Origin of the sequence: Pseudomonas sp. NPDC088414 (assembly GCF_044753325.1) — a bacterium.
Taxonomy (GTDB): domain Bacteria; phylum Pseudomonadota; class Gammaproteobacteria; order Pseudomonadales; family Pseudomonadaceae; genus Aquipseudomonas.
Window position 1 is genome coordinate 1 of sequence record NZ_JBIVMY010000031.1, and the last position, 57,671, is coordinate 57,671.

Genomic DNA, 57,671 nt, shown 5'->3' on the forward strand with positions numbered 1-57,671 from the left:
TGCCGACCATGCTTACGTAACCAAACCAACACCGTCGACCTGCCCTGAATCCCGTAGCGCCGTTGAGCCTCTTTATAACTCAACTCGCCCTTTTCAACTTGGTCGACAACCGACAATTTAAAAGTCAGCGTGTAATCACGCTGACTGCGTTTTGCACCTGTATCCATTGCACCTTCCTGATGAGAAGTCAGAAGGTGTAAACCTTATTCAGGACGAGACACCGCCCAATAAAAAGCCCCGCATCTGCGGGGCTTTTTGCTTCAGGCGGCGTTCTTCGCCTTGATCTTCTTCAGCTCTTCGTCGCGCAGCTCGCGGCGCAGGATCTTGCCGACGTTGGTGGTCGGCAGCGCATCGCGGAATTCCACCGAACGCGGCACCTTGTAACCGGTGACGTTGGCGCGCATGTGCTCCATCACGGTTTCCTTGGTCAGGGTCACGCCCGGCTTGGCCACGATGAAAATCTTGATCGCCTCGCCCGACTTCTCGTCCGGCACGCCGATGGCTGCGCACTGCAACACGCCCGGCAGGGTCGCCAGCACATCTTCCAGTTCGTTCGGGTAAACGTTGAAACCGGAGACCAGGATCATGTCTTTCTTGCGATCGACAATGCGCATGTAGCCATCGGGCTGGATCAGCGCGATGTCACCGGTCTTCAGCCAGCCTTCGCTGTCGAGGATTTCGTCGGTGGCTTCCTGACGCTGCCAGTAGCCCTTCATCACTTGCGGGCCCTTGACGCACAGCTCGCCGATTTCGCCCATGGGCTGCTCGACACCGGCATCGTCGATGACTTTGCACAGGGTCGACGGCACCGGAATGCCGATGGTGCCGATCTGGATGTTCTGGATCGGGTTGACCGTGGCCACCGGACTGGTTTCGGTCATGCCGTAGCCTTCGCAGATCGAGCAACCGGTCACTGCTTTCCAGCGCTCGGCCGCCGCCAGTTGCAGGGCCATGCCGCCGGACAGGGTGACTTTCAGGTTGGAGAAATCCAGCTTGCGGAAACCTTCGTTGTTGCACAGCGCGACGAACAACGTGTTCAGGCCGACGAAGCCGCTGAACTTCCATTTCGACAGTTCCTTGACCATCGCCGGCAGATCGCGCGGGTTGCTGATCAGGATGTTGTGGTTGCCGATCAGCATCATCGCCATGCAATGAAAGGTGAACGCATAGATGTGGTACAGCGGCAGCGGCGTGATCAGGATCTCGCAACCTTCATTGAGGTTGGAGCCCATCAGCGCCTTGCACTGCAGCATGTTGGCGACGAGGTTGCGATGGGTCAGCATCGCGCCCTTGGCCACACCGGTGGTGCCGCCGGTGTATTGCAGCACCGCGACATCGCTGCTGTGCGGATTGGCTTCGGCCACTGGCTGGCCCTGACCCTTGCTCAGCACGTCGTTGAACTTGACGGCTTTGGGCAGGTGATAGGCCGGCACCATCTTCTTCACGTACTTGATCACGCTGTTGATCAGCAGGCGCTTGACCGGCGGCAGCAGGTCGGCGACTTCGGTGACAATGACGTGCTTGACCCCGGTTTTCGGCACCACGGCTTCCGCCAGGTGCGCCATGTTGGCCAGGCACACCAGGGCTTTGGCGCCGGAGTCGTTGAATTGGTGTTCCATTTCCCGCGCGGTGTACAGCGGGTTGGTATTGACCACGATCAGCCCGGCGCGGATCGCACCGAAGACGGCCACCGGGTACTGCAGAACGTTGGGCAGTTGCACGGCGATTCGATCACCGGGCTGCAAGTCGGTATGCTGTTGCAGATACGCGGCAAAAGCACCGGACAATTCGTACAGTTCACCGTAGGTGATTGTCTTGCCCAGGTTGCTGAAAGCCGGCTTGTTGGCGAAGCGTTGGCAGGATTGCTTCAACACTGCCTGAATATTCGGGTACTCGTCTGGATTGATGTCGGCAGCAATTCCAGCCGGGTATTTATCCTTCCAAAAGTCTTCGATCATGGAAGCCCACTCCTCAGCAACGCGAATTCTTCACCGCATTTGATGCGATTATTATTGGTGTGTGTTTTGTATTGGTGAATCTGGCTTTTCTACAGGCCGAGAAGTCACAAAGCGCGCCGAGAGTAGCAGCTTTGCCGAGGGCCGACTAGAGCCAAAAGCGGCCTCCATGGTCACTTTAGTGACTCAAGACTTTCCAGCAGTCATTTTAGAGCAAAAATCCTATACCACCCTGAAAGCCCTGGTTTTCCGGGACTTCACCGCCCAAAAAGCATCGCGGGCAAGCCCGCTCCCACAAGGTTGATGGAGATCCCTGTGGGAGCGTGGCTTGCCCGCGATCCGCGCAACGCGCGGCCATTCACCGATCAGGCGATATCACGCAACTCCCGCCGCAGAATCTTCCCGACCGGCGTCATCGGCAACGACTCACGCAGCACGATGTGCTTCGGCACTTTGTAAGCGGTGAAATTCTCTTTGCAGTACGCCTTGAGTTCTTCGAGGCTGACCCCGGTTTCCCGCGCCACCACAAACAGCTTCACCGCTTCGCCCGAACGCTCGTCCGGCACGCCGATCACCGCGCAGTTGGCGACTTTCGGGTGAGCCATCACCACGTCTTCGATCTCGTTGGGGTACACGTTGAAACCGGAGACGATGATCATGTCCTTCTTGCGATCGACGATGCGCACGAAGCCGTCCGGGTCGATCACCGCGATATCTCCGGACTTGAACCAGCCCTCGGCGTCCAGCACTTCGGCGGTGGCTTCGGGTTTGTGCCAGTAGCCTTTCATGATCTGCGGGCCCTTGATGCACAACTCGCCGCGCTCGCCCATCGGCTGCTCGACACCCTCGTCATCGATGACTTTCAGCAGCGTCCCCGGCACCGGCAGACCGACCGTGCCCAGGCGCGACTGTGTGCCATACGGGTTGGTGCAGGCCACCGGCGAGGTTTCGGTCAGGCCGTAACCTTCGGTGATGCGGCAACCGGTAATCTGCTCCCAGCGCTCGGCGGTGGCCTTGACCAGCGCGGTACCACCGGAGTTGGTCAGCTTGAGGCTGGAGAAATCCAGGGTCTTGAAGTCCGGGTGCTCCATCAGCGCGACGAACAACGTATTCAGGCCGAGCAACGCCGAGAAGCGCCAGTTCTTCAGCTCCTTGATGAAGCCTGCGATGTCCCGCGGGTTGGTGATCAGCACGTTGTGGTTGCCGGACACCATCATGCACATGCAATTCGCGGTGAAGGCATAGATGTGGTACAGCGGAAGCGGCGCCACCATCACCTCCTGCCCTTCGCGCAGCAGTGGTTGACCGTCCGGCCCCAACTGCGCAAGACACGCGCGCACTTGCTGCATGTTCGCCACGAGGTTGCCGTGGGTCAGCATCGCGCCCTTGGCCAGACCGGTGGTGCCGCCGGTGTATTGCAACACGGCAATGTCGTCGAGACCGACTTTCAGCGGCTTGATCCCCAGGCCGCGACCCAGGCGCAGCACACTCTTGAACGAGATCGCCTGGGGCAGCGAATAGTCCGGGACCATTTTCTTCACTTTGCTGACCACGGTGTTGACCAGCCAGCCCTTGGCGGTGGGCAGCATGTCGCCCATCTTTGCTTCGATCAGGTATTGGATGTCAGTGTCCGGCAGCACTTCCTGAACCTTCTGCCCGAACATGTTCAGGTACACCAGCGCGCGGGCGCCGGAATCCTTGAACTGGTGGCGCATCTCGCGCGCGGTGTACAGCGGGTTGGTGTTGACCACGATCAGTCCGGCGCGCAAGGCGCCGAACACGGCAATCGGATATTGCAGCACGTTGGGCATCTGCACCGCGATGCGATCCCCCGGCACCAGATCGGTGTGGGCTTGCAGGTAACCGGCGAATGCCGCGCTGTAGCGCTCGAGTTCAGCGTAGGTCAGGGTCACGCCCATATTGCTGAAGGCCGGACGGTCGGCGAATTTCTTGCAGGAACGCTCAAACACCTCGATCACCGACTTGAACTCGCCCATGTCGATATCAAGTGGTACGCCGGCGGGGCGTTTGTCATTCCAGAAATCAGGTTGCATTGTTCTTGTCCTCTTTACCTGAATCGATCCGGGAGCCGCTTTTCTGTGGTTTCGCGCTGATCCCTGAGGGCACAAAGCAAAAAGCGGAGCTTCACGGACACTAGCAGTTATGGCCATTGAGGCAAATATGGGCGATGGCGACATTGATCGTATGAATCTTCCTGCCGTGGCGTGAGCTGATCGGACGCGCTATACAATGCAACGAATGCGGGCCAATACCGCTCGATAAAAAGGAATTGCCATGATCCACCGAGGCTTTTGGCTGGACGCGAGTGACCGCAGCCGCCTGTTCGTCAACCAGTGGTTGCCGGCTGCGCCCTTGAAAGCGCTGATCCTGCTGGCCCACGGCATGGCCGAGCACAGCGCTCGCTACGAGCGGCTGGCGAATGCGTTCTGTGCTCAAGGCTACGGTGTGTACGCCCCGGATCTGCGCGGCCATGGCAAAACCGCCGAACACGGGACACTCGGGCATTTCGCCGATGACGACGGCTGGTGCAAGGTGATCGGCGATCTGGCCAACCTCAATCAGCACATTGGCCAGCAGCATCCCGAGGTACCGATCATCCTGCTCGGGCACAGCATGGGCAGCTACCTCGCTCAGGGTTACCTGCTGCATCACAGCGCCAGCCTGCACGGGGCGATTCTCAGCGGTTCGAATTTCCAGCCGGTGGCGCTTTACGGCGCCGCACGGCAAATCGCCCGCTTCGAGAAACTGCGCCAGGGTGGCAAGGGCCGCAGTGCGCTGATCGAGTGGTTGTCGTTCGGCTCGTTCAACAAGAAATTCAAACCGGCGCGCACGCCGTTCGACTGGCTGAGCCGCGACCCGGTCGAGGTCGATCTGTATGCCAGAGACCCGTTGTGCGGCTTTCGCTGCACCAATCAATTGTGGATCGACTTGCTCGGCGGCTTGCAGCAGATCAGCAAAGCGTCCAATCTCGCCCAGATCGACCCGGGCCTGCCGCTGCTGGTGATCGGCGGTGAATGTGATCCGGTGAGCGAAGGCAAGCGTCTGACAGATCTGGCCGAAGCGTTGCGCGCGGCCGGCAGCCAGAACCTGCAACTGAAGATCTACCCGCAGGCGCGGCACGAATTGTTCAATGACACCAATCGCGACGAAGTGATTGCCGATGTGCTGACCTGGATCGACCAGGCGCTGAGCCATCGCCGCCCGCATCGCAGCGAATAATTTTTTGTGGATTCACTTTAATCCGTCACAGGAATCAAGACCGATGACCCAGGTTACCAACATCCCTTACGAAGCCCTCGAAGTCGGCCAGACCGCCAGCTACAGCAAGACTGTCGAAGAGCGCGACATTCAGCTGTTCGCCGCAATGTCGGGCGACCACAACCCGGTGCACCTGGACGCCGAGTTCGCTGCCGCCAGCATGTTCAAGGAACGCATCGCCCACGGCATGTTCAGCGGTGCGCTGATCAGCGCCGCCGTTGCCTGCGAACTGCCTGGGCCGGGCACCATCTACATCGGTCAGCAGATGAGCTTTCAGAAGCCGGTAAAGATCGGCGACACCCTGACCGTGCGCCTGGAAATCCTCGAGAAACTGCCGAAGTTTCGCGTGCGCATCGCCACTCGAGTGTTCAATCAGCGTGATGAATTGGTAGTGGATGGCGAGGCTGAGATTCTCGCGCCGCGTAAACAGCAGACCGTGACCTTGCCGACGTTGCCGGCGATCAGCATTGGCTGATTAAAAGATCGCAGCCTTCGGCAGCTCCTACAGGGGAACGCATTCCAATGTAGGAGCTGCGGCAGGCTGCGATCTTTTGCTTTCCCCTCACGCATAAAAAAACGCCAGACCAGCTGGCGTTTTTTGTAACCTGCAAACGCTTACGAACGAGCGCGAGCCTGGTTACGCAGGGCTTTCACCTGGTCGTGGTTACGTTGTACGCCGTGGTACTGACGCTCAACCAGGTCACGAATGCCGACCAGACCGTGCTTGTTGATTTTCTCGATGGCTTCACGATAAGCCTTCAGCGCATGGTCTTCACCGCGCTCGGCTTCGTTCAGTACAGCCTCTTCGTCCTTGCCAGTGAACATGGCTTTGACGTCGACCCAGCGACGGTGCAGGTCACCACTGACGCTGGTAGAGGTTTCCGGATCACCGCCCAGCTTGCGCACTTCAGCCTGCAGTTCAGCGGCGGCAGTCGCGCAATCGGCAGAACGGGTCACGAACAGGGTTTTCAGTTCTGGATGCTTGATGTCTTCAGCGCAAGTCTTGAACCCTTCCTGGCCGTCCTTGCAGGTTTCGATCAGGTCGTTGAGTACAGAGATCGCTTCTTTATTCATGTCAGTCATTTTTTCAATTCCTTGCGGTTGGTTGAAGATGCAAGGGTTATTGCAGTGTGCGTGCCAGCTTTTGAATCAAAAATAAATCGTTATTTTTCAATAAGTTAAAGATATTTGAACTATCTGTATCACGGTTATTTGCATGATCTGTCATTTGGCCTGCATGCAGAATGCCTGTATTTTCCTGACTGTTCTGAATCCAGATGATTGCCACTGATGAATCCTGAAAAACTTGAACTGCTGATCACCCGTGAAATGCCCTTCGGCAAGTACAAGGGCCGGATCATTGCCGACCTGCCGGGGCCTTACCTCAACTGGTTTGCCCGCGAAGGTTTTCCTCACGGCGAACTCGGCGGACTGCTGGCGCTGATGCAGGAAATCGACCATAACGGCCTGTCGGATCTGCTCGAACCACTACGCGCCAAACACGGCAAACCTGCCCCGCGCCACTGAAGCGCCCTCCTCCCAAGAGCCTCGACCATGCCTGACAACACCCGCCGCGCCCGTGACGAAGCTTTCTGGCAAACCTTCGCCGATCGCTACGAAGCGCAAACCGGCCCGCTGAATCTGGAGAACGGTTACTTCGGACGCATGTCGCGCACGGTGATCGAGGACTACCAGCGCAACATCGAGCTGATCAACACCCGCAACTCGGTGTATGTGCGCCAGCGTTTCGAACAGCACGACAGCCTGGAGATCCGTGCGCAACTGGCCGAGACCATCGGTGTGCGCGCGCAGAGTGTGGCCTTCACCCGCAACGCCAGCGATGCGCTGCAGTCACTGATCCGCAATTACAACCGCCTGCAATCGGGCGATCAGGTGCTGATCAGCGACTTGGAATACGACACGGTCAAGGGCGCCATGCGCTGGCTGTCACGCCATCGCGGCGTCGACGTGATCGAGATCAACCATGCGCATCCGGCCAGTTTCGACAGCCTGCTGGACAGCTACCGCGAAACCTTCATCCGCTATCCGAAACTCAAGCTGATGGCTCTGACCCATGTCACCCACCGTACCGGTCTGGTGATGCCGGTGCAGGCCATCGCCGCGCTGGCGAAACAGCATGGCGTGGACATCATCCTCGACGGCGCTCACGCCCTCGGCCAGATCGACTTCAATCTGGAAGCCATGGGCATCACCTTCGCCGGTTTCAATCTGCACAAATGGATCGGCGCACCGCTGACCCTGGGCTTTCTGTATATCGCCCCGCAGCGTCTGGCCGACATCGACCCGGACATGGGCGAAATGCACTTCCCCGCGAGCGACATCCGCGCCCGCACCCCGTACAGCACGCCGAACATTCCGGCGCTGATGTCGCTACCGCTGGTGTTCGAGGAGCACCGTTCGCTCGGTGGTGCGGCGGCCAAAGGGGCGCGACTCAATTACCTGCGCAACCTGTGGGTCAGCGCGGTGCGCCACCTGCCGGGGATCGAAGTGATGACCCCGGATGATCCGCGCCTGTATTGCGGGATCACCTCGATGCGTTTCACTCGCCACGCCGATCAACAGGCCATGGTCGAGCGCCTGCTCAACGAGTACAACCTGTTCACTGTGGTGCGCAACGGCGCAGCGAGCGGACCGAGCATCCGCATCACGCCGGGGCTGACCACCACTGCGGATGACATGCAGTTGCTGACCCGTGCACTCAACGAGCTGCGCTGATCCGCTCACACGGTGAACTTGTCGAAGTCCTCGGGCTTGATCTGCGACGAGGCGGCGAACGTATCGATGCCGATGGTCAGGTGGCCGAAAAATCCGTCCTCGTGAGAGTCGCGGCCGATCGGCCACACGGTCAGGGTCGACCCCTCGCCGCCCATGTTGGCGTAGTAGCTGTCGTCGGCATTGTTCAAAGGTGCCGAGGCACGCCCACGATAGTCCCGGGCATTGAGCACCGCGCGTGACACCACTTCGGGGAAATACAGCTGACCAACCCAGGCCACGTTGCGCTCCTCCAGATATTCACTGCCGCTGACCATGCGCACCGCCACATGAATGTGCAGCGCCCGACCGGCATAGAACCCCGGATAGATGGTGGTGAAGCGCACCCGCCCCTGCTGATCGCAGAACTGGCTGCCGCGCAGGTAAGTGTCATCGTCGGTGCGCGGCACTGAGCCGATGGCATCGGAGTCGACCTCCAGATCCGGATTGATCCGGCTCCACCCCGAATAGGCGCCCCGTGCATTGCAATGCCAGATGTCCACCAGTGCCCCGCTCACCGGCTGGCCGGTCATCGCGTCGACGATACTCAGGCGCAGCAGCAAGGGCAGCCCCTCGGCGCCTTCGCTGATGTTGCGCCGCAGCAACTTCGGATTGCGGAAGTAAGGCCCGGCGATCTGCTCGGGGGCCAACTGATAGATCGATGGTGACGGTGCGGTTGAAGTGTCTCGTTCCATGACGCGTTCTCTTCTCCATAAGAGAACGCAGGTTAACGCCACGTCCAAAGGCCCGTGCGGTAACTATGTATCGCAGCGTAACGGTGATCCCGCACGCCCCCACTGCAGGAGCTGCCGCAGGCTGCGATCTTTTGATCATGATTTAAAAAACAACATCAAAAGATCGCAGCCTGCGGCAGCTCCTACAGGGATGTGGTTTTCTTCGGGCAAAAAAAACGGTGCACCGACCAAGCGCACCGTAAAGCCGTAGAACACACAACGAAGTGTCAGGTAAAACGTTTAGTCGAGCAGCGCCAGGGCCTCGGCGGTGCATTCCTGAATGCGCGCCCAGTCGCCGTTCTTGATCCACTCGGGATCGAGCATCCAGCTGCCGCCCACGCACATGACGTTTTTCAACGCCATGTAGCTCTTGATGTTGGCCGGGCCGACGCCGCCAGTCGGGCAGAATTTCACTTCGCCGAACGGGCCGCCGAGGGCCTTGATTGCTGCTACACCGCCGCTGACTTCTGCGGGGAATAGCTTGAAGCGGCGATAGCCCAGGCCATAGCCTTCCATGATGCCGGAGGCGTTGCTGATGCCCGGCAACAGCGGAATCGGGCTGTCGACGCTGGCTTCGAGCAGGTCACGGGTGATGCCCGGGGTGACGATGAACTGCGAACCCGCCGCTTCCGCCGCCGCAAGCATGTTGCGATCAAGCACGGTGCCGGCACCGGTCACCAGCTCCGGACGCTGCTCACGCAGGATCTGGATCGCCTTGAGACCGAACTGCGAACGCAGGGTCACTTCCAGCGCGGTCAGGCCACCGGCGGCCAGAGCGTCGGCCAGTGGCAGCACGTCCTGTTCACGGGCGATGGTGATCACCGGCAGAATCCGCGCCTTGGCGCAGAGGCTGTCGATCAGGGCAACTTTGTCCGCCATGGAAACGGTCGGGGATGGGGTTGTCATAGCGGCTGTTCCTTGGCTCATGGGCACCAGTAAATCTCTAACGTGGGTTGCAGAAACGCGCGCACCGGCATGGCCGCGACGTCGTCGGATGCCAGTGCGGCATTCAGGGTGGTCAGTTTGGACTGACCGGAAATCGACAGAATCTTGTGCTTCGCCGAAGCCAGCAGCGCACGGCTCATGGTCAGGCGTTGACGCGGCACACTCGGCGCCAGCATCGGCCAGCAGCGACGGCTGCCGTCAGCCTGCAAGGCTTCGGTCAGGTTCGGGCTGTCGGGGAACAACGACGCGGTGTGACCGTCATCGCCCATGCCCAGCACCAGCACGTCGATCGGCGGCAATTCCGCGAGCAGATGGTCGGCCTGTTCCGCAGCCTGCTCGACGTTGGCCGCCGCGCTATAAAGGCTTAGGAACTTTGCTTTTGCCGCCGGCCCCTTGAGCAGGTACTGCTTGAGCAGACCGGCGTTGCTGTCAGCGTGTTCGACCGGTACCCAGCGTTCGTCAGCGAGGGTCACGACGACCTTCGACCAATCCAGCTCCTGCTTGGCCAGGTGCTGAAAAAACGCCACCGGGCTGCGGCCGCCAGAGACCACCAGCACCGCGTTGCCACGTGCGGCGATGGCATCGCTCAACTGCTTGGCGACGCTCAGCGCCAGACCTTCGGCCAACAGCACCGGGCTCTTGAATTCGTGGGCATTCACGCCCGCCGGCAGTTTCACATCAGATATCGCCATACCACGACCTCCCGTCCCGCGTGATCAGTGCAATCGAGCTCATCGGCCCCCACGACCCGGCCGCATACGGCTTGGGCGCGTCACCGGACTTCTTCCAGCCGGCGATCAACTGGTCACACCACTTCCACGCGGCTTCGATTTCATCTTTACGGACAAACAGGTTCTGATTGCCGTTCATCACTTCCAGCAACAACCGCTCGTAGGCATCGGGGATCCGCGCGCTGCGCCAGGTGTCGGAGAAATTCAGTTGCAGCGGGCCGCTGCGCAGTTGCATGCCCTTGTCCAGGCCCTGCTCCTTGGTCATCACGCGCAGGGAAATACCTTCGTCCGGTTGCAGACGGATGATCAGTTTGTTGCTGATCTGCAGGCGCTGTTCCGGCGCAAAGATGTAGTGCGACGGTTCCTTGAAGTGGATGACGATCTGCGACAGTTTCTGCGGCATGCGCTTGCCGGTGCGCAGGTAGAACGGCACACCGGCCCAGCGCCAGTTGCGGATGTCGGCACGCAGGGCAACGAAGGTTTCGGTGTCGCTCTGGGTGTTGGAATTCGGCTCTTCGAGGTAGCCCGGCACGGACTTGCCTTCGCTGTGCCCGGCGATGTACTGACCGCGCACCACTTGGGTGGTCAGACCTTCCGGGCTGATCGGCGCCAGCGCCTTGAGCACTTTCACCTTTTCATCACGGATGCTGTCGGCGGACAGGTCGGCTGGCGGGTCCATCGCAATCAGGCACAGCAGCTGCAACAGGTGATTCTGGATCATGTCGCGCAGCTGGCCGGCCTTGTCGAAGTAGCCCCACCGGCCTTCGATGCCGACCTTCTCGGCCACGGTGATTTCCACGTGGGAGATGTAATTCTGGTTCCACTGGGTTTCGAACAGGCTGTTGGCGAAACGCAGGGCGATCAGGTTCTGTACGGTTTCTTTGCCCAGGTAGTGGTCGATGCGGTAGGTGCGGTTCTCCGGGAAGAACTGCGCCACGGCGTCATTCACTTTACGCGAGGATTCCAGATCGGAGCCGATCGGCTTTTCCAGGACCACGCGAGTGTTTTCCGCCAGACCGACTTTCGCCAGGTTCTCGCAAATCGCGCCATACACCGCTGCCGGGGTGGCGAAGTAGGCAATCATGCGTTGCGCGCTGCCGGCCGCTTCGGCCAGCGCCACATAATCTTCAGCCTTGAGGAAGTCGACGTGCAGGTAGCTCAGGCGCGCCAGAAAGCGCTCGGCCACGGCCTCGTCCAGCTCTTTGCCGACGTAACGGCGCAGTTCGGCGGCGATGAATGCCAGGTGCTGCTGCTCGGAGCCGGGTTCACGGGCCAGCGCGATGATGCGCGTGTCCTCGTGCAACAGGTCGGCGCCATCGAGGTGATAAAGGGCAGGAAACAGCTTGCGCAGGGCCAGATCGCCCAGAGCGCCGAACAAGGCAAAGGTGCACGGTTCAACCGTAATCGAAGGCATGATGTTTGTTCTTTTATCAAGTTAAGCTACAAATACCTTTTTTCAAGGCATCACTCAAGGGAAAATGTAGTAATAACCACAACATTTTCGCAAAATACAGATTCCGAGTGGTGGTCGGTCGGAGCCATCAGTAGGATAGGCCACCGTTACGGGCCACATCAAAGGCCCAATTTGCATAGCCCGGCGCACCTTTGCGCAGGTGAATTAGGAATTCCATATGGACCGCGTGCGAAATTTACTGGAACAGATCCAGAGTCGCCTTGAAGAGCTGAACAAGGCCGAACGCAAAGTCGCCGAGGTGATCCTGCTCAACCCGCAGCAGGCCACTCGCTTCAGCATCGCCGCCCTCGCTCAGGCCGCATCGGTGAGCGAGCCGACGGTCAACCGTTTCTGCCGTTCGTTCGGCGTCAGCGGCTATCCCGAACTCAAGCTGCAACTGGCACAAAGCCTGGCCAGCGGCGCGGCGTATGTCAGCCGTGCGGTGGAGGCCGATGACAATCCCGAGGCGTACACGCAGAAGATTTTCGGCAGCGCCATCGCTTCGCTGGACAGCGCTTGCCAGGCGCTCGATCCGAACCTGATCAGCCGCGCCGTCGACCTGTTGATTCAGGCCCGGCAGATCCACTTCTTCGGCCTCGGTGCGTCAGCGCCCGTGGCTTTGGATGCGCAGCACAAATTCTTCCGTTTCAACCTCGCCGTCACCGCCCACGCAGACGTGCTGATGCAGCGGATGATTGCTTCGGTGGCGCATACGGGTGAGCTGTTCGTGATCATTTCCTACACCGGCCGCACCCGCGAATTGGTGGAAGTGGCGCGCATCGCCCGGGAGAACGGCGCTTCGGTGCTGGGCCTGACCGCCGAGAATTCGCCGCTGGCCAAGGCCAGTACCCTGAGCCTGAACATTCCGCTGCCGGAAGACACCGACATCTATATGCCGATGACCTCGCGGATCATTCAACTGACGGTGCTGGATGTGCTGGCGACCGGCATGACGCTGCGTCGCGGGGTGGATTTCCAGCCGCATCTGCGCAAGATCAAAGAGAGCTTGAATGCCAGCCGGTATCCGGTTGGGGATGAATTCAACTAAAGATCAGAAGCACCCTCACCCCAGCCCTCTCCCGGAGGCCGACCGAGGTGTCTTGCGCGGTACATCGACCTGAAACACCGAGTCGATTATGGATTCACCGACATTCGTTCAGGTCGGTGAATCTCTCGAATATCCCCGATTCGGTCCCCTCTCCCTCCGGGAGAGGGCTAGGGTGAGGGGCTACGAGGTGAATGACACACTCAAGCCGCCGCCCGCGCCTGCAAACTCAAATGCGCCTTCTCCCCCGGCGCCAGATGCAGGCTGTCGGTACCGCCCGCCGCCGCTTCGACACAGACAAACTCCGTCACTTCATCCCAGCTCACGCCCAACAGGGGCCGTGAGCCAGGATGCCAGACCACGGTGTCGCCGCTGTCGCCGGTATCGATGCACAACTCGCGCTGCCAGGCGTGATCCTTGAGCTGTAATTCGCCGTCGTGCTGGAACACCCGCTGACAACCGCCATCGACGCGCAACTCGCCTTCCTGCTGACAGGACTGGCGGCTCAGTTGGTCATAACCCTGCGCACCTTCGAGGCCAGACAGCGCTATCTCACCGACATCACCAATACGCCAGTAAGCGTGCAAAGCCTGGCTCAACTGGCACGGCATGTCGTCCTGATGCTCGGTGCTCAGGCGTAATTCCATGCGTTCACCGAGGTGCGCATGCAGGTCGACCTGCCAGTCGCACAGCTGCAATTGCCAATGCAGGCGCACGCCATCCTCGGCGCTGCTGCTGTCGAGCAGCTTCCAGTCGAGCAGGCGCGCCCAGCCATGGGACGGCCAGGCGTTTTCGCTCGGATGGCGGCCATACCACGGCCAGCACACCGGCACGCCGCCACGAATGGCGCCAACGTGCGGCCACTTCGCCGCACACCACAACCACGGTTTCTGCCCGCGCGGCTGAAAGTGCAGCAACTGCGCGCCCTGGCGACTGAACACCGCCTGACACAGCGGATGGTCGATCACCAGCACGTCGCGCATCTGATAGCGCTCCCAGGCGAACACCGGTCGTTCGCGCAGGGATTTGAAGAAGCGTTGCAGCGGATGCTCATGCATTGGCCACGGTCCTGAAAATCATGGGGGTACTCAACAATCCACATTGCTCTTGTGGCGAGGGAGCTTGCTCCCGCTGGGCTGCGAAGCGGCCCTGAAACCATTCACTGCGGTGTGTCAGTCAGACTGCATTTGCCGGATTACGACTGCTGCGCAGCCGGGCGGGAGCAAGCTCCCTCGCCACAAAAGCGATCCACTGAACTTCGCAAAAAAAAGCGGACAGCCTTGGCTGTCCGCAAATATGCGCACATGGAGAGGAGCTTATCGCAACAACGTTAGAACGTAGACTGAATTTTCAGGCCAGCGACCAAAGCGTTGTCCACTGCATCCACACCACCCGGGTGAGTGATGTATTGCAGGTTAGGACGCACGGTCAGCCAGTTGGTGACGTGGAAGCCGTAGTTGATCTCGTAGTTGTATTCGGTTTCACGAATCGGCGAGAACACCGGGTTGTCGTAGTCCGACACTCCGTTGGAAGCATTCAGCAGCTCGGCGTTTTTCTTCACGTCATCGTTGACGTGGATGCGCGCCGCACCGATACCCACGTCATCTTTAGGACGCGCGTCGAACGGGCCTTTGTAGACAAACATCACCGACTGGTAGTTGTCGATGAAGTTGGTGTCCTTGTCGTGGAACGTGGCGTTGGCGGCAATGTTCAGACCGCGAGTCGCATCACCGTTGTGGCTGGTGAGTTGCTGCTGCGCGACGAACCAGTAGCCGTGTTTGCTGCTGTGGGTCTTGTACGCGTCGCCAGTGGTCGCCGCGTCGAAACCGTTGACGTCTTCGCGGACATCATTGGCATCCGCCGTGCTCTTGTAGTAACCGATGCGGTATTCGCCCGGCAGGCTGTTGACCTTCGGCGACCAGACCAGTTCGACCGGCAACACAGTACCGGCGGTGCCACTGCCGCTGAGTTTGAAACCGTTGCCATGTTCCAACTGCGACGGGTTCTGGTTGTACGCACCGATCTGCGCGTAGAGCTCGTCGTTGATGTTGTACTTCACGCGGATCGCGGCCTGGCTGACCGGCCAGTTGTACCAGATGTTGGTCGCCCAGTTACCCACTTGCGAGCCGCAGAACGCCAGGTTCTGGAAGTCGCACGGGAAGGTGTTGAAGTCTTCGCCTTCACCGAAGTAACCGGCCTTGACGTCGAGCTTGTTGTCGAAGAACTGGTGCTGAATCCACAACTGGGTCAGACGCACCATGTGGCCACGACCGTAGACTTCCTGCGACGACGACAGAGTGCCGGCACGCGGATCGCCAACGCGGTCGTTGGAGATGTTCTGGCCGTTACGGTTGGTCAGCTGGATCTTGGCCTGAGTGTTGTCCCAGCCCCAGAGTTTTTGCAGGTCCAGCGCCACGCCCAGACCGAACTGATCGCTGTAGCGACCGGTCTTGTCGTCGTTGTAGCCGCCATGCAGGTTGGCGCCCATTTCCCCAACGTAGTCAGCCTTGATGTCGATACCTTGCTCGATCAGCTTGGTCCGCTCGCCACCCCAGTCACCGGTCATCCATTTCGAGTCGGAGCTGAAGGCATCCGCCGCCATGGCGTTACCGGCCAGCACCAATGCCGCCGCAGCTGACACTTGGCAGATCAACCGGGCATTGACGTGTTTCTTTTTCATCCCTACATCCTCGTCTTTATTGTTATTAACTGTTTTTTTCCAACGCGGTTTACATAAATTGCGCTGGATTACAGGCAATCCAGCGCGTGCTCCTGTTTGGAATCCGATCCCTGTGGGAGCTGGCTTGCCAGCGATGGCATCGACTCAGTTCCACTGTGAACCGAGTTGCCTGCATCGCTGGCAAGCCAGCTCCCACATGACCGCATTCCTGCATTGATTTCTTAGCGGCCTTTGAACTGCGCCACGTTCGCCGACCGTGCTTCGGTCTGCGCCTGGCCCGCAACGCCCAGACGCTCGCCAGTCTTGGCATCGAACAACAACACTTTCGACGGATCGAATTGCAGGGTCAGGGTCTCGCCGACCTGCGGTGCCACGTCCGGCGCCAGACGGCAGCAGACCTTGGTTTCATTGAGGTTGACGAACACCAGGGTGTCCGGACCGGTCGGTTCGGTGACCTGTACTTCGGCCTTGATGCTCGGCAGACCATTGCCCTCGCCGTTCGCCAGAACGATCTGTTCCGGGCGCAGGCCGAGGATCACTTCGCGATCTTCAAGGCCGGCATCCGACATGCTCATCGGCAACTCGCAACGGGCCTGGCCGCTGTCGAGCAGTGCCAGCAGACGACCGTCCTTGCGTTGCAGGCGCAGCGGGATGAAGTTCATCGGCGGCGAACCGATGAAGCTCGCCACGAACAGGTTGGCCGGGTCGTTGTAGATCTCTTTCGGCGTGCCGAACTGCTGGATGATGCCGTCTTTCATCACCGCCACTTTGTCGCCCAGGGTCATCGCTTCGATCTGGTCGTGGGTCACGTAGACCGTGGTGGTTTTCAGGCGCTGGTGCATCAATTTCATTTCGGTGCGCATCTCGACGCGCAGCTTGGCGTCGAGATTGGACAGCGGTTCGTCGAACAGATAGATCTTCGGCCGACGCGCCAACGCACGGCCCATCGCCACGCGCTGTTGCTGACCACCGGAGAGCTGGCCCGGCTTGCGGTTGAGCAGGTGTTCGATCTGCAGCAGCTTGGCCACGCGCGCGACTTCTTCGTCGATCGCCGACTGGCTCATCTTGCGAATTTTCAGACCGAACTCGATGTTCTCGCGCACGCTCATGGTCGGGTACAGCGCGTAGGACTGGAACACCATGGCGATGTCACGATCCTTGGGGCTCATGCCACTGACGTCCTGATCGCCGATCATGATCGCGCCACCGGTGATGGTTTCGAGGCCGGCGATGCAGTTCATCAGGGTCGACTTGCCGCAGCCCGACGGGCCGACCAGGATCAGGAACTCACCGTCCTTGATCGACAGTTCGATGTTCTTCAGGGTGTCCGGCAGGCCGGCACCGTAGGTCTTGTTGACGTTGCGAAGTTCGAGCGTTGCCATGATTACCCCTTGACTGCGCCGGCCGTCAGCCCGCGCACGAAATACTTGCCTGCGACCACATAGACCAGCAGGGTCGGCAGGCCGGCGATCATCGCCGCTGCCATATCAACGTTGTATTCCTTGGCGCCGGTGCTGGTGTTGACCAGGTTGTTCAGCGCCACCGTGATCGGTTGCGAGTCACCGCTGGAGAACACCACACCGAACAGGAAGTCGTTCCAGATCTGGGTGAACTGCCAGATCAGGCAGACCATGATGATCGGCGTCGACATCGGCAGAATGATCTGCCGGAAAATCGTGAAGAACCCCGCGCCATCCAGCCGTGCTGCCTTGATCAGCGCATCGGGAATGCTCACGTAGTAGTTACGGAAGAACAGCGTGGTGAACGCCAGACCGTAGACCACGTGCACGAACACCAGGCCGGTGGTGGTGCTCGCCAGGCCCATCTTGCCGAGGGTGAACGAAGCCGGCAGCAGCACGGTCTGGAACGGCAGGAAGCAGCCGAACAGCAGCAGGCCGAAGAACAGCTGCGAACCGCGGAAGCGCCAGAACGACAACACGTAGCCGTTCAGCGCGCCGATGGCGGTGGAGATGACCACGGCCGGCACGGTGATCTTGATCGAGTTCCAGAAGTAGCCGTCCACCGTGGCCCAGGCCTTGACCCAGCCGATGCCGCTGACCACGGTCGGCCAGCTCAGCAGGTTGCCGGTGCTGATGTCTTCCGGGGTCTTGAAGCTGGTCAGCAACATCACCACCAGCGGGATCAGGTACAGCAGGACCGCGAGGATCAGCACCGCATAGATCGCCACACGACTGAGGCTGAAAGCGGGTTTGGCAGCGAGACTAGTCATGACGCTTGGTCCTCAGCTCGGAGTACAGGTAAGGCACGATGATCGCGAGAATCGCACCGAGCATCAGAATCGCACTGGCCGAGCCCATGCCCATCTGGCCGCGACTGAAGGTGAAGGAGTACATGAACATCGCCGGCAGGTCGGAGGAATAACCCGGGCCACCCGCCGTCATCGCCGCGACCAGGTCAAAGCTCTTGATCGCGATGTGCGCCAGAATCATTACCGCGCTGAAGAACACCGGACGCAGGCTTGGCAGCACGACTTTCCAGTAGATGGTCGGCATGCTCGCGCCATCGATCTGCGCGGCACGGATGATCGATTGATCAACGCCACGCAGGCCGGCGAGAAACATTGCCATGATGAAGCCCGAGGCTTGCCACACAGCAGCGATCACCAGGCAGTACACCACGCGATCCGGGTCGATCAGCCAGTCCAGACGGAAGCCTTCCCAACCCCAGTCACGCAACAATTTGTCCAGGCCCATGCCCGGGTTGAGCAGCCATTTCCACGCGGTACCGGTGACGATCATCGAGAGCGCCATCGGGTACAGGTAAATGGTGCGGATAAAGCCTTCGCGACGGATGCGCTGGTCGAGGAACACCGCCAGCAGCACGCCGATCACCAACGTGATGCCGATGAACATGCCACCGAACACCGCGAGGTTCTTGCTCGCCACCCACCAGCGATCGTTGTCGAACAGCCGGGCGTATTGCGCCAGACCGGCCCACTTGTAGTTGGGCAGGAACGTCGAGGTGGTGAACGACAGCACGAACGTCCACAGGATGTAACCATAGAAGCCCACCAGCACGATGAACATGCTCGGCGCCAGCACCAGTTTCGGTAGCCAGCGCTGCAGTGCATCGAACGGCGAGGCTTTGCTGAACACAGCAACAGAACTCATGGGGAAATCCAGAATAATGATTTACGAGAGCATTCCCCTTGTAGGAGTGAGCCTGCTCGCGATTGCGGTGTGTCAGTTGATGAATCCTTTATCTGACAGATCGCTATCGCGAGCAGGCTCACTCCTACAGGGGCCAAGCATTACTTGGCCGACTGAACCGCCGCACCCAGTTTCTTGGCCGCATCGGCCGGGTCGGCTTTCGGGTCGTTGATGTAGTTGGTCACGACATCAAAGAACGCGCCCTGCACCGCCAGCGTGGTCGCCATGTTGTGCGCCATGCTCGGCTGCAGGCCACCGGACTTGGCGTCTGCCAGGAAGTCCTTGGCGGCGGTCTGCGCGCAGGAGTCGAAACCGAGTTTGTCCATGTTGTTCAACATGTCGTTACGAACCGGGATCGAGCCCTTGTTGATGCTGAAGACTTTCTGGAAGTTTTCACCCAGCACGACTTTGGCGATGTCCTGCTGACCGGCCGCAGTGCCTTTGTCTTTCTGCTTGAACACCGCCAGGGAGTCGATGTTGTAGGTGAACGCCTTGTCGGTGCCCGGGAACGCTACGCACTCGTAGTCCTTGCCGGCGACTTTCTTGGCGGCGGTCCATTCGGACTTGGCCCAGTCACCCATGATCTGCATGCCGGCCTTGCCGTTGATGACCTTGGCCGCTTCCAGGTTCCAGTCCTGGCCCTTGCCGTCGGCGTCCATGTAGGTCGCGACTTTCTTCAGCTCGGTCAGCGCCTTGACCATTTCCGGGCCGGTCAGCGCCTTGTTGTCCAGATCGACCAGGGCTTTCTTGTAACCATCAACGCCCATGACCGAGAGCACCACGGCTTCGAACACGGTGCTGTCCTGCCAAGGCTGACCGCCGTGGGCCAGCGGGATGAAGCCCGCCGCCTTGAGCTTGTCGCCGGCGGCGTAGAATTCTTCGAGGGTGGTCGGGTTCTTGGTGATACCGGCCTTTTTGAAGACTTCCGGGTTGATCCACAGCCAGTTCACCCGGTGAATGTTCACCGGTACGGCCACGTAATCACCGTCGTACTTCACGGTATCGGAGACTTTCTTGTCGAGCAGGCTGTCCCACTTCTCTTCTTTGGCCACGTCCTTCAGGACGTCGGTGTCGAGCAGACCGGTGGACGCCCATTCCTGGATGTCCGGACCTTTGATCTGGGCGACGCCCGGCGGGTTGCCGGCTACGGCGCGGCTTTTCAGCACGGTCATGGCCGTGGCACCGCCACCGCCGGCGACAGCGCCGTCTTTCCAGGTGAAACCGTCTTTTTCAACTTGCGCCTTGAGCACATCAACGGCGGCTTTTTCGCCACCGGACGTCCACCAGTGCACGACTTCGACCGAACCTTTGGATTCGGCAGCGGAAACACTGAGAGGCAGCATTGCGAGCGGGAACAGGGAGGCGACAGAAATGACAGTAGCGAGGCGAGAAATCGCATTCATCTGAGATGTACCTTTCTTGTTGTTATGCATGCAAGTCTGGTGCTTGCGCTGCACAGGAGTTTAAACAGGGCGATTCCCTTCGCAGGTAACGAAGGGACGCGCAAATGTCACCACATGGTTACACAGGAACAGCCCGGGATATTTGCGCCAGAGCTGTCGCCATACTCGGTGACAAGGGTAGCCGAGGGATCAGTACTGCCTGCCAGGCATGATACAGATCGGGTTTGCCCGGCCAGATATCGGCGCTCGGGCGGTTTCGCGGATCGAGTTCGTGATGCCAGCTGCCGTCACAGCGATCGATGAAATGGCCTTCACAGAATTCCCAGAACAGTCGATACCAGGCTTCGTATTGCGCATCACCGGTGCGTTTGAGCAAGGCGCTGGCCGCCGCGCTGGCCTCGGCATGGGTCCAGTGCAAACGGTGACGCACCACGGCTTTGTTGTCCCAGTCGAGGGTGTAGACGATCCCCGGCGCGCCATCGACGTCCCAGCCGTGTCGGCAGTTCTGCTCGAAGAGTTTTTGCGCATCGGTCGCCAGCCAACCGGGCGTGAGCATTCCGGCCTGGACCCGCGCGGCTTCGAGGTGCAGCAACAGCCGCGCCCACTCGAAACCGTGGCCCGGCGTGGTGCCGTAAGGTCGGAAGCCGTCAGCGGGATTGTCGCGGTTGTACTCGCGCAGCGGTTGCCAGTCGCGATCGAAGTGCTCGATGACCATGTAGCCGTTGGCGGCGGCGTGACCGTGAATCACCCGCTCGACGATGCGTTGTGCGCGCACCAGCCAGCGTGGATCTTCCGTGACATCGGCCAGCGCGAGGAATGCTTCGGTGGCGTGCATGTTGCTGTTGGCGCCGCGATAGGCTTCTTCTTCGCGCCAGTCGCGATTGAAGAATTCGCGCATCGCGCCCTCTTCTTCGCTCCAGAAATACGTGTCGATGATGTCGATCGCGTCATCCAGCAGCGCCTGGGCGCCGGGACGCTGCGCGACCACCGCCGAACTGGCCGCGAGCGCGACAAAGGCATGCAGATAGGCGTTCTTGCCGGTGTTGCCATCGCGGTGTTCAGCGACCGCAAACCAGCCGCCGTGCAGCGCATCACGCAGCGGCCCGCGCAAGGCTGCGATGCCGTGATCGACCAGCTCCGCGAACCCTGGCAGCCCCTGAATGTGAGCCATGGCGAAGCTGTGGGTCATGCGCGCGGTGTTCATGGTTTCGGCTTGTGCGTGCGCCGGCAAACGGCCGCGCTCGTCGAGGTTGCCGAAACCTTCGGGCAGTTTTGCCGCTTTGGCGAATGCCAGCAGGCGCAGACCTTCGTCGGCGAGCCATTGCTGGTGGGCAGGTGCATTCAGCCAACTGCTGAAGCCTGGGTGAAAGGTGTCCATGAGTGGCCCTTTTTTGTTGTTATGACTGCGGGCAGTCTAAACAACGGGCCGGGGTGGGCTTGTAACGAAGGGGACGGGGTTTGTCACCGGATCGTGACATTCACATATTACTTGTGGCGAGGGAGCTTGCTCCCGCTGTGGCGCGAAGCGGCACCCAAAAGACGGCCTGCTGCGCAGTCCAGCGGGAGCAAGCTTCCTCGCCACAGGGGCGGTATCAGTCAACACTGCGCGGCAACTGCAACGTCACCCGCAACCCGCCTTCACGCAAATTCTGCAACGTCACCTCACCGCCATGGCTGTGGGCGATGTTGCGCGCAATGCCCAGACCGAGGCCATATCCCTGCTGCTGCCCGGCCAGCCGGAAGTGCGGCTCGAACACCTGCTCCAGCCGCTGCTCCGGCACCCCCGGGCCTTCGTCGTCGACGTGCAGCACGAAGGCGCTTTCATCGTCGTCGATGTGCAGATGCGCGTTCTGCCCGTATTTCAGCGCATTGTCGATCAGATTGCCGATGCAGCGCTTGAGCGCCAAAGGCTTGCCCGGATAGGTCGCCAGCGCCCGCCCGTGCTGAGTCACGCGGCCGTTGCCGTTGGGCGCCAGATACGGCTCCACCAGACAGTCGAGCACATGATTGAGATCCACCGGCTCGATGTTCTCGTGGATGTCGGTGTCTTTCACGCATTGCAGCGCACCCTTTACCAGCAACTCCAGCTCATCCAGATCACGGCCGAACTTGGCTTGCAGTTGCTCGTCCTCCAGCAATTCAACGCGCAGGCGCAGGCGAGTGATCGGCGTGCGCAGGTCATGGGAAATCGCGCTGAACAACTGGCTGCGTTCGGTCAAATAACGGCTGATGCGTTCGCGCATGGTGTTGAACGCGCGCCCCACTTCCACCACTTCACTGCCGCCGCCCTCGGCCACCGGCTCGACGTCGGCGCCCAACGACAGGTCCCGCGCCGCCCGCGCCAGACGCTTGAGCGGCCGGCTCTGCCAGTGCACCAGCAAGCCGATGAACAACAGCAGAAAACCGCTGGTGAGGACGATGAACCAAACCTGCTGCGCCGGCAGGCCTTGTTCTTCAAGACTGGTGTAAGGCTCGGGCAGCAGCGACGCGATGTACAGCCATTCGCCGGGCGCCATCTGAATCTGCGTCACCAGCACCGGCGGGTTCACCGGTTCCAGGGTCAGCGCATAATGCGCCCACGAGCGCGGCAGCTCATCGAGTTTCAGCCCGGCATTGAAGATCCGCAGATCCTCCGGGCTGACGAAGGTCACCGAGATATCAGTGTCATGGCCCAGCGACTGACGCAGCACTTCGTCCACTGCCTCGATCACCGCAGCCTTGCGCGGGGTGATCGGCAGCACGTCCATACCCAGCGGCTTGTCGTTGAGCGTCACCACAAAACGGGTGCCGCCCATGCTGCGCAACTGGTCGAGTACCAGCGGCCGGTACGCCACCGGCAACGAGCGAAAATAACTGACGCTGGCGGTCATCGAATGGGCGAGGCTGCGGGCGCTGGTGACCAGGCCTTCGAGCTGGGTCGCGCGCAGTTGCGAGACCCAGATCACGCTCGACAACGTCTGCGCAAACAACACCGCCAACAAGGTCAGCAGCAGCATCCGCCCAAGCAGCGAACGCGGCACCGGCACCTTGCTGGCGAGCCGGCGCAGCGACTCAGTGAGCATTGCCGGCAACCACATTGGCTGCCAGTTGGTAGCCACTGCCGCGCACGGTGCGGATCAGGCGCGGCGGTTTTTCTGTATCGCGCAGGCGCTGGCGCAAGCGGCTGACGGCCATGTCGACAATCCGGTCGAGCGGCATCAGGTCACGGCCACGGGTGGCGTTGCCGATGGTGTCGCGGTCGAGAATTTCCTGCGGATGATCGAGAAACAACTTCAGTAGCGCGAAGTCGGCACCGGAGAGAATCACTTCCTCACCGTCGGTGTGAAACAGCCGATGGCTGACCATGTCCAGCCGCCACTCGTCGAAGGCCAGCACGTCGCTGCCGCTGCGTTCCTGAGCGAACTGCGCGCGACGCAGCAGCGCCTTGATTCGGGCTTGCAGTTCGCGGGGGCTGAACGGTTTGCCGAGGTAGTCGTCAGCGCCGAGCTCCAGCCCGATCACCCGATCGGCCTCATCGGAACTGGCGGTGAGCATGATAATCGGCACCTGGGCCTGACGCGGATGCTGACGCACCCAGCGGCACAGGCTGAAACCGTCTTCATCGGGCAGCATCACATCGAGGATCACCAGATCGCTGGGCGCCTCGTTGAGGGCCTGGCGGAAACTGGCGCCATCGGCCGTGGCCCGCACCTGAAACCCGGCGCGGGTCAGGTAGGTTTCCAGCAACTCGCGTATTTCCTGGTCGTCATCGACCAACAATATCGACTTGTTGACTGAGCTCACTTCGAAGGCATCCTTGTTGTTGGAATTGGGGCGGATTATGCCTGAGCAAAAACAGATGGCGTACGAGCTTTTGTGGCGAGGGAGCTTGCTCCCGCTGGGCTGCGCAGCTGCCCCAATGTTCTTTCGGTGATATCGAGCTTGCCAAAGTAACGACTGCTGCGCAGCCGAGCGGGAGCAAGCTCCCTCGCCACAGGGTACTTATTTCACAACAAGAGTGGATTGCTCCAGGGCCACACCGGCACCCACCAGCCCCGAATACGGCGCCGTCACCAGCCACACCGGAATGCCCTTGAAGTAATCACTCATGCAGCCCTTGTCGGCGAAGCTGCGGGCGAAACCGCTGTTGACGAAGAAGTCGGCAAAGCGCGGAATCACCCCGCCAACGATGTACACCCCGCCACGCCCACCGGTGGTCAGTACGTTGTTGCCGGCCACGCGGCCGAGCCAGCAGCAGAACTGTTCCAGCACTTCCAGGGCGATCGGATCGCCGGCCAGACCGGCTGCGGTAATCGCTTCCGGCGTATCAAGCTTTGGTACATGTCCGTCCACTGCGCAGATCGCCCGATAAACTCGCGGTAAACCACCACCGCTCAGCGCAGTTTCCGCACTGACGTGGCCGATCTCGTTGTGGATGTGTTGCCACAGCTGGGTTTCTCGCGGACTGCTCAGCGGCAGATCGACGTGTCCACCCTCCCCCGGCAACGCGGCAAATCGCCCCTCGCCCAGATCGAGCAAGGTGCCAACGCCCAGACCAGTGCCCGGGCCGATCACCACCGCCGGCCGCAACGGCTCCGGCGTGCCTTCGCAGACCACACGGAACTCGCCGGGCTGCAAACGGGTCATGCCCAGCGCCATCGCCGAGAAGTCGTTGATCAGCAGCAGTTGCTCGACCTGCAAGGCCTTGCAGAACGCCGTGCGACTCAGGCGCCAGTGGTTGTTGGTGAATTTGAATTCATCACCACTTACCGGCCCTGCCACCGACAGGCATACCGAGCCGATCGAACCCGGCGCCAGACCGAGGCCGCTCAGGTAGAGGCTGATCGCCTCTTCCGGGCTGGCGTGGTCGGCTGTCGCGAGCACCTGAACCGATTCCAGTTGCTGGTTTTTCCACAACGCGAACCGCGCGTTGGTGCCTCCGATATCACCGACCAAAGCCAGTTTCAATTAAGCGTCTCCAGGGCAGAAGTGAAGGCGCTGGCGCCCTGCTCCGCCGAGCTGAAGGCCAAACGCATGAAGCCAAACAGCTCGCGGCCGCTGCCGATGTTGTTGCCCAACAGGCCTTTGGCGGGTTCGCGCGCTGCAAATTCGGCGGCGTCGACCTTGAGTTCCAAAGTGCCTTTGACGCCATCGACGCGGATGATATCGCCCTCTTGCACCCGCGCCAAAGCACCACCGACATAAGCTTCGGGGCTGACGTGAATCGCCGCCGGGATTTTCCCCGACGCGCCGGACATGCGCCCGTCGGTGACCAGCGCGACTTTGAAGCCGCGATCCTGCAGCACACCGAGGAACGGCGTCATCTTGTGCAGCTCGGGCATGCCGTTGGAGCGCGGGCCCTGGAAGCGCATCACCGCGACAAAATCCTTCTCGAGCAAACCGGCCTTGAACGCATCGGCCAGATCCTGCTGATCCTGGAACACCATGGCCGGTGCTTCGACGATCTGGTTTTCCAGCGCCACGGCGGAAACCTTCATCACCCCCCGACCGAGGTTGCCTTCCATCACCCGCAAGCCACCTTCGGCCGAGAAGGCACGGGCCACCGGGCGCAGAATGTTTTCGTCGAGGCTGTCGGTCGGGCCTTCGCGCCACACCAGCTCGCCGTTATCGAGGAACGGCTCTTGGGTGTAGCGGCTCAAGCCATGGCCAAGCACGGTGTTGACGTCTTCGTGCAGCAAGCCGGCTTCGAGCAGTTCGCGGATCAGGAACGACATGCCGCCCGCAGCCTGGAAGTGGTTGATGTCGGCCTTGCCGTTCGGGTAGACGTGGCTGAGGGTCGGCACGACTTCGGAGAGGTCGGCCATGTCCTGCCAGGTCAGTTGAATGCCAGCCGCCATGGCGATGGCCGGCATGTGCAGGGTGTGGTTGGTCGAGCCGCCGGTGGCGTGCAGCGCGACGATCGAGTTGACCAGCGCCTTCTCGTCGACGATTTCGCCGATCGGCATGAAGTTGCCGTTCTGCTTGGTCAGGCGCGTGACCTGATGCGCGGCTTCGCGGGTCAGGGCGTCACGCAGCGGGGTGTTCGGGTTGACGAAAGAGGCGCCCGGCAAGTGCAGACCCATGACTTCCATCAGCAACTGGTTGGTGTTGGCGGTGCCGTAGAAGGTGCAGGTGCCTGGGCTGTGGTAGGACTTCATCTCCGATTCCAGCAGCTCTTCGCGGGTCGCCTTGCCTTCGGCGTACTTCTGCCGCACGTCGGCTTTTTCCTTGTTGGAAATCCCCGAGACCATCGGCCCGCCGGGGACGAAGATCGTCGGCAGATGGCCGAAGCGCAGGGAGCCCATCATCAGGCCCGGCACGATCTTGTCGCAGATACCCAGCATCAGCGCGCCGTCGAACATGTTGTGCGACAGCGCCACCGCCGTGGACATGGCGATCACTTCGCGGCTCGGCAGGCTCAGTTCCATGCCCGGCTCGCCCTGGGTCACGCCATCACACATCGCCGGCGTACCGCCGGCAAACTGGCCGACCGAACCGATTTCGCGCAGGGCGTTCTTGATCTGCTGGGGAAACACTTCGTAGGGCTGGTGCGCCGAAAGCATGTCGTTATACGAAGAAACAATGGCGATGTTCGCCGAGTTCATCATCCGCAAGCTGTGCTTGTCTTCGCTGCCGCACCCGGCCACGCCGTGGGCGAAGTTGGCGCATTGCAGCTTGCCGCGCATCGGCCCGTCGGTGGCGGCGCCGCGAATCAGTGCAAGGTAAGCCTGACGCGTGGCGCGGCTGCGGGCGATAAGCCGTTCGGTGACCTCAAGAACGCGGGGATGCATGTGTAGAACTCCAGGCTAACGGATGTGGCGACCTGATTGTCTATGCTGATCAAACGCCGTTGTTGTTGAAATGACAGACGGCTTTTTTGACCATTCGGACCAGTTGATTCAGGTCACTCGTTGTAGATAAAACAAAATATTGCCACTAAAAAGGCTTGTTTTCTATTTTTATGCGAATAATCTTGTAATTCCAACAACAAAACGACGGCGGCGCTGTTCAATGACTCTTCGAATCGCAATCAATGGTTTTGGCCGCATCGGCCGTAATGTCCTGCGCGCACTGTATACCCAAGGCTATCGACAGGATTTGCAGATCGTCGCCATCAACGATCTGGGCGACAGCGCCATCAACGCCCATCTGCTCAAATACGACACCGTTCACGGCACATTCGACGCCGAAGTGGCCCATGACAATGAGAGCCTGACGGTCAACGGCGACCGTATTGCGGTCAGCGCCATTCGCAACCCGGCCGACCTGCCATGGGCCGCGGAAAAGATCGACGTGGTGTTCGAGTGCACCGGTCTGTTCACCGACCGCGCCAAAGCGGCCGCGCATCTTACTGCCGGCGCGCGCAAAGTCATCATCTCGGCCCCAGCCAAAGGCGCCGACGCTACCGTGGTTTATGGTGTGAACCACGACATTCTGCGCCAGTCGCACCAGATCATCTCCAACGCGTCGTGCACCACCAACTGCCTGGCGCCCGTGGCGCAGGTGCTGCACCGCGAGCTGGGCATTGAAAGCGGCCTGATGACCACCATTCATGCCTACACCAACGACCAGAACCTCACCGACGTCTACCACACCGACCCGTACCGCGCGCGCTCGGCCACGCAGAACATGATCCCGAGCAAGACCGGCGCCGCCGAAGCGGTGGGCCTGGTGCTGCCGGAACTGGCGGGCAAACTGACCGGCATGGCCGTGCGGGTGCCGGTGATCAATGTGTCGCTGGTGGACCTGACTGTGCAGTTGAAAAAGGAAGCCACGGCCGACGAGGTCAACGCGCTGATGAAAGCCGCCAGCCAGCATTCGAAAATTTTGGGTTACAACACGTTGCCGCTGGTTTCCAGCGACTTCAACCACAACCCGCTGTCGTCGATCTTCGACGCCAACCACACCAAAGCCAGCGGCAAACTGCTGAAGGTGCTGGCGTGGTACGACAACGAATGGGGTTTCTCCAACCGCATGCTGGATAACTGCCTGGCGCTGTGCAACGCCGAATAAAGCTACGCCGCCCCTGTAGGAGCTGCCGAAGGCTCGGGCCGCGTTCGGACGATCTTTTGATCTTGATTTTGATTTTTTACAAACAAGATCAAAAGATCGCAGCCTTCGGCAGCTCCTACATTTGCCTGCTTCGTTGAAAAACAACACTTGACCAGCCGAATAGATGATAAGCATTATCATTCGCTCGAAATGGATCAGGTTCCCCCGTGAGTCAATCGCGCTTCAATCACGTCTTCCTCTCTCAGCGCACGTCCCTGCTGCGCACGATCGAGCGGATGGTCAACAACCACAGCACCGCCGAAGACCTGCTGCAGGAAACCTACCTGCGCGTCACACGGGCGCTGAGCGAGCGTGCCATCGATCACCTTGAACCCTTTGTGTTCCAGACTGCGCGCAACCTGGCGCTGGATCATTTGCGCGCGCGCAAGATTCATTCGCGGACCATGGTCGACGACGTGCCGCAGGACGTGGTGCACAGCGTCGCCGCCCCCGCCAGCAGCGCCGAAGACGCCGCCCATGCCGAACAGATGCTGGAGCGCCTGAATGTGAGCCTCAGTCAACTCAGCCCCCGCCAGCAGCAGATTTTCATTCTCAGCCGCCTGCACGGGCACAGTTATCAGGAAATCGCCGACGAGTTGAACGTCTCGTTGAGCACCGTGCAGAAGGAACTCAAGCTGATCATGTCGATCTGCATCGGTGTCGCCGAGCGTCTGAATGGCGACTGAGGCCACAGGCGTTTGCTGTCATCCACAGGATCGCCTGCACTGATCATCGGGCTTTGCTACCCTTGCCCGACTTTTACGCTTCACTAAAAAAACAGCCGTGCACAGACACTGCCGAGGACACACCGTGACGGACACCCACCGCTCGCCTTCGCCCGCAACGGCGCAGGACGCTGCAAGCGCAATGGACCAGGCTCTGGACTGGCTCATCGTGCTCGGCAGTGCGGACGACGAGCAGACCCGGCAGTTTCACGCCTGGCTGGCGGCCGATCCGTTGAATGCGGAGGCGTTCGCCAGGGCCCAGGCGATCTGGGACGGGCCGCAAGTGGTGCAATGTGCGCAGAGCCTCGCGGCGAAGCCTGCGAAGGTGACCTGGCTCAAACGTCTGCGTCCGCACTGGAAACCCCTGGCGACCGCCGCCGTATTGATCCTCGGCCTGTTCAGTTTCAGCAACCTGCCGATGCGCCTTCAGGCCGATCACCTGACCGTGGTCGGCGAGCGCCAGCGTCTGCAACTGGAGGACGGCTCCAGGGTGCTGCTCAACACCAATTCGGCATTGTCCAGCACCATCAACGAGCGCCAGCGCGTGGCGCGGCTGTATCAGGGCGAAGCGTTTTTCGAGGTGGCCAGCAACCGTGGTCAACCGCTGGAAATCGATGCCGGCCCGGTACAGGCCAGCGTGCGCGACACCGCGTTCGCCGTGCGTTATCTGGACGGCGTCGCGCAGGTCAATGTGCAGCGCGGCGATGTCGATCTGCGCGCCACGCACAACGACGCGCGGGTGCGCTTGTCCGCCGGAGAAAGCATTCGCATCGGTCCCAATGGTTTCGATCATCCGGCCAAACTGGATACCGCCACCGATCTTGCCTGGGTCCAGGGCCGGTTGATTTTCGAGAACTGTCCGCTCGACAAGGTGCTGGCCGAACTGCGCCGCTACTACCCGGGCTGGATCATCAACACCAACGAGCAGTTGGCCGACGTCAACGTCACCGGCAATTACCGTCTCGACCAGCCGCTGGACGTCGTGCGCTCCCTCGCTCATATCACCTCGGCGCGCCTGCAGGAATTCCCTGCGCTGGTGATTTTGAACTAAATGAGAATTATTTTTACTCGATAGCCGAATCCCGTTCGTCTCGTTATAGCCAATGCAATTGATTCGCATCTTCTGACGCGAATCAGCACCTATAAAGATTCGTGCGACACGGAGCGCTATCGATGTCCTCTCGCCTTACCCGCCAGACTGCTACCCCTTCCCGCGTATTGTCGTTGCTGACGGCCGCCATCCTCATGGCCGGCACCGCACCGCTGATGGCTGCCACCGAGCAACCGGCACGCAACATGGGTGATTATTCGTTCTCGATCGGCCAGCAACCGCTGGTGTCGGCGCTCAATGCCTTCACCAGCGTGACCAGTTGGCAGGTCGGCTTGCCGGCAGAACTGGGTCAGGGTGTTTCGTCGCCGGGCGTGCGCGGTTCGCTGCCGCCGGAGAAAGCCCTGGAGCGCCTGTTGGTGGGGACCAACCTGAGCTTCCGCAAGCTGAGCAACAACAATGTGGTGCTGGAGAAGCGCAGTACCAGCGGCGCGCTCAACCTGGATCAGGTGACCATCAGCGCCACCCGCCAGGAGCAGTCGGTCAACAGCGTGCCGGCCACCGTCACCGTGCAGACCCGTCAGGATCTGGACCGCAACAACGTCAACACCATCAAGGATCTGGTGCGCTACGAGCCGGGCGTGTCCGTTGGCGGTGCCGGCCAGCGTGGCGGTATCAGCGGCTACAACATTCGCGGCATCGACGGCGACCGCATCCTGACGCAGGTTGACGGCGTCGAAGTGCCGGACGGTTTCTTCAACGGCCCGTACGCCAAGACCCAGCGCAATTACGTCGACCCGGAAATCGTCAAACGCGTGGAAATCCTCCGTGGCCCGGCCTCGGTGCTGTACGGCAGCAACGCCATCGGCGGCGCCGTCAGCTACTACACCCTCGACCCGGACGACATCATCAAGCCCGGCAAAGATGTCGGCGCGCGCCTGAAAACCGGTTACAGCTCCGCCGATGAGAGCTGGCTGAAATCCGCCACCGTCGCCGGCCGTGCCGAGCAGTTCGATGGCTTGCTGCACTTCAGCCAACGCGACGGTCACGAAACCGACTCCTACGGCAGCAACAACGGCACCGGCCTGGCGCGCACCGCCGCTAACCCGGAAGACGTCAAAGCCACCAACGTATTGGCGAAAATTGGCTGGAACTACAACGAAGATTCGCGTCTCGGCCTGACCTACGAAAAGTATAAGGACGATCGCGACACCGATCAGAAAAGCGCCTACGGCGGCCCGTACTTCAATGGCGCCCCGACCATCCCCAACAGCGTACTGCCCGGCGGCATGTACCAGTGGCGCACCGGCAACGACACCATCACCCGTGAACGTTTCGGCCTCGAACACAGCTTTGCCCTCGACAGCCTGCTGGCGGATAACGTGAAGTGGAGCCTCAACCATCAGGTCGCCAAGACTGACCAGAGCACCGAGGAGTTCTACTACCCGATGACCCGTAAAGTGCTGCGCACTCGCGACACAATCTACGAGGAAAAACAGTGGGTATTCGATGCGCAACTGGACAAGGCCTTCGCCATCGGTGACACCGATCACGTGCTGACCTACGGCACCACGATCAAGCAGCAGAAGGTCACCGGCTCGCGCAGCGGCGACGGCAAGTGCCTGGCGGTCGGTCGTGGCTGCACCGCCATCGGCGCCACCAGTGCGGCAGACGTGCTGAAGAAATCCAGCGATTTCCCGGACCCGACCATCAACACCTACAGCCTGTTCGCCCAGGATCAGATCAGCTGGAACAAGTGGACCTTCCTGCCGGGCCTGCGCTACGACTACACCCAGCTCAAGCCGCACATCACCCAGGAATTCCTCAACACCGTGGCTGCTGACGGCAACGGCACGGTCAGCGACGAGAACAAGACCTGGCACAAAGTCTCGCCCAAATTCGGCCTGACCTACGCCCTGACCGACAACTACACCTGGTACGGCCAGTACGCCGAAGGCTTCCGCACGCCGACCGCCAAAGCGCTGTACGGCCGCTTCGAAAACAGCACCACCGGCTACAACGTGGCGCCGAACCCGGATCTGGAACCGGAAAAAAGCAAAAGCTATGAAACCGGTCTGCGCGGCAACTTCGAGCAAGGCTCGTTCGATGTGGCGGTGTTCTATAACAAGTACCGCGATTTCATCAACGAAGACGCGGTCACTCCTGGTTACGATGAACTGACCTTCCAGTCGAGCAACATCAAGCACGCGACCATCAAGGGTGCCGAAGTCAAAGGTCGCCTGAACCTCGATGCGTTCGGCGCACCGCAAGGCCTGTACACCCAAGGCTCGATCGCCTACGCCTACGGGCGCAACAACGACACCGGCGAGCCGCTCAACAGCGTCAACCCGCTGACCGGCGTGTTCGGCCTGGGTTACGACCAGGACAACTACGGTGGCCTGCTGAGCTGGACAGTGGTGAAGAAGAAGGATCGCGTCGACGACACGCAATTCAAGTCGCCGGACGGCGTCAGCAGCCAGTTCAAATCGCCAGGCTTCGGCATTCTCGACCTGGCCGGTTATTACAAGGTTACCGATGACGTCACCGTCAGCGGCGGCATTTATAACCTGACCGACAAGAAATACTGGCTGTGGGATGACGTACGCGGTTACGACGGTGTGGGCGAGGCTTCGGTCATCAGCCCGGCCAACCTCGACCGCCTGACCCAACCGGGCCGCAACTTCGCGATCAACCTGATCTGGGACATCTGACCCGGGCCGACCTCACTGCGCATGCATGCGCATTGCGCAGTGAGGTTTTTTTACGCTCGCACGTCTTCTTGTTCGTCTCGTTAGCAAGCGCCTCTTTTATCAAGGACCTCCCATGACCACTTCGGAAAAAGCCCTGCGTTCACAACGTCTGAACCAGATCACCCACGAGCCGCACAGCAAACTCGATGCGCTGGTCAAGGCTCACGCGCCGTTCGAGACCCGCGCCAACTTCGCCCGTTTCGTGGTCGCGCAGTACCTGTTCCAGTCGGAGCTGGTTGACCTCTACAACAACGCCGAACTGACTGCCATCGTCCCGAATCTGCCGGCCCGATGCCGCGCGGATGCGGCCAAGGCTGACCTCGCAGATCTCGACACCGACATCCCGGCACCCGTGGCCGGCGCGCTGAAAAACCCGAGCAAGGCCCGTGCCCTCGGCTGGATCTTCGTTTCCGAAGGTTCGAAGCTGGGCGCGGCATTCCTGATCAAACGCGCGGTGGCGCTGGAGCTGAGCGAAACCTTCGGCGCGCGCCACCTGGGTGAGCCTGAAGGCGGCCGTGCTGAAGGCTGGAAAAGCTTCGTGCGCACCCTTGATTCGCTGCAGTTCACTGCCGAAGAGGAAGCTGAAGTCGAGCAAGGCGCGATCGACGCGTTCAACCGCTTCACCGTGCTCCTGGAACAGGCTTACGCCACCGAAGCCGAACCGGCCTGACACCACACAAATCCCCCTGTAGGAGCTGCCGCAGGCTGCGATCTTTTGATGTTGTTTTCAAGATCAAAAGATCGCAGCCTGCGGCAGCTCCTACAGGGGAACTGTGTAAGCCTGTAAGATTCCCGTCCCGCTTCAGAAGCAACCGCCGAGCCCATGCCGCAACCCGCCTCCTCCAAACTCGCCCGCCTGCTGTACGGCCTGCTGGCCTACGTCAGCCTCGGCATTGGCCTGATCGCCATCGTCGTACCCGGTCTGCCGACCACCGAGTTCATCCTGCTCGCCGCCTGGGCCGCGACCCGCAGCTCGCCGCGCCTGAGTGCCTGGCTGGAAAATCATCGACTGTTCGGGCCGATCCTGAGCAACTGGCGCAACGGCAAGATCATCGCGCGCAAGGCCAAGGTCAGCGCCACCGTCAGCATGCTGCTGTGCGCGACGCTGATGCTGGTGATGCTCGATCACGGCTGGCCGGTGTATCTGGCGATTGCCGGGATGAGTCTGGGCAATCTGTGGATCTGGTCACGTCCGGAAACCATCGCCTCTTCCTGACTCACAGATCCCCCTGTGGCGAGGGAGCTTACTCCCGCTCGGCGGCGAAGCCGTCGCAAAATTACCGCATACGTTGAGTCGGCAAGAATGCAGGGGAGCGCTGCGCACTCCAGCGGGAGCAAGCTCCCTCGCCACAACAGCCTCATAACCTCTCCGTCGTTCATCAGGCTGAAACTTCCCTGTAATTAATCGCCTTTTCAGCACATTCCCCTGCGCAAACGTTTAGCGCTGACCGTTCGTCGGCAAGCGCCTCATGCGCTGTCGCTGCGCGCCGATGAGCAATGCATGGCGCTGAATGGATTTGGCGAACCGGGTAGTTCATCCCGTGGCCACCTGCTCATTCATTCACGAGATCGCCCCATGTTCGACTCTCTCTCCATTCGCCTGAAAATCGTCCTGCTCTCCGGCCTGTGCCTGCTCGGTGTGGTCGCGCTGATCGTCGGCATGAACATTTACCAGACCAACCAGAACGACGAACTGGTCAGCAACTCCAGCAACCAACTGCTCACTGCCAGTGTGCAGAATCTGTTGCAGGCCAAGGCGGCCGAGCAGGCGGTGCGGGTGCAGAAAACCTTTGGCGAAAGCCTGACGGTGATCACCGCGCTAGCCGATCAGATCAAGGACATGCGCGTGCTGGCCGCCAAGCGTTCGCTGGACGCCGGCGCCCTGCGTGAAGAGTTGAACCAGAGCCTGAAAACCGCGTTCGAGCGCAACGACAAGGTGCTCGGCATCTGGCTCGCCTTCGAACCCAACGGCCTTGACGGCAAGGACAGCGAGTTCGTCAACGATGCCGCGCGTCAATCCAACGAAGCCGGGCGCTTTGCGACCTACTGGAGCCGTGCCGCCGGTTCGGCGCTGAACACGATCATGGTCGAAGAAGATATGACCAAGACCACCCTCAGCGTCAGCGGCACGCCGTACAACAGCTGGTACACCTGCCCTCGCGACAACAAGCGCACCTGCCTGCTCGACCCGTATGCCGACACCGTGGGTAACAAGGAAATGTTGATGACCACCATTTCCGTGCCGCTGATCGTCGATGGCAAGGCCATCGGTGTGGTCGGGGTCGACATCGCCCTCGATGCCCTGCAAGCGGCGGCCGTGGAGTCGCAGCGCAATTTGTTCAACAACGCCGGGCACATGCTGATCGTCTCCGGCAGCGGCGTGCTCGGTGCCGACAGTTCCGATGCGACCAAGGTCGGTAAAAAGATCGGCGACACCCTCGGCGCCGATGGCAAGGACGTGCTGCAACTGGTCAGCAGCGGCACGCCGAAGATTCTCGAACAGGGCGACCTGATTCGCGCGGTGTATCCGGTCGATCCGATTGGCAATTCGCGGGCCTGGGGCGTGGTCATCGACCTGCCGAAACAGGTGCTGCTGGCCGACTCGGTCAAGCTGCAAGCGGTGCTCGACGATGCGCAGGAAACCGGTGTGCTCACCGCCTTGGCGGTGGCTGCAGTTGCCGGTTTGATTGGCTTGCTGCTGATCTGGCTGACCGCCTCCGGTGTCACCCGCCCGATCAACAATGTCGCCGAGATGCTGAAGAACATCGCCAGCGGTGAAGGCGATCTGACCCAGCGCTTGAACTACAGCAAGAAAGATGAACTGGGCGAACTGGTGAACTGGTTCAACCGCTTCCTCGACAAGCTGCAACCGACCATCGCCCAGATCAAGCAGAGCATCACCGAAGCGCGCGGCACCGCCGATCAGTCTTCGGAAATCGCCCGCCAGACCAGCGAAGGCATGCAGGTGCAGTTCCGCGAAATCGATCAGGTCGCCACCGCGTCCAACGAAATGAGCGCCACCGCCCACGACGTCGCCAACAGCGCGTCGAACGCGGCCAACGCCGCCAAGGGTGCCGACCAGTCGGCCAAGGACGGCATGTCGATCATCGAGCGCAGCACCCGCGACATCAATCAACTGGCCGATGAAGTCAGCAAAGCGGTGACCGAAGTCGAAGCCCTGGCGGTCAACAGCGAGCAGATCGGTTCGGTGCTGGAGGTGATCCGCAGCATCGCTGAACAGACCAACCTGCTGGCGCTCAACGCCGCCATCGAAGCGGCCCGCGCCGGGGAAAGCGGACGTGGTTTCGCGGTGGTGGCCGACGAGGTGCGCAACCTCGCCAAGCGCACTCAGGATTCGGTGGAAGAAATCCGCATCGTCATTGAGCGCATCCAGACCGGCACCCGTGGCGTGGTTGCCACCATGCATTCGAGCCAGACTCAGGCGCACAACAACGCCGGGCAGATCCGTCAGGCCGTGGACGCGCTGGGCAAGATCAGCGACGCGGTCACCGTGATCAGCGACATGAACCTGCAGATCGCCAGCGCCGCCGAACAGCAGAGCGCCGTGGCCGAAGAGGTCAACCGCAATGTCTCGGCGATTCGTACCGTGACTGAAACGCTGACCGAACAGGCCACTGAATCGGCGGCGATCAGCAGTCAGCTCAATGCTCTGGCCAGTCAGCAGATGAAGCTGATGGATCAGTTCCGCGTCTGAAAATCACCACAGTCCCCTTGTGGGAGCTGGCTTGCCAGCGATGACGGTGAATCAATCAGTACATGAGTGACTGACACACCGCCATCGCTGGCAAGCCAGCTCCCACAGGGGGCAGTGTTCGTTGTTCGGGGATTTCATCTGCCTCGAGATTCTTTTGCACTATCATCGCCCTCTCTCCCGGAGGGCCTTCGATGACTGATTTACTCACGTCCATTCAAGCCGCACTCGGCTTGCCCAACACGCCGATTCCGTTCACCGCCAGTGGCGCCCTGCCCTCGGCGTTCGCCGTCACCGATCTGGCCTGCGCCAGCATCGCCGCTGCCGGTCAGGCCGTCAGCGAACTGCTCCAGCAACAAACCGGGCGCCTGCCCGCCGTGGAAGTCGACCGAAGACTGGCGTCGTTCTGGTTTGCCACCTCGTTGCGCCCGATCGGCTGGGACATCCCGCCGCTGTGGGATCCGATTGCCGGCGACTACGCAACCGAAGACGGCTGGATCCGCCTGCACACCAACGCCCCGCATCATCGTGCCGCAGCCGAACGCGTGCTAGGTGCCTGCGCCGACCGTGCCGCGATGGCGAAGAAAGTCGCGCAGTGGCGCAGCGCCGATCTGGAACAGGCGGTGGTCGAGGCCAATGGCTGCGCTGCCGAAATGCGCAGCTGGGCGCAATGGCAGCAGCACCCGCAGGGGTTGGCGGTGAATGCCGAGCCGTTGGTGCATTTCAGCGCCGATCAGGACGAAACACTCAAACCATGGCAAGGCTCGGTGGAGCAACCGCTGGCCGGGCTCAAGGTGCTGGACCTGACCCGCGTACTCGCCGGTCCCACCGCCAGCCGTTTTCTCGCGGGTCTGGGCGCCAATGTGCTGCGCATTGATCCGCCGAGCTGGAACGAGCCGGGCGTCATCCCGGACATGACCCTGGGCAAACGCTGCGCGCGACTGGATCTGCAGCAGCCGGCCGATCGTGCAGTGTTCGAAAACCTGTTGAAGGACGCCGACATTCTCGTGCACGGCTACCGCGCCGATGCCCTGGAACATCTCGGTTTTGGCGCCGAACGCCGCCGACAACTGGCGCCGGGTTTGATCGACGTCTGCCTCAACGCCTACGGCTGGAGCGGCCCATGGCGCAACCGTCGTGGTTTCGACAGCTTGGTGCAGATGAGCAGCGGCATCGCCGAGGCCGGGCAGCGCTGGAAGCATGCCGATAAACCGAAGCCGTTGCCGGTGCAGGGGCTGGATCACGGCACCGGGTATTTGATGGCGGCCAGTGCGATACAGCTTCTGACGGAGCGATTGCAGACGGGCCGGGGTGGCTCGGCGCGCTTGTCACTGGCGCGTACCGCCAGGCTGTTGATCGAGCAGGGGCCGGGGTCGAACGAGGCGTTGCGGGCTGAAGATGCGCAGGATCAAAACCCACAGGTGGAGCAGACACCCTGGGGGCCGGCGCATCGATTGCTGGCACCGGTGACGATCAGCGGGACACCGCTACACTGGGCATTGCCGGCCAGCGAATTGGGTTCACATCGCCCGTTGTGGTGAACCATGCAGGCCTCTTCGCTGGCAAGCCAGCTCCCACAGGTTCAGAGGTGTTCACACACTCTGTGCTCGACACAGACACTGTGGGAGCTGGCTTGCCAGCGATGGGGCCTGTCCGACCAGCACACAATATTGATCAGTCAGCCCGGCTCAAAGACGTCCACAACACCTGCGCCGCATACCCGCGATAAGGCCGCCAGGCCTCAGCCCGATCCGCCAGTTCCCGCGCCGCAGGTCGCACACCTTCCAGCACCTCCAGCGCCCGCAGCAAGCCGACATCGCCATAGGGAAAGCCGTCTATATCGCGCAACTGCCGCAATGCGATGTACTGCGCCGTCCACTCGCCAATCCCGTGCAACGCCAGCAGCCGCGCCACGCCGCCCGCGCGCCCCGGCTCGAACAGCAGCGGATCATCCAGTAGTGCTTGCGCCAGACCCGATAACGTTCGCCCGCGACTTTTCGGCATGCCCAGCGCCGCCAGGTCCGCCGTCGCCAACACACCGGCCTCGGGAAACACATGCGTCAGGCCCGGCACCTTCGAGCGCAAGGGCGCGCCATACTGCGCAAGCAGTTTGCCCGCCAGGCGAATCGCTGCCACCACGGTAATCTGCTGCCCCAGCACCGCCCGAAACGCCAGCTCCAGACCGTCCCACGCCCCCGGCACCCGCAGCCCCGGGCGCTCGGCAAGCAAACGCGCGAGCAGCGGATCCTTCGCCAGATGCCGATGCATCAATGCCAGATCGGTATCCAGATCAAACATCCGGCGCAAACGCTGAATGATCTCCGGCACAACGGCCGGATCAGGACAATCCAGCTCGACTTCCAGCGCATCACCCACGCCCGCCCACACCGACACCGTACCCTGCACCCCGCGCAGGCCGATGCTGCGCGAGTAAATGCCATCCACCACGGTTTCCATTCCGACCACCGCCCGCGCCGCAAGAAACCCGAGCATCGCGTCCCAGTCATAGGGCGGCTGATAAGCCAGCGTCAGCCTCACAGCGACAGCACACCGCTGTACAAGCCATACGCCGCCAGCCCCGCGCCGATCAGCACGCAGGCAAAAATGCCCTTCTCCACCGTGGTGAACAGCGGCTCGCCCTGCTCATGCTTGGCCTTGGCGAACAGCACCACCCCCGGCGCATACAGCAGCGCCGACAGCAGCAGGTATTTCACCCCGCCGGCATACAACAACCACACCGCGTAGCACAGGGCGATGCCGCCAATCAGCAGATCCTTGGTACGTTCGGCCGAGGCATGTTCGTAGGTTTCGCCACGTCCGCTGAGCAACACCGCGTATGCCGCCGACCACAAATACGGCACCAGAATCATCGACGACGCCAGATAAATCAGACTGGTGTACGTGCCCGCCGAGAACAGCGTGATCAGCAGGAAAATCTGAATCATCACGTTGGTCAGCCACAGCGCATTGACCGGCACATGGTTGGCGTTTTCCTTTTTCAGGAACGCCGGCATGGTCTTGTCCCGGGCCGTGGCGAAGAGGATTTCCGCGCACAGCAGCGCCCATGACAGCAATGCGCCAAGCAGCGACACCGCCAGACCGAGGCTGATCAACAATGCGCCCCACGGCCCGACGATGTGCTCCAGCACCGCCGCCAGCGACGGGTTCTGCAAAGTCGCGAGTTCGGGCTGGCTCATGATCCCCAGCGACAGCACGTTGACCAGCACCAGCAGCGCCAGCACACCGAGGAAGCCGATCACCGTGGCGCGCCCGACGTCGCTGCGTTTCTCCGCCCGCGCCGAATAGACGCTGGCGCCCTCGATGCCGATGAACACGAACACCGTCACCAGCATCATGTTGCGCACCTGATCCATCACCCCGCCGAAGCTCGGGTTGCTGCGGCCCCAGATGTCGCGGGTGAAAATGTCGGCCTTGAACGCCACGGCGGCAATCACGATGAACATGATCAGCGGCACGATCTTGGCGACCGTGGTCACCTGATTGATAAATGCCGCTTCCTTGATCCCGCGCATCACCAGAAAATGCACCGCCCACAACAGCACCGAGGCGCAGCCGATGGCGATCGGCGTATTGCCCTGGCCGAACACCGGGAAGAAATACCCGAGGGTGCTGAACAGCAACACGAAATAACCGACGTTGCCCAGCCACGCGCTGATCCAGTAACCCCAGGCTGAGGAAAAGCCCATGTAGTCGCCGAATCCGGCCTTGGCATAGGCGTAGACCCCGGAGTCCAGCTCGGGCTTGCGGTTGGCCAGGGTCTGGAACACGAACGCCAGGGTCAACATGCCGATGGCGGTGATCCCCCAGCCGATCAGGATCGCCCCGGCATCGGCGCGGGCGGCCATGTTCTGTGGCAGGGAAAAAATCCCCCCGCCAATCATCGAACCCACCACCAGGGCGATCAACGCACCCAGTCGCAGCTTTTGCGTCGGTTGCGACATTCCAGTCTCCCTTAATTCATTTGTAACAACTATTAACTAAACGGCTAATGCCAGATGTCGTTTATCAGGTAATGCCGACTAACACCCGTTTATATATAGCGACTGACGCTAACGCCTAGCACGCTAAGACAGTTTTGTGCGCGAATCCTAATAAATCAATTCTGTACTGAAAACAGATACTGAAAATTTGCCAAAAGCTGAAAAACAACTAGCGTGATAATTCGAAAGTAATAAGACCAATTCCCAACCACAACAGGCAAAGGCCTCTAGGACGGGCATTCCAGACGATAGCGTTATGCCTTCAGTTGTTTCATAAGTCATTCATTAACAATGGAATGTGGCCATGAACTGATCCAAGTCAGCTGTTTGAACAGACAACAGCATTACGCTGTGAACTCTTCTCTCCTGCAATGGAGTCATGCAATGTCTGAAGCTCCCGGAAAACTACGACTAGGTGCACTGGTTGCCTTGGTAGTCGGCTCAATGATCGGTGGCGGGATATTCTCTTTGCCACAAAACATGGCCGCCAGCGCCGACGTCGGCGCGGTGCTGATCGGTTGGGCCATCACCGCTGTCGGCATGCTCACCCTCGCTTTTGTCTTTCAGACCCTCGCCAATCGCAAGCCTGACCTGGACGGCGGTGTCTACGCCTACGCCAAGGCCGGTTTTGGCGACTACATGGGTTTCTCGTCCGCCTGGGGCTACTGGATCAGTGCCTGGCTGGGCAACGTCGGCTACTTTGTTCTGTTGTTCAGCACCCTCGGGTATTTCTTTCCGGTTTTCGGCGAAGGCAACACGGTGGCCGCCGTCATCGGCGCCTCGGTGCTGCTGTGGGCCGTGCACTTTCTGGTGCTGCGCGGGATCAAGGAAGCGGCGTTCATCAACCTCGTGACCACCGTCGCCAAGGTCGTGCCGCTGCTGCTGTTCGTGCTGATCGCGATCTTCGCTTTCAAACTGGACATCTTCACCGCCGACATCTGGGGTGTGAAAAACCCGGATCTGGGCAGCGTGATGAACCAGGTGCGCAACATGATGCTGGTCACCGTGTGGGTGTTCATCGGCATCGAGGGCGCGAGCATCTTCTCGGCACGGGCGGAAAAACGCTCGGACGTGGGTAAAGCCACCGTCATCGGTTTCATCACCGTGCTGCTGTTCCTGGTGCTGGTCAACGTGCTGTCGCTGGGCATCATGACTCAGCCGGAACTGGCCAAACTGCAGAACCCGTCGATGGCCGCCGTGCTGGAACACGTGGTCGGTCACTGGGGCGCGGTGCTGATCAGCGTCGGGCTGATCATCTCGCTGCTGGGGGCGCTGCTGTCGTGGGTGCTGTTGTGCGCGGAGATCATGTTCGCCGCCGCCAAAGACCACACCATGCCGGAGTTCCTGCGCCGCGAGAACGCCAACCACGTACCGGTCAACGCCCTGTGGCTGACCAACGCGATGGTCCAGCTGTTCCTGATCATCACCCTGTTCTCGGCCAGCACTTACCTGTCGCTGATCTACCTCGCCACCTCGATGATTCTGGTGCCGTACCTGTGGTCGGCCGCCTATGCCCTGCTGCTGGCAGTGCGCGGTGAAACCTACGAGGGTTTTGCCGCCGAGCGTCGCAAGGACCTGATTATCGGCGGCATCGCGCTGATCTACGCGGTGTGGCTGCTGTATGCCGGCGGGGTCAAGTATCTGCTGCTCTCGGCCCTGCTCTACGCACCCGGCGCGATCCTGTTCGCCAAGGCCAAGCTGGAACTCAAACAACCGATTTTCACTAACGTCGAGAAGCTGATTTTCGCCGCAGTGATCGTGGGTGCCCTGGTGGCAGCCTACGGCCTCTACGACGGCTTCCTGACCTTGTAACCCTTGATTTGTAATCTGGAGGATCACTGCAATGACCACGGAAAAAGTTAAGTACGGCGTCCATTCCGAAGCCGGCAAACTGCGCAAAGTCATGGTTTGCTCCCCAGGTCTGGCCCATCAGCGCCTGACCCCCAACAACTGCGATGAACTGCTGTTCGACGACGTGCTCTGGGTGGCCCAGGCCAAGCGTGACCACTTCGACTTCGTGACCAAGATGCGTGAACGCGGGATTGAAGTGCTGGAAATGCACAACCTGCTGACCGACATCGTCGCCATCCCCGAAGCGCTGGACTGGATCCTCGAGCGCAAGGTCACCGCCGACTCGGTGGGCCTGGGCCTGATCAGCGAAGTGAAATCCTGGCTGAAGAGCCTGGAGCCGCGGCACATCGCCGAATACCTGATCGGCGGCGTGTCGGCCGATGATCTGCCGGACAGCTTCGGTGGCAAGACCATCCAGATGTTCCGCGACTTTCTCGGCCACTCCAGCTTCATCCTGCCGCCGCTGCCCAACACCCAGTTCACCCGCGACACCACGTGCTGGATCTACGGTGGCGTGACGCTGAACCCGATGTACTGGCCGGCGCGACGTCAGGAAACCCTGCTGACCACCGCCATCTACAAATTTCATCCACAGTTCACCAACGCCGATTTCGAGATCTGGTACGGCGACCCGGACAAGGATCACGGCAGCTCGACCCTCGAGGGCGGCGACGTGATGCCAATCGGCAACGGCGTGGTGTTGATCGGCATGGGCGAACGCTCGTCGCGGCAGGCCATCGGCCAACTGGCGCTGAACCTGTTCAAGAACAAGGCCGTGGAAAAAGTCATCGTCGCCGGCCTGCCGAAGTCTCGCGCCGCGATGCACCTGGACACCGTGTTCAGCTTCTGCGACCGCGATCTGGTGACGATTTTTCCGGAAGTGGTCAACCAGATCGTCGCCTTCACCCTGCGCCCTGACGAAAGCAAACAGGGCGGCATCGACATCCGCCGCGAAGAAGGCAGCTTCCTCGACACCGTGGCCAAAGCCCTCAACCTGCCGAAGCTGCGCGTGGTGGAAACCGGCGGCAACAGCTTCGCCGCCGAACGCGAGCAATGGGACGACGGCAACAACGTGGTGGCGGTGGAACCGGGCGTGGTCATCGGCTACGACCGCAACACCTACACCAACACCCTACTGCGCAAGGCGGGCGTGGAGGTCATCACCATCAGCGCTGGCGAACTCGGTCGTGGCCGTGGCGGCGGCCACTGCATGACCTGCCCGATCATCCGCGATCCAATCGATTACTAAACCTCTGAGCCTTGGCCGCGACTTACAAAGCGCGGCCAGGGGGATAACCGACACCGAAGGAGATCCATCATGGCTTTTAACATCCACAACCGTAACCTGCTTAGCCTGGAACACCACACCCCACGTGAGCTGCGTTACCTGCTCGACCTGTCCCGCGACCTGAAACGCGCCAAGTACACCGGCACCGAGCAGCAACACCTCAAGGGCAACAACATCGCCCTGATCTTCGAAAAAACCTCGACCCGCACCCGTTGCGCGTTCGAAGTGGCGGCCTACGACCAAGGCGCCAACGTCACCTACATCGACCCGAACTCGTCGCAGATCGGCCACAAGGAAAGCATGAAGGACACAGCTCGCGTGCTGGGTCGCATGTACGACGCCATCGAGTACCGTGGCTTCAAACAGGAAATCGTCGAAGAGCTGGCGAAGTTCGCCGGGGTCCCGGTGTTCAACGGCCTGACCGACGAATATCACCCAACACAAATGATCGCCGACGTGCTGACCATGCGTGAACACGCCGACAAACCGATCCACGAAATCAGCTACGCCTACCTCGGCGATGCGCGCAACAACATGGGCAACTCGCTGCTGCTGGTCGGCGCCAAGCTCGGCATGGACGTGCGCATCTGCGCGCCGAAAGCTCTTTGGCCGCACGACGATCTGGTCGATCGCTGCAAGAAATACGCGGAAGAATCCGGCGCACGCATCACTCTGACCGAAGATCCGAAAGCCGCGGTCAAAGGCGTCGACTTCATTCACACCGACGTCTGGGTATCGATGGGCGAACCGGTGGAAGCGTGGGCCGAGCGTATCCAGCAACTGCTGCCGTATCAGGTCAACAAAGAGCTGATGAAAGCCACCGGCAATCCGCGCACCAAGTTCATGCACTGCCTGCCGGCGTTCCACAACAGCGATACCAAGGTCGGCAAACAGATCGCCGAACAGTATCCGCACCTGGCCAACGGCATCGAAGTGACTGACGACGTGTTCGAGTCGCCCGCCTGCATCGCCTTCGAGCAAGCGGAAAACCGCATGCACACGATCAAGGCGATCCTGGTCTCGACCCTGGCTGATCTGTAAACCAATACAGCTCCCACTGACACGACACGGTCACTGTGGGAGCTGGCTTGCCAGCGATTGCGGTGTGTCAGACAGCGACAATGTTGCCTGATTCACCGCCATCGCGGGCAAGCCCGGCTCCCACAGGGACCGCATTCGTCCTGCGAGCTTTCACTGTTTTCCAGAAGGACATGCACCATGCGTATCGTCGTAGCTCTGGGCGGTAACGCCCTGCTCCGTCGTGGCGAGCCGATGACCGCTGACAACCAGCGCGCCAACATCCGCATCGCCACCGAGCAAATCGCCAAGATCCATCCCGGCAACCAACTGGTCATCGCCCACGGCAATGGCCCGCAAGTCGGTCTGCTGTCGCTGCAAGCGGCGGCCTACACCTCCGTCACCCCTTACCCGCTGGACGTGCTCGGTGCCGAAACCGAAGGCATGATCGGCTACATCATCGAACAGGAACTGGGCAACCTGCTGGACTTCGAAGTGCCGTTCGCCACCCTGCTGACCCAGGTTGAAGTCGACGCCAAGGACCCGGCCTTCCAGAACCCGACCAAACCGATCGGCCCGGTCTACGACAAGGCCGAAGCGGAAAAACTCGCTGCCGAAAAAGGCTGGGCGATTGCCGCCGACGGTGACAAATTCCGTCGCGTGGTCGCCAGTCCCCGGCCGAAACGCATCTTCGAAATCCGCCCGATCAAGTGGCTGTTGGACAAGGGCAGCATCGTCATTTGTGCCGGTGGCGGCGGCATTCCGACCATGTACGACGAAAACCGTAACCTCAAGGGCATCGAGGCGGTGATCGACAAGGATCTGTGCTCGTCGCTGCTCGCCGAGCAACTGGAAGCCGACTTGCTGGTAATCGCCACCGACGTCAACGCGGCGTTCATCGACTACGGCAAGCCGTCGCAGAAAGCCATCGCCGAGGCGCATCCGGATGAACTGGAACGCCTCGGTTTCGCCGCCGGTTCCATGGGGCCGAAGGTGCAGGCAGCCTGCGAATTTGCGCGCCATACTGGCAAGGTCGCGGTGATCGGTTCGCTCGCGGACATCGAAGCGATCGTCCAGGGCACTGCCGGTACTCGCGTCAGCACGGCGAAACCGGGCATCAGCTATCGATAATTAGAAACTCCGGGGGCAGGCCCAGGGTCTGCCCTTCTCCCATGCCTTGAGAAGGAGAAACCCATGGCCATATTCAACCCCGGTCATTTGCACATCGAGCGACATGCGTTGACGCCAGATGACGTCAGTTACGACCTGTGCCTCGATTATGAAGTGTTCACCGATCCGCAAAAAGGCAAAGGGATACAGTTCACCCTGCACGGCAACATGCAGGGCAAGGACATGAAGGAAGCGTTTTTCCTGCCCAAGGAAGAGGCTTACAACTTCGCCCGCGACGTGACACGGATTGCCGAAAAGTACGGGATTCCAAAGGCTCACAGCCAGATCGGCTCGGTGCACAAGCATTACGATCTGATGTTTGAGGACATTCGGCAGAAGTTGAATATGCAATCCGGAGATCCGGTTAATCCCGAGCATTTCGAGTAACCCCAAAAGCCCCCTCACCCTGACCCTCTCCCGGAGGGAGAGGGGACTGACCGAGTTGCTCGCTCAAGGTACACCGACCTGAAATAGCGAGCCGAACTCAAGTTTCGAAAAGCCCCCAATCTGCTCCCTTTCCCCCTCGCCCCTCTGGGGAGAGGGCTGGGGTGAGGGGTAGATCTCCAGCACGACAACAATCTCAAGATTTCACCCCAGTCCCCCATCAAGGCATACTTGCCCCCTCCGCATCGCAGAACACTGAACCGCCCCATGCGTATCCACGTCAGCTTCATCGACCGCGTCGGCATCACCCAGGAAGTCCTGGCGATCCTCGGTGGGCGCAATCTCAATCTGGATGCGGTGGAGATGATTCCGCCCAACGTCTACATCGATGCACCAACCTTGAGCCCGCAAGTGCTCGAAGAGCTGAAAGATGCGCTGTTCCGCGTGCGCGGCGTGGAGGCCGTGGTGGTGGTCGACATCCTCCCCGGCCAGCGTCGGCACCTGCAGCTCGACGCGTTGCTCGCGGCGATGACCGATCCAGTGCTGGCACTGGATAGCGCCGGCAAAGTCCTGCTGGCCAACCCGGCACTGATCGCCCTGTACGGACGTGAACCGGCAGGTGAAAGTGTCTCGGAGCTGTTCAACGATCCCGGCCTGCTGGAAACCCTGCTCGAACAAGGCTTCCGCCTGCCGCTGCGCGAGATCACCGTCAACGGCCAGACCCTGTTGCTCGACGCCACACCGATCACCGACGCTGGTGCGCTGCTGACCCTGTATCAGCCAAACCGCATCGGCGAACAGCTCTCGGCGCTGCACCACGACCACGCCGAGGGTTTCGATGCGCTGCTCGGCGAATCTCCGGCGATTCGCACCCTGAAGGCTCGCGCGCAACGGGTCGCAGCCCTCGATGCGCCGCTGCTGATTCAAGGCGAAACCGGCACCGGCAAAGAACTGGTGGCCCGCGCCTGTCACGCGATCAGTGCGCGACACAGTGCGCCGTTTCTCGCGCTGAACTGCGCGGCGCTGCCGGAAAACCTCGCCGAGAGCGAGCTGTTCGGTTACGCCCCCGGCGCCTTCACCGGCGCCGCTCGCGGGGGCAAACCGGGGCTGATGGAACTGGCGAACCAAGGCACGGTTTTTCTCGACGAGATTGGCGAGATGTCGCCGTACTTGCAGGCCAAACTGCTGCGCTTTCTGAATGACGGCAGCTTCCGCCGGGTGGGCGGTGATCGCGAGGTGAAGGTCAACGTGCGGATCCTCAGCGCGACCCACCGCGACCTGGAAAAAATGGTCAGCGAGGGACTGTTTCGCGAAGACCTGTTCTACCGCCTCAACGTGCTCAACGTCGAAGTGCCGCCGCTGCGTGAGCGAGGTCAGGACATTCTGTTGCTGGCGCGTTACTTCATGCAGCAGGCCTGCGCGCAGATCCAGCGCCCGGTCTGCCGCCTCGCCCCCGGCACCTATCCTGCGCTGCTCGGTAACCGCTGGCCGGGCAACGTGCGCCAGTTGCAGAACGTGATCTTCCGCGCGGCGGCGATTTGCGAAAGCAGCCTGGTCGACATTGGTGACCTCGACATCGCCGGCACCTCCGTGGCGCGTCAGGCCGATAGCGACGTCGACAGCCTCGAACAAGCCGTCGAGTCCTTCGAAAAATCGCTGCTGGAAAAACTCTACGTCAGCTACCCCTCGACCCGCCAACTGGCCAGCCGCCTGCAAACCTCGCACACGGCAATCGCCCATCGCCTGCGCAAATACGGCATCCCCAACAAACCCTGAACCACCACAAAATCCCTGTAGGAGCTACCGCAGGCTGCGATCTTTTGATCTTGATCTTGATGTTGATCTTGATCTTGAAAAACAGAATCAAGAGATCGCAGCCTTCGGCAGCTCCTACAGTGAGGGTTTCCAGTTCAGGATTTGTATTTTCTGCTTGAAAGCGACCTCCATCTGTACTGAAAGCGCTACAGCGGAACGATATCGCTACACTCTCCTCCAATCACCGCTGTGCAAGGCTTTGATCCGCTTCAGCTTTTCTCCTCGTCCCGAGCTGTAGCGATTTCGCTACAGACGCCTCATTCCCACCACAACCAGAAACACATAACCATTTGATTTATATAGATAAATACAATCTGGCCGCGTTCTTGCTAAGTAACCGCTCATAAAATCAGGGCTTTCTAGCCCAAGCCTTCCATCGCGTCCACCAGACGAGTCTGGCCCCCTTAGGAGTTTCCATGAGCGAGTTGCGTTTTACTGAAGATCACGAATGGCTGCGCACCGAAGCTGACGGCAGCGTTACTGTCGGCATCACCGCTTTCGCGCAGAACGCTTTGGGCGACGTGGTGTTCGTGCAACTGCCTGAGCTGCAGGCTTACGAAAAAGGCGCTGAAGCCGCCACCGTGGAATCGGTCAAAGCCGCCAGCGGCGTGTACATGCCGCTCGATGGCGACGTACTGGAAGTCAACCCGGCGCTGCAAGACGCACCGGAACTGGTCAACGAAGATCCGCTGGGCGAAGGCTGGTTCTTCCGTTTCCAGCCAAGTGACGCCGCCGCTGTCGGCAAACTGCTTGATCAGGACGCCTATGACCGTCTGATCAAAGCCCAAGCCGAAGCCTGAGGAGTAGCGACATGACCCAAGTAAACCTCGGCACTGCCAACGAATTCATTGCCCGTCACATTGGCCCCCGCGCCGGTGACGAGCAGGCCATGCTCAACAGCCTCGGTTTCGACTCGCTCGAAGCGCTGAGCGCCAGCGTGATCCCGGAAAGCATCAAAGGCACCAGCGTGCTCGGCCTGGACGACGGTCTGAGCGAAGCCGATGCGCTGGCGATGATCAAATCCATCGCCGGCAAAAACCAACTGTTCAAGACCTACATCGGCCAGGGCTACTACAACTGCCACACGCCGTCGCCAATCCTGCGCAACCTGCTGGAAAACCCGGCCTGGTACACCGCTTACACCCCGTACCAGCCGGAAATTTCCCAGGGCCGTCTCGAAGCGCTGCTGAACTTCCAGACTCTGATCAGCGACCTCACCGGCCTGCCGATCGCCAACGCTTCCCTGCTCGACGAAGCCACCGCCGCTGCCGAAGCCATGACCTTCTGCAAACGCCTGAGCAAGAACAAGGGCAGCCACCAGTTCTTCGCCTCGATCCACAGCCACCCGCAAACCCTCGACGTGCTGCGCACCCGTGCCGAGCCGCTGGGTATCGAAGTGGTGGTCGGCGATGAGCGTGAGCTGAGCGACGTCACGCCGTTTTTCGGCGCGCTGCTGCAGTACCCGGCGAGCAACGGTGATGTTCTCGACTACCGCGAACTGACCGAGCGCTTCCACGCTGCCAACGCACTGGTGGCCGTGGCCGCCGATCTGCTGGCCCTGACCCTGCTGACCGCTCCGGGCGAGTTTGGCGCGGACGTCGCCATCGGTTCGGCGCAACGCTTCGGTGTGCCGCTGGGCTTCGGTGGCCCGCACGCGGCTTACTTCTCCACCAAGGATGCGTTCAAGCGCGACATGCCGGGCCGTCTGGTCGGTGTGTCGGTTGACCGCTTCGGCAAACCGGCCCTGCGTCTGGCGATGCAGACCCGCGAACAACACATCCGCCGTGAGAAGGCCACCTCGAACATCTGCACCGCGCAAGTGTTGCTGGCCAACATCGCCAGCATGTACGCCGTGTACCACGGCCCGAAAGGCCTGACCCAGATCGCCAACCGCGTGCATCACCTGACCGCGATTCTCGCCAAGGGCCTGAGCGCAATGGGCGCGAAAGTCGAGCAGACGCATTTCTTCGACACCCTGACCGTCGCCACTGGCGCACAGACTGCCGCGCTGCACGACAAGGCGCACGCTGCACAGATCAACCTGCGCGTAATCGACACTCAGCGTCTGGGTCTGTCGGTGGACGAAACCACCACTCAGGCTGACATCGAAACCCTCTGGGGCCTGTTCGCCGACGGCAAAACCCTGCCGGACTTCGCTGCGCTGGCCGCTTCGGTACAAAGCACCATTCCAGCATCGCTGGTACGTCAGTCACCGATTCTCAGCCACCCGGTGTTCAACCGCTATCACTCGGAAACCGAGCTGATGCGCTACCTGCGCAAACTGGCGGACAAGGACCTGGCACTGGATCGCACCATGATCCCGCTGGGCTCGTGCACCATGAAACTCAACGCCGCCAGCGAAATGATCCCGGTGACCTGGGCCGAATTCGGCGCCCTGCACCCGTTCGCTCCGGCCGCACAAAGCGCCGGCTACCAGCAACTGACCGATGAACTGGAAGCGATGCTCTGCGCCGCCACCGGTTACGACGCGATCTCGCTGCAACCGAACGCCGGTTCGCAAGGTGAATACGCAGGTCTCTTGGCGATTCGCGCCTACCACCAGAGCCGTGGCGACGAGCGCCGCGACATCTGCCTGATCCCGTCGTCCGCCCACGGCACTAACCCGGCCACCGCCAACATGGCCGGCATGCGCGTGGTGGTGACCGCGTGCGATGCTCGCGGTAACGTCGATATCGAAGACCTGCGCGCCAAAGCCATCGAGCACCGCGAACACCTCGCGGCGCTGATGATCACCTACCCGTCGACCCACGGCGTGTTCGAGGAAGGTATCCGCGAAATCTGCGGCATCATTCACGACAACGGCGGCCAGGTGTACATCGACGGCGCCAACATGAACGCGATGGTCGGCCTCTGCGCGCCGGGCAAGTTCGGCGGCGATGTCAGCCACCTGAACCTGCACAAGACCTTCTGCATTCCTCACGGCGGTGGCGGCCCGGGCGTTGGCCCGATCGGCGTCAAGTCGCACCTGACCCCGTTCCTGCCGGGTCACGGTCAGATGCAACGCAAGGAAGGTGCGGTCTGCGCAGCACCGTTCGGCAGCGCGAGCATTCTGCCGATCACCTGGATGTACATTCGCATGATGGGTGGCGCGGGTCTCAAGCGTGCTTCGCAACTGGCGATCCTCAACGCCAACTACATTTCCCGCCGCCTCGAAGAGCACTACCCGGTGCTGTACACCGGCAGCAACGGGCTGGTGGCGCACGAATGCATTCTCGATCTGCGTCCACTGAAAGACAGCAGCGGCATCAGCGTCGATGACGTCGCCAAGCGCCTGATCGACTTCGGCTTCCACGCCCCGACCATGTCGTTCCCGGTCGCCGGCACGCTGATGATCGAACCGACCGAAAGCGAATCCAGGGAAGAACTGGACCGCTTCTGCGACGCCATGATCCGCATCCGCGAAGAAATCCGCGCAGTGGAAAACGGTACGCTGGACAAGGACGACAACCCGCTGAAAAACGCCCCGCACACTGCTGCGGAACTGGTCGGCGAGTGGACCCACCCGTACAGCCGCGAGCAGGCGGTGTATCCGGTGGCGTCGTTGATCGAAGGCAAATACTGGCCGCCGGTCGGTCGCGTCGACAACGTGTTCGGCGACCGCAACCTGGTCTGCGCCTGCCCGTCGATCGAAAGCTACGCTTAACCGGATGCGGGATCAGTTATCGCTGATCCCGCAAACACCGCAGATCCCCTGTAGGAGTGAGCCTGCTCGCGATAACGGTGTATCAGTCGACATTACTGTTATCTGACACACCGCTATCGCGAGCAGGCTCACTCCTACAAGGGAATGCGGTCAGCCGCAAAAATCCGCCAATTCCTATAACAAGAAACCGGAGAACCACTCATGTCGTTAAGCGTGTTCGACCTGTTCAAGATTGGCATCGGCCCTTCCAGCTCCCATACCGTCGGCCCGATGCGGGCCGCTGCGCGCTTCGCCGAAGGCTTGCGCCGTGAAAACCTGTTGACGGCCACCGCCAGCGTGCGCGTCGAACTCTACGGTTCCCTCGGCGCCACCGGTAAAGGTCACGGCAGCGATAAAGCCGTGCTGCTCGGCCTTGAAGGTGAACACCCGGACACCGTCGACACCGAAACCGTCGCCGCGCGCCTGCAAGAGATTCGCGGCAATGGCCGGCTGAATCTGCTCGGTGAACAAAGCATTGCCTTCAACGAAAAAGAACACCTGGCGATGATCCGCAAGCCGCTGGCCTTTCACCCCAACGGCATGATCTTCCGCGCGTTCGATGCGGCGGGTATTCAGATCCGCAGCCGCGAGTACTACTCGGTCGGCGGTGGTTTCGTCGTTGATGAAGATGCGGCCGGAGCCGACCGCATCGTCGAGGACGCCACCCCGCTGACCTTCCCGTTCAAAAGTGCCAAGGACTTGCTCGGCCATTGCGCCACCTACGGTCTGTCGATCAGCCAGGTGATGCTGACCAACGAAAATGCCTGGCGCCCGGAGGCGGAAACCCGCGCCGGCCTGCTGAAAATCTGGCAAGTGATGCAGGACTGCGTCGCCGCTGGCTGTCGCAACGAAGGCATTCTGCCGGGCGGATTGAAGGTCAAACGCCGGGCGGCGGCGCTGCATCGGCAACTGTGCAAGAACCCGGAATCGGCGCTGCGCGATCCGCTGTCGGTGTTGGACTGGGTCAACCTCTACGCCCTCGCCGTCAACGAAGAAAATGCCAACGGCGGCCGCGTGGTCACCGCGCCGACCAACGGCGCGGCCGGGATTATCCCGGCAGTGCTGCATTACTACATGCGTTTTATCCCCGGTGCGAATGACGACGGCGTGGTGCGTTTTCTGCTGACCGCCGCCGCGATCGGCATTCTGTACAAGGAAAACGCCTCGATCTCCGGCGCTGAAGTCGGCTGTCAGGGCGAAGTCGGCGTGGCGTGCTCGATGGCTGCCGGTGCCTTGTGTGAAGTCCTTGGCGGCAGCGTGCAGCAAGTCGAGAACGCGGCGGAAATCGGCATGGAACACAACCTCGGCCTGACCTGCGACCCGATTGGCGGCCTGGTGCAGGTGCCGTGCATCGAGCGCAACGCCATGGGCTCGGTGAAAGCGATCAACGCGGTGCGCATGGCCATGCGCGGCGACGGGCAACACTTCGTCTCCCTCGACAAAGTCATCCGCACCATGCGCCAGACCGGCGCCGACATGAAAAGCAAATACAAAGAGACCGCCCGCGGCGGTCTGGCGGTCAACATTATCGAATGCTGATTTATGTCCTCTCCCTGTGGTAGAGGACCGCGCTTAGCCCCCTCTCCCTCCGGGAGAGAGCTGGGGTGAGGGGCTTTTGACCTTGATCTAAATCTAGCCCCATGCCCCCCAAACTCAAACTTTCAAGGAGCCACGCATGTCCACCGAACAACTGTCGAAAACCCCGCTGCACGCTCTGCATATCGAACTCGGCGCCCGCATGGTGCCGTTCGCCGGCTACGACATGCCGGTGCAATACCCGCTGGGCGTGATGAAGGAACACCAGCACACCCGTGAGCAGGCCGGGCTGTTCGACGTCTCGCACATGGGCCAGATTCGCCTGACCGGCGCCAATGCCGCCAAGGCCCTGGAAACCCTGGTGCCGGTGGACATCATCGACCTGCCGGTGGGCATGCAGCGCTACGCGATGTTCACCAATGACCACGGCGGTATCCTCGACGACCTGATGGTCGCCAACCTCGGTAACGACGAGCTGTTTCTGGTGGTCAATGCCGCGTGCAAGGATCAGGACCTGGCGCATCTGCAAAAGCACATCGGCGATCAGTGCACCATTACGGAGCTGTTCGAAGCCCGCGCACTGCTGGCGTTGCAGGGTCCGGCTGCGGTTACCGTGCTGGCGCGTCTTGCGCCAGAGGTGGCGAAGATGACATTCATGCAGTTCAACCGCGTGCAACTGCTGGGCGTGGATTGCTTCGTCAGCCGCTCGGGCTACACCGGTGAAGACGGCTTCGAAATCTCGGTGCCCGCCGCCGACGCAGAAAAACTTGCCCGCGCGCTGCTGGCCGAACCGGAAGTTCAGGCCATCGGCCTCGGCGCCCGCGACTCGCTGCGCCTGGAAGCCGGCCTGTGCCTGTATGGCCACGACATGAACACCGAGACCACGCCGATCGAAGCCAGCCTGTTGTGGGCGATCTCCAAGCCACGCCGCGCCGACGGCGCGCGGGCCGGTGGCTTCCCTGGGGCAGAGACAGTTTTCGCTCAGCAGCAGAACGGCGTCGCGCGCAAACGCGTCGGCCTGCTGCCGCAGGAGCGTACACCGGTGCGTGAGGGCGCTGAAATCGTCAACGAAGCCGGCGAAATCATCGGCAGCGTGTGCAGCGGTGGCTTTGGTCCGACCCTGGGCGGGCCGTTGGCCATGGGTTACCTCGACAGCGCTTATGTCACCCTGGATACGCCAGTCTGGGCCATCGTTCGTGGGAAAAAGGTGCAAATGCTTGTAAGCAAAATGCCATTTGTTCCACAACGCTACTATCGTGGCTGATTGATTGTTTCTATAAGTAACGCGATTGCGTTATGCGTGCACTAATGTGTAACGCAATCGCCACAAAAAAGTGCATTTTCTAACATCTGATTCGATTATGAACTTTGCTTATAACGTTCGAAAACTTTTGAACAAGCTATTCGTCCAAGCCGCACTAGTAGGCTGACTAACTGCCAGCAGGGGCAGGAAAACCGGGGCCTTCGCGGGGCTTGTTTTTTCTCCCGTAGTTGGCGTAGAGTTTGTCCACTGTGTTTGCATGGGTCAGCTTGGAATCGTGACCTGGGCAGTAGCCTACAAGTTAGCTACATCCCGCTCGACGTCTTCTTACTCTCCTGCAACCAGCCCCAGTACTCTTTCATGAGAAAGAGACTGTCATCAATTTATGCGTCAAAGGAAATAAGAAATGTCGACACGTCAGAGCGGTACCGTCAAGTGGTTTAACGACGAGAAAGGTTTTGGTTTTATCACTCCAGAAAGCGGTCCGGATCTGTTCGTGCATTTCCGCGCTATTCAGGGCAACGGCTTCAAGAGCCTGAAAGAAGGCCAGAAAGTGACCTTCGTTGCTGTGCAAGGCCAGAAAGGCATGCAGGCTGATGAAGTACAAGCAGAAGGCTAATCTTCTGTAACGAAAAAGCCCCTGATATTGATATCAGGGGCTTTTTTGTGCGCGCGAATCCGTAAAATGGCGCTTCATTTTGCGTCCAGAGGCTGCCATGTCGAAAAACCTGCTCACTCCCCAGGGCGACTTTCCTGCCGTTGGCCTCGGCCGGCGCCTGGCCGCGATATTCTATGACTTTCTACTATGCACCGCCCTGCTGATCGTCACCGGATTCGTCTACAAGTTGATCCAGGCAGCAATCATCGGTGAAGAGCGCCTGCGCGTGCTGACTGACGCCGGAAAAATGGACGGCGATCCGCTGTATTCCACAGTGTTGCTGCTGGTGCTGTTCGCGTTCTTCGCCAAGTTCTGGACCCACGGCGGGCAGACACTGGGCATGCAGGTGTGGGGCATCCGCGTACAGAACGCCGATGGCAGCGCGATCAGCCTGTGGCAGGCGCTGCTGCGCTTTATGGTGTCGATCGCTTCATGGCTGTGCGCAGGGCTCGGATTCCTCTGGTCGCTGTACGACAAGCAGAAACGCACCTGGCACGACATCTATTCCGATACCCGCGTGGTGCGAGTTCCGAAGAAGGTCAAATAGTTTCCAGAAGCCAGATACCACTGTGGGAGCGAGCTTGCTCGCGAAGGCGTCGTGTCAGTCAATCTAAATGATGACTGATACACCGCTTTCGCGAGCAAGCTCGCTCCCACAGGTCTTTTTTTTGCCTTTGGAACTTAGGCGTTACCCGCCAGCTTCATCCGCGCCGCCTGAGTGAAATCCAGCATACGCTTCAACGGGCGGATCGCCTGCGGAATCAACGCCGGATCGACAAAGATCTCGTTCGTCCCCTCCTTCAGACTCTTGAGCGTGCGCTCAAGGGTGTTCATCGCCATCCACGGGCAATGTGCGCAACTGCGGCACGCGGCGCCGTTACCGGCGGTTGGCGCCTCGATGAAGACCTTGTCCGGGCACAGCTGCTGCATCTTGTAGAAGATGCCACGGTCGGTGGCGACGATCAGGGTCTTGTTCGGCAGGCTTTGCGCGGCAGCGATCAACTGACTGGTGGAACCGACGGCATCTGCCAGCTCGATCACCGAAGTCGGTGACTCCGGGTGCACCAGAATCGCGGCGTCCGGGTACAGCGCTTTCATGTCTTCGAGCTGCTTGGATTTGAACTCTTCGTGGACGATGCACGCGCCGTCCCACAGCAGCATGTCAGCGCCGGTCTTACGCTGAATGTAGGTGCCCAAGTGCTTGTCCGGGCCCCAGATGATGGTCTCGCCGTTGTCCATCAGGCTTTCGACGATCTCCAGCGCGCAGCTCGACGTCACCACCCAGTCAGCCCGGGCTTTGACCGCAGCCGAGGTGTTGGCGTACACCACCACCGTGCGCTCCGGGTGCTGATCGCAGAACGCCGAGAACTCGTCCACCGGACAACCCAGGTCCAGCGAGCAGGTCGCGTCCAGGGTCGGCATCAGCACGCGTTTTTCCGGGTTGAGGATCTTCGCGGTCTCGCCCATGAACTTCACGCCGGCGACCACCACAGTCTTGGCCGGGTGAGCGTTGCCGAAGCGCGCCATTTCGAGGGAGTCGGACACACAGCCGCCGGTTTCTTCGGCCAGGGCCTGAATCACCGGATCGCAATAGAAGTGGGCCACCAGCACCGCGTCCTGAGCCTTGAGCTCGGCGGCGATGGCGGAACGGTAGTAGGCCTCTTCCTCGGCAGTCAGCGGTTTGGGCTGTTTGGCATCGAGGTGGGCTTGAACCAGAAGGCGTTCGGAAATCTGCGTCATGTTCGCAAGACCTGCAGGCGCTTTCGCGCGAAAGTCGAGTATACACCCGGCTCCGGACCACTTGAGGGTACCGCCGGGAGAGTGAGTATTATCAGGCACGGACAGCGTTGAAGCTGCGCAAGGCTACAGAATATCCCGTTGATACAAAAGATGATTCTGACCTGTGTCGGCGCAGGCAACAATGAAAGTTCAGGCAGCTGAATCACAGGCAAAAAAAAAATCCGGAAATCTCACGCGCCTGGAGACCTCCGGATTTGCCGAACCGCCAGATACAGCAGATCGCGTAAATACCTGCGATCTTGCCTGCCGGATTTGCCGATCTAGCGCAGCGGGTAGATGGAACCGCCACGTTTCTTTTTCTTACGCTTGAACAGACTCAAGATTTTTCGAATGATGCCCATGCTGTTGCTCCCGATAGAGGCCTAGTTCGGCACTGATGAGTTTTGCCAATTGCTCGTTGCCCAGGTCATTGAAGTGGACGCGATCGACAAAAAGGGTTTCGTTGAAGACCGGCGACTGCCTGAGCATGGAATTCATGTCCAGGCAGCGGATGTCACCGGCCTTCGCCTGAATATGCGCGAAAAAAGGCGCGTGCACTTCCTTGCCCAGTACGCCGCTGAATAGCCGGTAGAAGTTGTTCGGACAGCTGTCGATGGCATGGAATACCGCTTCTTCATCCGCCGTCAGTTGATCCCGGCACCAGTGGGACAGGGGTTGAAGGACGAAGCTCAGGGTAGCGCCACTGCCCGACAGCAGCAGTTGCCATTGCTTCAATGCGTCGGTGATGGAATCAGCCGCGCGCTCCAGACGTTCG

At 60.7% G+C, this 57,671-nt stretch carries 48 protein-coding genes and 2 pseudogenes (1 of these 50 running past the window's edge); 26 read left to right on the top strand and 24 right to left on the bottom strand.

Annotated features, from left to right (window positions below):
* From ACIP8I_RS21620 to fadD2, 3 genes are all read right to left on the bottom strand, one after another.
* On the bottom strand, positions 1 to 167 hold a 167-nt coding region (locus ACIP8I_RS21620), incomplete at its 3' end, for a helix-turn-helix domain-containing protein (RefSeq protein ID WP_400763888.1).
* A gap of 93 nt (positions 168 to 260) precedes the next feature.
* Positions 261 to 1,958 carry a long-chain-fatty-acid--CoA ligase FadD1 gene (gene fadD1 / locus ACIP8I_RS21625; RefSeq protein ID WP_064588870.1) on the bottom strand — a complete coding sequence of 566 codons (1,698 nt, stop codon included), beginning with the start codon at positions 1,956 to 1,958 and terminating at the stop codon, positions 261 to 263.
* Between the two features lie 362 nt (positions 1,959 to 2,320).
* On the bottom strand, positions 2,321 to 4,009 hold the full coding sequence (gene fadD2 / locus ACIP8I_RS21630; RefSeq protein ID WP_400763808.1) for a long-chain-fatty-acid--CoA ligase FadD2: 1,689 nt from the start codon (positions 4,007 to 4,009) through the stop codon (positions 2,321 to 2,323).
* 241 nt (positions 4,010 to 4,250) lie between these two features.
* Between fadD2 and ACIP8I_RS21635 the strand changes: the two genes are divergently transcribed.
* Complete coding sequence (locus tag ACIP8I_RS21635) at positions 4,251 to 5,195, top strand: lysophospholipase (RefSeq protein ID WP_400763810.1); 945 nt, start codon at positions 4,251 to 4,253, stop codon at positions 5,193 to 5,195.
* A 43-nt stretch (positions 5,196 to 5,238) separates the two neighbouring features.
* Positions 5,239 to 5,709, top strand: coding sequence for a MaoC family dehydratase (locus ACIP8I_RS21640; protein WP_003227420.1), 471 nt, complete (start codon positions 5,239 to 5,241; stop codon positions 5,707 to 5,709).
* A gap of 140 nt (positions 5,710 to 5,849) precedes the next feature.
* Here the strand turns inward: ACIP8I_RS21640 and ACIP8I_RS21645 are convergent, their stop codons facing one another.
* A complete protein-coding gene (locus ACIP8I_RS21645; RefSeq protein WP_003227422.1) occupies positions 5,850 to 6,317 on the bottom strand; it encodes a PA2169 family four-helix-bundle protein in 468 nt (155 codons plus the stop codon).
* Between the two features lie 37 nt (positions 6,318 to 6,354).
* Positions 6,355 to 6,522, bottom strand: coding sequence for a hypothetical protein (locus ACIP8I_RS21650; RefSeq protein ID WP_400763814.1), 168 nt, complete (start codon positions 6,520 to 6,522; stop codon positions 6,355 to 6,357).
* Between the two features lie 2 nt (positions 6,523 to 6,524).
* Here ACIP8I_RS21650 and ACIP8I_RS21655 point away from each other — a divergent pair, with 2 nt between their 5' ends.
* Together ACIP8I_RS21655 and ACIP8I_RS21660 are read left to right on the top strand one after the other, a co-directional pair.
* Positions 6,525 to 6,761 carry a DUF3820 family protein gene (locus ACIP8I_RS21655; RefSeq protein WP_003227425.1) on the top strand — a complete coding sequence of 79 codons (237 nt, stop codon included), beginning with the start codon at positions 6,525 to 6,527 and terminating at the stop codon, positions 6,759 to 6,761.
* A 27-nt stretch (positions 6,762 to 6,788) separates the two neighbouring features.
* Positions 6,789 to 7,970, top strand: coding sequence for an aminotransferase class V-fold PLP-dependent enzyme (locus ACIP8I_RS21660; protein WP_400763816.1), 1,182 nt, complete (start codon positions 6,789 to 6,791; stop codon positions 7,968 to 7,970).
* 5 nt (positions 7,971 to 7,975) lie between these two features.
* Here ACIP8I_RS21660 and ACIP8I_RS21665 read toward each other — a convergent pair whose 3' ends face one another.
* The 4 genes from ACIP8I_RS21665 to zwf all read right to left on the bottom strand — a co-directional run bounded on the left by ACIP8I_RS21665 (position 7,976) and on the right by zwf (position 11,830).
* Complete coding sequence (locus tag ACIP8I_RS21665; protein WP_400763818.1) at positions 7,976 to 8,701, bottom strand: intradiol ring-cleavage dioxygenase; 726 nt, start codon at positions 8,699 to 8,701, stop codon at positions 7,976 to 7,978.
* A 279-nt stretch (positions 8,702 to 8,980) separates the two neighbouring features.
* Positions 8,981 to 9,646: a bifunctional 4-hydroxy-2-oxoglutarate aldolase/2-dehydro-3-deoxy-phosphogluconate aldolase gene (locus ACIP8I_RS21670; RefSeq protein WP_007969324.1), complete on the bottom strand. Its 666-nt coding sequence runs from the start codon at positions 9,644 to 9,646 to the stop codon at positions 8,981 to 8,983.
* A gap of 17 nt (positions 9,647 to 9,663) precedes the next feature.
* Positions 9,664 to 10,377: a 6-phosphogluconolactonase gene (pgl, locus tag ACIP8I_RS21675; protein ID WP_400763820.1), complete on the bottom strand. Its 714-nt coding sequence runs from the start codon at positions 10,375 to 10,377 to the stop codon at positions 9,664 to 9,666.
* Positions 10,364 to 11,830, bottom strand: a complete 1,467-nt coding sequence (gene zwf, locus ACIP8I_RS21680) for a glucose-6-phosphate dehydrogenase (protein ID WP_027612566.1) — start codon at positions 11,828 to 11,830, stop codon at positions 10,364 to 10,366. The genes pgl and zwf overlap by 14 nt, the downstream gene beginning before the upstream one ends.
* Positions 11,831 to 12,056: 226 nt before the next feature.
* Here zwf and ACIP8I_RS21685 point away from each other — a divergent pair, with 226 nt between their 5' ends.
* Positions 12,057 to 12,917, top strand: a complete 861-nt coding sequence (locus ACIP8I_RS21685) for a MurR/RpiR family transcriptional regulator (RefSeq protein ID WP_169842436.1) — start codon at positions 12,057 to 12,059, stop codon at positions 12,915 to 12,917.
* Positions 12,918 to 13,117: 200 nt separating this feature from the next.
* On the opposite strand, the gene ACIP8I_RS21690 is transcribed toward ACIP8I_RS21685, so the two are convergent.
* The 11 genes from ACIP8I_RS21690 to edd all read right to left on the bottom strand — a co-directional run bounded on the left by ACIP8I_RS21690 (position 13,118) and on the right by edd (position 26,937).
* Positions 13,118 to 13,972, bottom strand: a complete 855-nt coding sequence (locus ACIP8I_RS21690) for a D-hexose-6-phosphate mutarotase (RefSeq protein ID WP_400763823.1) — start codon at positions 13,970 to 13,972, stop codon at positions 13,118 to 13,120.
* Between the two features lie 272 nt (positions 13,973 to 14,244).
* Positions 14,245 to 15,594 carry a carbohydrate porin gene (locus ACIP8I_RS21695; RefSeq protein WP_007969320.1) on the bottom strand — a complete coding sequence of 450 codons (1,350 nt, stop codon included), beginning with the start codon at positions 15,592 to 15,594 and terminating at the stop codon, positions 14,245 to 14,247.
* Positions 15,595 to 15,815: 221 nt separating this feature from the next.
* Positions 15,816 to 16,976 (bottom strand): ABC transporter ATP-binding protein, encoded by a 1,161-nt coding sequence (locus ACIP8I_RS21700; RefSeq protein ID WP_400763825.1) that lies wholly within the window; start codon positions 16,974 to 16,976, stop codon positions 15,816 to 15,818.
* 2 nt (positions 16,977 to 16,978) lie between these two features.
* Positions 16,979 to 17,824 carry a carbohydrate ABC transporter permease gene (locus ACIP8I_RS21705; RefSeq protein ID WP_007969317.1) on the bottom strand — a complete coding sequence of 282 codons (846 nt, stop codon included), beginning with the start codon at positions 17,822 to 17,824 and terminating at the stop codon, positions 16,979 to 16,981.
* A complete protein-coding gene (locus ACIP8I_RS21710; protein ID WP_003227452.1) occupies positions 17,817 to 18,725 on the bottom strand; it encodes a carbohydrate ABC transporter permease in 909 nt (302 codons plus the stop codon). The genes ACIP8I_RS21705 and ACIP8I_RS21710 overlap by 8 nt, the downstream gene beginning before the upstream one ends.
* A 140-nt stretch (positions 18,726 to 18,865) precedes the next feature.
* Positions 18,866 to 20,167 (bottom strand): ABC transporter substrate-binding protein, encoded by a 1,302-nt coding sequence (locus ACIP8I_RS21715; protein WP_367085489.1) that lies wholly within the window; start codon positions 20,165 to 20,167, stop codon positions 18,866 to 18,868.
* A 118-nt stretch (positions 20,168 to 20,285) separates the two neighbouring features.
* Positions 20,286 to 21,545, bottom strand: coding sequence for an AGE family epimerase/isomerase (locus ACIP8I_RS21720; protein ID WP_400763828.1), 1,260 nt, complete (start codon positions 21,543 to 21,545; stop codon positions 20,286 to 20,288).
* Positions 21,546 to 21,759: 214 nt separating this feature from the next.
* Positions 21,760 to 23,187: an ATP-binding protein gene (locus tag ACIP8I_RS21725; protein ID WP_400763891.1), complete on the bottom strand. Its 1,428-nt coding sequence runs from the start codon at positions 23,185 to 23,187 to the stop codon at positions 21,760 to 21,762.
* A gap of 31 nt (positions 23,188 to 23,218) precedes the next feature.
* Positions 23,219 to 23,950: a response regulator gene (locus ACIP8I_RS21730; protein WP_400763830.1), complete on the bottom strand. Its 732-nt coding sequence runs from the start codon at positions 23,948 to 23,950 to the stop codon at positions 23,219 to 23,221.
* A gap of 198 nt (positions 23,951 to 24,148) precedes the next feature.
* Entirely contained in the window at positions 24,149 to 25,114 is a 966-nt protein-coding gene (locus ACIP8I_RS21735; RefSeq protein WP_400763833.1) for a glucokinase, read from the bottom strand.
* Positions 25,111 to 26,937: a phosphogluconate dehydratase gene (gene edd / locus ACIP8I_RS21740; protein WP_007969309.1), complete on the bottom strand. Its 1,827-nt coding sequence runs from the start codon at positions 26,935 to 26,937 to the stop codon at positions 25,111 to 25,113. The genes ACIP8I_RS21735 and edd overlap by 4 nt, the downstream gene beginning before the upstream one ends.
* 220 nt (positions 26,938 to 27,157) lie before the next feature.
* On the opposite strand from edd, the gene gap reads away from it, so the two are divergent.
* From gap to ACIP8I_RS21785, 9 genes and pseudogenes are all read left to right on the top strand, one after another.
* Positions 27,158 to 28,159: a type I glyceraldehyde-3-phosphate dehydrogenase gene (gene gap / locus ACIP8I_RS21745; RefSeq protein WP_166496471.1), complete on the top strand. Its 1,002-nt coding sequence runs from the start codon at positions 27,158 to 27,160 to the stop codon at positions 28,157 to 28,159.
* A gap of 206 nt (positions 28,160 to 28,365) precedes the next feature.
* The gene (locus ACIP8I_RS21750; protein ID WP_108592185.1) at positions 28,366 to 28,884 is read left to right on the top strand and encodes an RNA polymerase sigma factor; all 519 of its coding nucleotides are present in this window, start codon (positions 28,366 to 28,368) and stop codon (positions 28,882 to 28,884) included.
* Positions 28,885 to 29,008: 124 nt separating this feature from the next.
* Positions 29,009 to 29,974: a FecR family protein gene (locus ACIP8I_RS21755; RefSeq protein WP_400763838.1), complete on the top strand. Its 966-nt coding sequence runs from the start codon at positions 29,009 to 29,011 to the stop codon at positions 29,972 to 29,974.
* Between the two features lie 122 nt (positions 29,975 to 30,096).
* The gene (locus tag ACIP8I_RS21760; RefSeq protein ID WP_400763840.1) at positions 30,097 to 32,682 is read left to right on the top strand and encodes a TonB-dependent receptor; all 2,586 of its coding nucleotides are present in this window, start codon (positions 30,097 to 30,099) and stop codon (positions 32,680 to 32,682) included.
* Between the two features lie 112 nt (positions 32,683 to 32,794).
* Positions 32,795 to 33,391 (top strand): biliverdin-producing heme oxygenase, encoded by a 597-nt coding sequence (locus ACIP8I_RS21765; RefSeq protein WP_400763843.1) that lies wholly within the window; start codon positions 32,795 to 32,797, stop codon positions 33,389 to 33,391.
* Between the two features lie 153 nt (positions 33,392 to 33,544).
* Positions 33,545 to 33,937: a YbaN family protein gene (locus ACIP8I_RS21770; protein ID WP_400763845.1), complete on the top strand. Its 393-nt coding sequence runs from the start codon at positions 33,545 to 33,547 to the stop codon at positions 33,935 to 33,937.
* Between the two features lie 624 nt (positions 33,938 to 34,561).
* A pseudogene (locus tag ACIP8I_RS21775) lies at positions 34,562 to 35,530 on the top strand (cache domain-containing protein); the annotation flags it as partial.
* A 378-nt stretch (positions 35,531 to 35,908) separates the two neighbouring features.
* Positions 35,909 to 36,436: pseudogene (locus ACIP8I_RS21780) on the top strand (methyl-accepting chemotaxis protein); the annotation flags it as partial.
* A 191-nt stretch (positions 36,437 to 36,627) separates the two neighbouring features.
* Positions 36,628 to 37,974: a CoA transferase gene (locus ACIP8I_RS21785; RefSeq protein WP_400763847.1), complete on the top strand. Its 1,347-nt coding sequence runs from the start codon at positions 36,628 to 36,630 to the stop codon at positions 37,972 to 37,974.
* Between the two features lie 133 nt (positions 37,975 to 38,107).
* Here ACIP8I_RS21785 and ACIP8I_RS21790 read toward each other — a convergent pair whose 3' ends face one another.
* Both ACIP8I_RS21790 and arcD (ACIP8I_RS21795) read right to left on the bottom strand, forming a co-directional pair.
* Positions 38,108 to 38,971, bottom strand: coding sequence for a DNA-3-methyladenine glycosylase family protein (locus ACIP8I_RS21790; RefSeq protein ID WP_400763850.1), 864 nt, complete (start codon positions 38,969 to 38,971; stop codon positions 38,108 to 38,110).
* Positions 38,968 to 40,395, bottom strand: a complete 1,428-nt coding sequence (gene arcD / locus ACIP8I_RS21795) for an arginine-ornithine antiporter (RefSeq protein ID WP_400763852.1) — start codon at positions 40,393 to 40,395, stop codon at positions 38,968 to 38,970. Before arcD (ACIP8I_RS21795) ends, ACIP8I_RS21790 begins: the two co-directional genes overlap by 4 nt.
* A gap of 423 nt (positions 40,396 to 40,818) precedes the next feature.
* Between arcD (ACIP8I_RS21795) and arcD (ACIP8I_RS21800) the strand changes: the two genes are divergently transcribed.
* The 12 genes from arcD (ACIP8I_RS21800) to ACIP8I_RS21855 all read left to right on the top strand — a co-directional run bounded on the left by arcD (ACIP8I_RS21800) (position 40,819) and on the right by ACIP8I_RS21855 (position 55,664).
* Positions 40,819 to 42,246, top strand: coding sequence for an arginine-ornithine antiporter (gene arcD / locus ACIP8I_RS21800; protein WP_400763855.1), 1,428 nt, complete (start codon positions 40,819 to 40,821; stop codon positions 42,244 to 42,246).
* Positions 42,247 to 42,277: 31 nt separating this feature from the next.
* Positions 42,278 to 43,534, top strand: coding sequence for an arginine deiminase (arcA, locus tag ACIP8I_RS21805; protein ID WP_400763857.1), 1,257 nt, complete (start codon positions 42,278 to 42,280; stop codon positions 43,532 to 43,534).
* Between the two features lie 69 nt (positions 43,535 to 43,603).
* Positions 43,604 to 44,614 (top strand): ornithine carbamoyltransferase, encoded by a 1,011-nt coding sequence (locus ACIP8I_RS21810; RefSeq protein ID WP_003227481.1) that lies wholly within the window; start codon positions 43,604 to 43,606, stop codon positions 44,612 to 44,614.
* 177 nt (positions 44,615 to 44,791) lie between these two features.
* The gene (gene arcC / locus ACIP8I_RS21815; RefSeq protein WP_367085501.1) at positions 44,792 to 45,721 is read left to right on the top strand and encodes a carbamate kinase; all 930 of its coding nucleotides are present in this window, start codon (positions 44,792 to 44,794) and stop codon (positions 45,719 to 45,721) included.
* Positions 45,722 to 45,784: 63 nt separating this feature from the next.
* Positions 45,785 to 46,147 (top strand): DUF5064 family protein, encoded by a 363-nt coding sequence (locus ACIP8I_RS21820; protein WP_041068604.1) that lies wholly within the window; start codon positions 45,785 to 45,787, stop codon positions 46,145 to 46,147.
* A 264-nt stretch (positions 46,148 to 46,411) separates the two neighbouring features.
* Positions 46,412 to 47,920: a sigma-54-dependent transcriptional regulator gene (locus ACIP8I_RS21825; protein WP_400763859.1), complete on the top strand. Its 1,509-nt coding sequence runs from the start codon at positions 46,412 to 46,414 to the stop codon at positions 47,918 to 47,920.
* A gap of 455 nt (positions 47,921 to 48,375) precedes the next feature.
* Positions 48,376 to 48,759 carry a glycine cleavage system protein GcvH gene (gene gcvH / locus ACIP8I_RS21830; protein ID WP_039758162.1) on the top strand — a complete coding sequence of 128 codons (384 nt, stop codon included), beginning with the start codon at positions 48,376 to 48,378 and terminating at the stop codon, positions 48,757 to 48,759.
* A gap of 11 nt (positions 48,760 to 48,770) precedes the next feature.
* Complete coding sequence (gene gcvP, locus ACIP8I_RS21835; RefSeq protein WP_400763861.1) at positions 48,771 to 51,623, top strand: aminomethyl-transferring glycine dehydrogenase; 2,853 nt, start codon at positions 48,771 to 48,773, stop codon at positions 51,621 to 51,623.
* 201 nt (positions 51,624 to 51,824) lie between these two features.
* Positions 51,825 to 53,201 (top strand): L-serine ammonia-lyase, encoded by a 1,377-nt coding sequence (locus ACIP8I_RS21840; protein WP_400763864.1) that lies wholly within the window; start codon positions 51,825 to 51,827, stop codon positions 53,199 to 53,201.
* A gap of 136 nt (positions 53,202 to 53,337) precedes the next feature.
* On the top strand, positions 53,338 to 54,462 hold the full coding sequence (gene gcvT / locus ACIP8I_RS21845) for a glycine cleavage system aminomethyltransferase GcvT (RefSeq protein ID WP_400763867.1): 1,125 nt from the start codon (positions 53,338 to 53,340) through the stop codon (positions 54,460 to 54,462).
* Between the two features lie 403 nt (positions 54,463 to 54,865).
* Entirely contained in the window at positions 54,866 to 55,078 is a 213-nt protein-coding gene (locus ACIP8I_RS21850) for a cold-shock protein (protein ID WP_003237709.1), read from the top strand.
* Positions 55,079 to 55,175: 97 nt separating this feature from the next.
* The gene (locus ACIP8I_RS21855) at positions 55,176 to 55,664 is read left to right on the top strand and encodes an RDD family protein (protein WP_400763869.1); all 489 of its coding nucleotides are present in this window, start codon (positions 55,176 to 55,178) and stop codon (positions 55,662 to 55,664) included.
* Between the two features lie 134 nt (positions 55,665 to 55,798).
* Here ACIP8I_RS21855 and nadA read toward each other — a convergent pair whose 3' ends face one another.
* Together nadA and ACIP8I_RS21865 are read right to left on the bottom strand one after the other, a co-directional pair.
* Complete coding sequence (nadA, locus tag ACIP8I_RS21860) at positions 55,799 to 56,857, bottom strand: quinolinate synthase NadA (RefSeq protein ID WP_003227499.1); 1,059 nt, start codon at positions 56,855 to 56,857, stop codon at positions 55,799 to 55,801.
* Between the two features lie 360 nt (positions 56,858 to 57,217).
* On the bottom strand, positions 57,218 to 57,671 hold the final stretch of the coding sequence (locus ACIP8I_RS21865; protein ID WP_400763871.1) for an SGNH/GDSL hydrolase family protein. Its footprint extends 593 nt past the window's final position; the window shows 454 of its 1,047 coding nt (coding positions 594–1,047); the start codon falls outside the window, past its right edge; its stop codon occupies positions 57,218 to 57,220.

Bases quoted from the DNA above. Each gene is read 5' to 3' on its own strand.
- ACIP8I_RS21715 (WP_367085489.1), bottom strand. From the start codon at position 20,167: ATGAATGCGATTTCTCGCCTCGCTACTGTCATTTCTGTCGCCTCCCTG.
- edd (WP_007969309.1), bottom strand. From the start codon at position 26,937: ATGCATCCCCGCGTTCTTGAGGTCACCGAACGGCTTATCGCCCGCAGC.
- ACIP8I_RS21705 (WP_007969317.1), bottom strand. From the start codon at position 17,824: ATGACTAGTCTCGCTGCCAAACCCGCTTTCAGCCTCAGTCGTGTGGCG.
- ACIP8I_RS21820 (WP_041068604.1), top strand. From the start codon at position 45,785: ATGGCCATATTCAACCCCGGTCATTTGCACATCGAGCGACATGCGTTG.
- ACIP8I_RS21670 (WP_007969324.1), bottom strand. From the start codon at position 9,646: ATGACAACCCCATCCCCGACCGTTTCCATGGCGGACAAAGTTGCCCTG.
- fadD2 (WP_400763808.1), bottom strand. From the start codon at position 4,009: ATGCAACCTGATTTCTGGAATGACAAACGCCCCGCCGGCGTACCACTT.
- fadD1 (WP_064588870.1), bottom strand. From the start codon at position 1,958: ATGATCGAAGACTTTTGGAAGGATAAATACCCGGCTGGAATTGCTGCC.
- gcvT (WP_400763867.1), top strand. From the start codon at position 53,338: ATGTCCACCGAACAACTGTCGAAAACCCCGCTGCACGCTCTGCATATC.
- gcvH (WP_039758162.1), top strand. From the start codon at position 48,376: ATGAGCGAGTTGCGTTTTACTGAAGATCACGAATGGCTGCGCACCGAA.
- ACIP8I_RS21840 (WP_400763864.1), top strand. From the start codon at position 51,825: ATGTCGTTAAGCGTGTTCGACCTGTTCAAGATTGGCATCGGCCCTTCC.
- ACIP8I_RS21760 (WP_400763840.1), top strand. From the start codon at position 30,097: ATGTCCTCTCGCCTTACCCGCCAGACTGCTACCCCTTCCCGCGTATTG.
- ACIP8I_RS21855 (WP_400763869.1), top strand. From the start codon at position 55,176: ATGTCGAAAAACCTGCTCACTCCCCAGGGCGACTTTCCTGCCGTTGGC.
- ACIP8I_RS21825 (WP_400763859.1), top strand. From the start codon at position 46,412: ATGCGTATCCACGTCAGCTTCATCGACCGCGTCGGCATCACCCAGGAA.
- arcC (WP_367085501.1), top strand. From the start codon at position 44,792: ATGCGTATCGTCGTAGCTCTGGGCGGTAACGCCCTGCTCCGTCGTGGC.
- arcA (WP_400763857.1), top strand. From the start codon at position 42,278: ATGACCACGGAAAAAGTTAAGTACGGCGTCCATTCCGAAGCCGGCAAA.
- ACIP8I_RS21770 (WP_400763845.1), top strand. From the start codon at position 33,545: ATGCCGCAACCCGCCTCCTCCAAACTCGCCCGCCTGCTGTACGGCCTG.
- zwf (WP_027612566.1), bottom strand. From the start codon at position 11,830: ATGCCTTCGATTACGGTTGAACCGTGCACCTTTGCCTTGTTCGGCGCT.
- ACIP8I_RS21665 (WP_400763818.1), bottom strand. From the start codon at position 8,701: ATGGAACGAGACACTTCAACCGCACCGTCACCATCGATCTATCAGTTG.
- ACIP8I_RS21635 (WP_400763810.1), top strand. From the start codon at position 4,251: ATGATCCACCGAGGCTTTTGGCTGGACGCGAGTGACCGCAGCCGCCTG.
- nadA (WP_003227499.1), bottom strand. From the start codon at position 56,857: ATGACGCAGATTTCCGAACGCCTTCTGGTTCAAGCCCACCTCGATGCC.
- gcvP (WP_400763861.1), top strand. From the start codon at position 48,771: ATGACCCAAGTAAACCTCGGCACTGCCAACGAATTCATTGCCCGTCAC.
- ACIP8I_RS21690 (WP_400763823.1), bottom strand. From the start codon at position 13,972: ATGCATGAGCATCCGCTGCAACGCTTCTTCAAATCCCTGCGCGAACGA.
- ACIP8I_RS21785 (WP_400763847.1), top strand. From the start codon at position 36,628: ATGACTGATTTACTCACGTCCATTCAAGCCGCACTCGGCTTGCCCAAC.
- ACIP8I_RS21850 (WP_003237709.1), top strand. From the start codon at position 54,866: ATGTCGACACGTCAGAGCGGTACCGTCAAGTGGTTTAACGACGAGAAA.
- ACIP8I_RS21645 (WP_003227422.1), bottom strand. From the start codon at position 6,317: ATGACTGACATGAATAAAGAAGCGATCTCTGTACTCAACGACCTGATC.
- ACIP8I_RS21720 (WP_400763828.1), bottom strand. From the start codon at position 21,545: ATGGACACCTTTCACCCAGGCTTCAGCAGTTGGCTGAATGCACCTGCC.
- pgl (WP_400763820.1), bottom strand. From the start codon at position 10,377: ATGGCGATATCTGATGTGAAACTGCCGGCGGGCGTGAATGCCCACGAA.
- ACIP8I_RS21710 (WP_003227452.1), bottom strand. From the start codon at position 18,725: ATGAGTTCTGTTGCTGTGTTCAGCAAAGCCTCGCCGTTCGATGCACTG.
- arcD (WP_400763852.1), bottom strand. From the start codon at position 40,395: ATGTCGCAACCGACGCAAAAGCTGCGACTGGGTGCGTTGATCGCCCTG.
- ACIP8I_RS21660 (WP_400763816.1), top strand. From the start codon at position 6,789: ATGCCTGACAACACCCGCCGCGCCCGTGACGAAGCTTTCTGGCAAACC.
- ACIP8I_RS21700 (WP_400763825.1), bottom strand. From the start codon at position 16,976: ATGGCAACGCTCGAACTTCGCAACGTCAACAAGACCTACGGTGCCGGC.
- ACIP8I_RS21765 (WP_400763843.1), top strand. From the start codon at position 32,795: ATGACCACTTCGGAAAAAGCCCTGCGTTCACAACGTCTGAACCAGATC.
- ACIP8I_RS21655 (WP_003227425.1), top strand. From the start codon at position 6,525: ATGAATCCTGAAAAACTTGAACTGCTGATCACCCGTGAAATGCCCTTC.
- ACIP8I_RS21640 (WP_003227420.1), top strand. From the start codon at position 5,239: ATGACCCAGGTTACCAACATCCCTTACGAAGCCCTCGAAGTCGGCCAG.
- arcD (WP_400763855.1), top strand. From the start codon at position 40,819: ATGTCTGAAGCTCCCGGAAAACTACGACTAGGTGCACTGGTTGCCTTG.
- ACIP8I_RS21810 (WP_003227481.1), top strand. From the start codon at position 43,604: ATGGCTTTTAACATCCACAACCGTAACCTGCTTAGCCTGGAACACCAC.
- gap (WP_166496471.1), top strand. From the start codon at position 27,158: ATGACTCTTCGAATCGCAATCAATGGTTTTGGCCGCATCGGCCGTAAT.
- ACIP8I_RS21695 (WP_007969320.1), bottom strand. From the start codon at position 15,594: ATGAAAAAGAAACACGTCAATGCCCGGTTGATCTGCCAAGTGTCAGCT.